Origin of the sequence: Streptomyces sp. NPDC059454, assembly GCF_042749965.1 — a bacterium.
GTDB lineage: Bacteria > Actinomycetota > Actinomycetes > Streptomycetales > Streptomycetaceae > Streptomyces.
In genome coordinates this window covers 1-57671 of record NZ_JBHYVC010000002.1, presented here as the reverse complement: position 1 = coordinate 57671, position 57671 = coordinate 1, and the positions used below count along the sequence as shown (strand labels likewise).

The following is a 57671-nucleotide window of genomic DNA, read 5'->3' as shown; positions in this document are numbered from 1 at the left end:
AGACCGCCCGGAAGGGCGGCCCGTTCGGCGGGCGACGCCGTCCGGGCCTGCGTACGGCCTGTCCGGCCGGCTTTCTGCGGTTCTTCATGGGCACGCATGCGCTGTCCTCTCCACGAACCCCCGACCTCCCAGTCCAGCGCGCGGGCCGGTGGGGCGTCCAGGCCCGCGAGGGCAGTGCGGGGGCAGAGCCGGGTCCCGTCCGGACGGTCAGCACGGACGGTCCGGAAAGGCAGCGGTCCTGCCCCTGTTCAGGTCCGCACGTCCCTGCCGCCCCGTCCGGTGCGCCGCGCAGACTCGGCCTGGACACAGGTGACCGCAAGGACGTTTAAGGAGCGAGCATGCCGACGTACCTCACCCCGGGCGTGTACGTGGAGGAGGTGCAGTCCGGTGCCCGGCCGATCGAAGGGGTCGGCACGGCCGTCGCCGCGTTCGTCGGCTTCGCCGAGAAGGGCCCGTTCCACGCGCCGACGCTGGTCACCAGCTGGGACCAGTACTCCCAGCTGTTCGGCGGCTTCACCGAGGGCACCTATCTGGCCCACGCGGTCTACGGGTACTTCGCCAACGGCGGCGGCGCCGCGTACGTCGTGCGCATCGGCGGGTCCGCCGAGGACACCTCCGCTCCGGCGGCGGACAACGGCCGGCCGCGCGGGGTCGGCAGGGCCGCGCAGCCGGTGGAGCTCGGCGGCTTCCTGATCGCGGCCAGGCCGGGCGTGACCGGGGTGTCGGTGGAGGTCGCCGACGCGGACGGCGAGAACCCGCCGGAGGACCGCTTCAAGGTCCTGGTCCGCCGCGGCGACCAGGTGGTGGAGACCTACGAGGCGTCCACCCGCAAGAACGTCAAGGGGTACCTGGTCACCCAGGCCCGCGCCTCCGAGCTGATCGAGGTCACCGAGCAGCGCGGCGCCGGCCAGACCAAGCCCGCCGCGCAGACCGTGGCGGTCCCCGACGCCCCGGGCGCGCCGTCCGTGAACGGCTCCGGCGAGCCGGCCCGCCTCGACCCCGCCGAGTACGTCGGCGACGCGGCGGCCCGCACCGGGTTCGGCGGTCTGGAGACCATCGACGAGATCACCATGGTCGCGGTGCCGGACCTGATGGGTGCCTACCAGCGCGGTGACATCGACGCCGAGGGCGTGCGCACCGTGCAGCTCGCCGTCATCTCGCACTGCGAGCAGATGGGCGACCGGGTGGCCGTCCTCGACGCCCCGCCCGGGATGTCCGCCCAGCAGGTGCGCACCTGGCGCAACGACGAGGCGGGCTACGACTCCCGCTACGCCACCCTGTACTACCCGTGGGTGCGGGTCTTCGACCCGGCCCTCGGACGCAACACCACCGTCCCGCCGAGCGGTCACGTCGCCGGTGTGTGGGCGCGCAGCGACGCCGAGCGCGGTGTGCACAAGGCGCCCGCCAACGAGGTGATCCGCGGCGCGGTCGACCTGGAGCTGCGGCTCAGCAAGGGCGAGCAGGACCTGCTCAACCCGATCGGCGTGAACTGCATCCGGGCCTTCCCCGGCCGCGGCATCCGGATCTGGGGCGCCCGCACCCTCTCCTCCGACCCGGCCTGGCGCTACCTGAACGTGCGCCGCCTGTTCAACTACCTGGAGGAGTCCATCCTGCTCGGCACCCAGTGGGTGGTGTTCGAGCCGAACGACGACCGCCTGTGGTCGAGCATCCGGCGCAACGTCACCGCGTTCCTCCAGGAGGAGTGGCGCCGGGGCGCGCTGTTCGGCCGGACCGCCGCCGAGGCGTTCTACGTGAAGTGCGACCGCGACAACAACCCGCAGGAGTCCATCGACCAGGGCCGGGTCGTCTGCGAGATCGGCGTCGCGCCGGTCAAGCCCGCGGAGTTCGTGGTGTTCCGGCTGGCCCAGTTCTCCGACACCACCAGCCTCATCGACGAGTGACCCGCGGGTCCGCAAGGGAAGGTTGACAGACAGTCATGGCAACGGGCGACGCTCTTTCCACCCACGTCTTCGGCGTGCAGCTCGGCGGGTACCTGGTCGAATCGATCCAGGAGATCAGCGGGTTCACCGTCGAGGAGGATGTCGTCGAGGTCAAGCAGGTGACCTCGGAGGGCAAGCAGATCATCCGCAAGCAGCCGGGTGCCCGGCAGGCCGGCGAGATCACGATCACCCGGGGACTCGACCAGAGCAGCGAGTTCACCAACTGGATCAAGGAGACCCTGAACAACGGGGCCGTGAACTCCGCGCGCCAGAACCTCACGATCGAGATCAAGGACACCGAGGGCACCACGGTCCGCCGTATCCAGCTGCTGCAGGGCTGGGCCTCCAAGTGGGAGGGCCCGTCGCTGAAGGCGGGCGAGTCCTCCCCGGCCACCGAGTCCGTCACGATCGTGTTCGAGGAGATCGTCGTCGAATGAGGCGTCGTACGGTGACGGCGGGCAGCCTGGAGGAGATCCTCCAGGCGACGGCGCCCGCCCAGGCGTCGGAGCAGGCGGCGGCCACCCCGGCCGCCGCCCCGCCGCGCCGGGAGGACCACGGGCTGCGCACCGAGTTCGAGTTCGAACTGCCGCGCGGATACGTGGACGACGAGGGCACGGTGCACCGGCACGGCACGATGCGCCTGGCCACCGCCCGCGACGAACTGCGGCCCCAGATCGACCTGCGGGTCAAGGAGAACCCGGCGTATCTGAGCGTGGTGCTGCTGAGCCAGGTGATCACCCGGCTCGGCTCGATCACCGATGTGCACGCCGGGGTCGTGGAGCGGATGTACGCCACCGACGTGGCCTTCCTCCAGGACTTCTACCGCCGCGTCAACAGCGAGGGCCACACCCGCGCGGCGGTGACCTGTCCGCACTGCGAGGGCGGCTTCGAGGTCGACCTCTCGGGTGGGCGCCTGGGGGAATCGTGACGTACGCGCTTCCCCGGCTCCGGGAGGAGATCGCGTACGTCGCCTACCACTTCCACTGGCAGCGCGAGGAGATCCTCGACCTGACCCACGGCGAACGTCAGCAGTGGGTGGCCGAGATCGCCCGTATCAACACCCGTATGAACGAAAGCGGTTGAGCACATGGCATGGCGGGACAGGCTGCGCCGCCGGGCCGCGGGGCCGTCGGCGGGCGGCACGCCCGGCGAGGGCGTGGACCGGGGCGCGAACGGCGTCCCGGCCGCCGCCGTGCCCGGCGACGGCCCGGGTCCCGCCGTGCCCGCCAGCCGCCGTCCCGCCGTGCCCGCCGACTGGGACGGCGGCTGGCGCCGCACCGCCGCGCCCCCGCTCACCGTCTCCCGCGCCCCGCTGGGCGTGAGTGACGGCCTCTCCTTCCGCGCCGGTCTCACCGCCTGGCAGAACCCGTCCTTCGACAGCGGCCTCGGTCACGCCCTGCTGTCCGACGCCCCGACCGGCCTGGTGCGGGGGGTCACGCGTCCGGCCGCCCCGCAGGCCACCGGCACCGGCGGGGGGCCACTGCTGCTCCGTGCGGTACGGGCGGAGGGGGACGGTCCGCAGGGCGGTACGCCGGACGCGGTGCGGCCGGATGCGGCGCGTGCGGGCAGCGGGGAGCCGGCCACGCCGGTCGCGCGCCGGGTGCGTTCGTCCGGTTCGGCGTCCTCGGGTCCTGGGTCTTCCGGCTCGGGGTCCTCGGGTTCCAGGGCCTCCGGTTCGGCGTCTTCCGGCTCGGGGTTCTCAGGTTCCAGGGCCTCCGGTTCGGCGTCTTCCGGCTCCGGGGCCTCCGGTCCCGAGTTGTCCGGCCCGGCGTCCTCCGGTTCGGGGACGTCCCGTGGTGGCTTCGGCGGTGCGCGGGCGGCGGGCACGGGTTCCGGGGCGGACACCGTGGTGGCCCGTTCCACCGACGACGGCGGCGGCGATACGGGCAAGGCGGGTTCGGACAACGCCCCGCAGACCCGTGGCCTCACGTCCACGACGTCCCCCGCCGTGCTCTCCTCGCCGTCTCCCGCCGTGCAACGGGCCGTGGCACCGGGCACCACCCCGGTCGTGGCCCCCGCCGATTCCGGCCGCCCGCCGGCCACTCCGCCGATTCCGCTCGTACGACGTGTCGCCGTGGTCCCCGGTGCGTCCGCCGGGGGAACCGCTACCCGGCCCGCTTCCGGTGCCCCCTCCTCCTCGCGGACACCGCCCGGAGGGCACGGTACGAACGCCGGGTCCGTGTCCGGGCCGTCCGTGCGACGCACCGCCACGGGGGCGGCGCCCGAACGGAGCGACGGCCGGCCGGAGGCATCCCGGGGCCCCGGCGCCGAGACGCCCCGCCCGGTCGCCCGACCGCGGCCGGTGGGGCCCCGGCTGACCGTCGCCCGCCGCGTGACCGGGCCCGTACGCCGCGTCCCCGCCCTGCGTCCCGCCACCGCCACCGCCACCGCCCCGGCGCCGGGCGGCGCCACGGCCTCCGGCGCATCCGGCGTATCCGGACCGGTCGGACCGGCCGACCTCGCCCCGACCGCGCCGGCCGGCCCGCAGGCGCCCTCGACCGCTCCCGCCCGACGTGCGGGCGAGCGACCGCCGTTGGGTGCCCCGCTGACCGAACTGCCGCCCACGGCGACACCGCTGGCGAAGGGCGATCCCGCCGTACCCGCCACGGGACCCGCTTTCGGCCCCGCGCTTCCCCTCGTCCAGCGCCAGGCCGAGGACACGGCCGGCACCTCGTCCGACAGCGGTGTGCGGGGGACGGCTCCGGGCGTCGGCCCCGACCGCCGTGTCCCGGAACCGAGTCCCGTTCCCCGGCGATCCGGTGCCCGCGCCCGCGGCGGTCTGGGCGCGCCCCTGCCCGCGCTGCCCCCCAGCGCCGACCTGCCCGGCGCCACCGCGTCCGGCGCACGAACCCCCCGTACGACGTCCGACGTCCGGGCGCCCGCCGGGACGTCCCCGGTACGGGGAGAGGGCACGGCGGGCGCCCCGCTGCTGGGGACCGTCGGCGTCCAGCGCAGCCTCGTGGACCACTCCACCACCCCGAGCACCCCGTCACCCGGTCCCACCGGCCCTCACGGCAGCGGGCCGGCCATGCCGTCGGTGACGCCTGCCCCGGCCGCCGCGTCTTCGGGGCCGACGTCGGAAGGCCCGGCCGGGAACGCCGTACGCCCCGCGTCGGCGTCCGCCGGACCGGGACCGGGTCCCGTCGTCGCCCGTGCCGTGAGCCCGGCCGGGGGCGGGGCCAGCACGGGCGCCCGTGCCACGGCCGGGGACACGGGAAGCTCCGGGCCCACGACCGGGGGCCCGGGGGCCACCCGCCCCGCGGCCAGGAGCACCGCGGCGACCCCGCCCCCCGCCACCACCCCCCGCGCCATCCCCCTCTCCCGCGCCGCGTCCCACCCCGGAACCCCCTCCGCCCCCGCGGCCCCCCGCACCCTCGCGCTGCTTCCCGCCCGCCCGCTCACCCTCAGCACCCGGACCCCCGAAGGCGCGGCACCGTCGGCCGCGTCCCGCACCGGTGGCGGCCGTCCCGTCGTGGCCGCGCGCTGGACCACGGCCCCGGCCACCTCCGGCGCCGCCCCCGCTTCGCCCACCGGCGCACCCGCGCGCCCGGCGCCGTCCTCGGGCGCCCCGGCGGCCCCGCACGTCCAGCGGGCCGTGACGACGCACCGACCGCAGGATCCGGGTCCGCGGCGACCCGACCCGGCGGTAGGGGCCGGCGGTACGGCCGGCCCGCGAGGCACCGGTGCCGGCCGGCGCGTCCCCGTCGTCAAGCCCGCGCCGCCCCGCACGGCTCCCGGTACGGCGGTCACCCCCGCGCCGGCGCGGTCCCTCCCCGTGACCGCCCTCCAGACGGCGCCCCTCGCCCACGGCCCGTCGGCCACGACGGCACCGGCGCCGGCGGGACCCGTCCCCGTGGTCCGCCCGAGGACCGTGACGCCGGGACCGGCGGCAGGCGGTGGAACCGGTCGCGCGGCCACCCCGGTCCAGCGCGATGCCTCCCCCGCCGGTGACCTCGCCGTGGCCAAGGGCGTACCGGTCAAAGCCGTACCGGCCAAGCCGGAGCCGACGCGCGCCCGTTCGTCGTCGGTCTCCGCCGCCGGCGACCTCGCGGTGCCCGAGGGCCACGGCAAGCGCGCGGACCGGTCGGCCGATTCCCCGCAGAACCCCGGCGCCGACCTGGACGACCTGGCGCGCCGCCTGCTCGACCCGCTGGCCCGCCTGCTCCGTGCCGAACTGCGGCGCGGCCGGGAACGTACGGGCCGTCCCTACGACGGACGCCGCTGAGGGCACGGCACGGAACGGATGACGGACGGATGACGGACGGATGACGGACAACATCTTCGCGAGCAGCGTGTTCTTCCAGCTCACGATCGGCGGCAACGACCTGGGCGCCTTCAACACCTGCTCCGGCATGGGCGCCGAGGTGGAGATCGAGAGCTACGCGGAGGGCGGCAACAACGGCTTCTCCTGGCAGCTGCCCGGCCGCGTGACCTGGTCGAACATCACACTCACCCGGCCGGTCACCGCCGACACGGCGAAGATCGGCCGCTGGCTGGACGAGACGCTGAAGCGGGTGGAGCCCAAGGACGGCGAGATCGTGGCGCTGAAGCCGAACCTCAGCCGGATCATCAGCTGGCAGGTGTTCGGGATCGTGCCGGTGCGCTGGCAGGGCCCGTCCTTCGACCCCAGCAACTCGCAGGCCGCCATCGAGACCCTGGAGATCGCCTACGAGGGGCTGCGCCCCTCCTGACCCGCCCCTCCTGACCACCTCTCCCGACCCGCCCCGCACCACCCGCACCCGCCCCGGAAAGGAAGTCCCGGCATGTCCACAGTGTTCCGCTCCAGTCGGGCCAGGGCCCAGCTGACGCTGAAGGAGCCCCCGGCCTCCGTCGGAGCGAAGCCGGGCGGGACGATCGCGCAGCTGGACCTCCAGTTCAACCCCTCCACCCTGCAGTTGCAGAAGACCACCGAGTGGCGGCGCACCCCGTCCCGGATGGCGGGGCAGTCGGCGCTGCCCGAGTTCGTCGGCAGCGGCCCGCGCACGCTGAGCCTCGAGGTGTTCCTGGACGCCACCGCCAAGCACGACAACTCGGTGGAGCAGGCGGTGGAGAAGCTGATGAAGGGGTGCGTGCCGACCCCGGCGAGCCTCGGCCGCAAGAAGCCGGCCAGTCCGTGGGTGCGGTTCGAGTGGGGCACCGCGCGCACGACCTCGTTCGACGGGGTGCTCTCCAGCCTGTCGGTGTCGTACACGCTGTTCGACGTGGACGGCAAGCCGCTGCGGGCCACCTGCCAGCTGTCGATCGAGGAGGCGAGCGTCGACCCGGCGGGCCAGAACCCGACCTCCGGCGCCCGCACCGCCCGCAGCACGCACACCGTCGTGGCGGGCGACAGCCTGGCCCTGCTGGCCTGGCGGGAGTACGGCGACGCGACGGCCTGGCGGGTCATCGCGGAGGCGAACAGGATCGACGACCCGATGGCCCTGGTGCCCGGCACCGAACTGGTGGTGCCGGGGCTGCGGGACGCGGACGGTGAGGAGGAGCAGTGAGCACTGCCGTGGAACGGGGCGGCCGGTCCTTCGCGGCGGACCCGATCGTGGAGACGCCCGCCGAACTCCCGCCGGTCTGGGCCGCCCAGCTGGTGAACTGCGTGGTGGACGAGAACGTGGGCCTGCCGGACGCGGCGGTGCTCACCTTCCGCGACCCCGACCACGAGTTCCTCCAGAAGACCGGCATCACCATCGGCACCCCGCTGAGGGTGTCGGTGGAGACGGTGTCCGGGCAGGCGCGCGAGCGGCTGTTCAGCGGCGAGGTGACGGCGCTGGAGCTGGACCGGGACCGCACCGGCTCGTTCACGGTGGTGCGCGCCTACTCCAAGGCGCACCGCCTCCAGCGCGGCCGGAAGGTGGTGGCGTACCGGAACATGACGGCGGCGGCCATCGTCCGCAAGGTGGCCGCCGGGGCGGGCCTGACCTGCGGCACCGTGCAGGCCGCGCCGGTCACCTACCAGCAGCTGTCGCAGGCGAACGTGTCCGACTGGGACTTCCTCCAGTTCCTGGCCGCCGAGAGCGGCGCGCAGGTGCGCGTCGACGACCAGGGGCTGCTCCAGTTCACCAGGCCGGAGAAGGCGTCCGGCGCGCCCGCGCCGTCCACGTCGGCCACCCGGAACCCGATGGTGCTGGAGTACGGGCGGAACCTGCTGGCGCTGCGGGCCTCCCTGTCGGCCGCGGACGGGGCGCAGCAGGTGGAGGTGCGCGGCTGGGACGTCACCACGAAGCGGCCGCTGGTGGCCGCCCGGCCCTCGGTGGACAGCGACACGGTGGTGCCGGGACTGAGCCCGGCGTTCGCCGCCCGGTTCGGCAAGGCGAAGCTGACGGTCACCGACACCCCGTACCGCACCCAGGCCGAGACCAAGGCGGTCGCGGACGCGGTCGCCGATCAGGTGAGCGCCGGATTCGGCGAGCTGGAGGCGCTGGCCGAGGGCAACCCGAAGCTGCGGGCGGGCAAGCCCGTGGCGCTCGGCAACGTCGGGCAGGCCTTCTCCGGCAAGTACACGGCGACGGCGGTGCAGCACGTCCTCGAACCGCACGGCGGCTACCGTACGACGGTCTGGGTGAGCGCCAGCCCGGACCGCTCCCTGACCGGCCTGGTCACCGGCGCCAACGCACCCTCCCGCGGCCCGCGCATCCCCGGTCTGGCGATCGGCGTGGTGACCGACGTGCGCGAGCCCGGCGGCGCCGAGAGCGGCGCCGTGAAGCTGAAGTTCCCCTGGCTGGACGACACGTACGTCACCGACTGGGTGCGCACCGTGCAGTGGGGCGGCAAGGGTGGCGGGGGCGTGGTGAGTCCCGAGGTCAACGACGAGGTCCTGGTCGGCTTCGAACAGGGCCTGCTGGACAGCCCGTACGTCATCGGAGGGCTCTACAACGGTGTGGACAAGCCCTCGCCGCACGACGTGCCGCTGATCGACAAGACCACCGGGAAGGTCAACCGCCGTTCCGTCGTGTCGCGTTCGGGACACCGGGTGGAGCTGCTGGACGCGCGGGCGCCCGGTCGCTCGGGAGTGCGGCTGCTGACCGCCGACGAGCACATGGAGGTGTTCCTCGACGACCGGCAGGACCGGATCGAGCTGACGGTGTACTCCGGCAAGGGCAAGGCCCGGCAGCCCCTCAGCTCCGTCGTGCTCGACAGGAAGGGCATCACCCTGGACGCGGGACGGGGGGACGTGAGCGTGTCCGGCCGCAACGTGGACATCCAGGGCCGGGTCGACGTGAAGATCGGCGGCCGCAACGTGAACGTCACCGGCGGCTCGGGCGTCACCGTCGACGGCGGTCTGCTCGGCGTCCTCAAGGCCAAGCTCATCCGGATCAACTGACCCCGTCCGCCGTCCCTCTCCGACATCCTCCGAGGAGTGCCGCATGCCAGCCGCAGCCCGTACCGGTGACCCCACCGACCACGGCGGCCGGATCACCACCCCGCCGCCCGCCGCCGCGCGGGCGGTGGCGACCGTCCTGATCGGCGGCCGCCCCGCCGCCGTCGTGGGCAGCCTGCACGTCTGCGTGATGCCCCAGCACGCGGTCATGGGGCCCGCCAACGTGATCGTGCCCAACCCGGCCGGGCTCACCTCGGGACAGGTCCTCATCGGCGGGCTGCCGGCCGCGCGGGCACGCGACCGGACGGCGTGCGGCGCGACGGTCCTGCCCGGCGCCATGAACGTCATGATCGGAGGTGCGGTGTGAGCGAACGGTTCGTCGGCCGCGGCTGGGGGTTCCCGCTGCGGGTCGGGCCCACCGGCGGGATCGCCCTGGTCGAACGGGAACGGGAGATCGAGGAGGCGATCCGCCTCGTGCTCGGCACCGCGCCCGGCGAGCGCCCCATGCGCCCGGAGTTCGGCTGCGGCATCCACGACTACGTCTTCGCCCCCGGCGACGGCGCCACCGCCGGACGCGTCGCGCAGCAGGTGCGCGAGGCCCTGGAGCGGTGGGAGCCGCGGATCGCGGTGGACGACGTGGTGGTCGCCTTCGACGCGGTCGAGGACGGCACCCTCTACATCGACGTGCACTACACCCTGCGATCCACCAACGACCGGCGCAACCTGGTCTTTCCCTTCTACACGATCCCCTCCGAGGAGGGGGCCGAGGAAGCAGGCGCGGACTGATGGCCCTGCCCTCCCCGAACCTGGACGACCGGCGGTTCCAGCAACTCGTCGACGAGGCGAAGCGGTACGTGCAGCAGCGCGCCCCGGAGTGGACCGACCACAACGTCTCCGACCCGGGCGTCACCCTGATCGAGACGTTCGCCTACCTCGTGGACCAGCTGCTGTACCGGCTGAACCGGGTCCCGGACAAGAACTACACCGCGTTCCTGGACCTGCTGGGCATCCGCCTGTTCCCGCCGACCGCGGCCGGCGCCGACGTCGACTTCTGGCTCTCGGCGCCGCAGCCCGACACGGTCGCGCTGCCCCCGGGCACCGAGGTGACCACCGCGCGCGGCGAGTCCGACGAACCCGTGGTCTTCACCACCACCGGCGAACTGCGCATCCTGCCCAGTGAGTTGATCCGCCTGGTCACCGCGCCGAAGACCGGCGAGCAGAGCGACCGGACCGGCATGCTCGCCGACGGCCTCGACATCCCCTGCTTCCAGACGACGCCGGAGCCCGGCGACGCGCTGCTGTTCGGCCTGCCGACGGCGGTGCCGCGCTGCATCGTCGCGGTGCGCCTGGACAGCCGCGTCGAGGGCATCGGCGTGGACCCGCGCCAGCCCCCGCTGGTGTGGGAGGCCTGGGACGGCGGCGGCTGGCGGACGTGCGAGACCGGCGACGACACCACCGGCGGCCTGAACCGGCCCGGCGAGGTCGTCGTGCACGTGCCGGCCGGGCACACGGCGTCGGTGATCGGCGGCACCCGGGCCGGCTGGCTGCGCTGCCGGGTCACCGAGGCGGAGCCGGGCCAGCCGTTCTACTCGGAGTCCCCGACGGTGCGCGAGGCGGAGGTGTTCACCGTCGGCGGCACCATGTCCGTCGAGCACGCCGAGACCGTGACCGACGTGCCGCTCGGCACCTCGGAGGGGGTCGCGGGACAGACCTTCCGGCTCGGCCGCCCGCCGGTCCTCCTGGACGCCGGGCCGCCCGTGGTGGAGGTCTCCTCCGACGAGGGGTGGCAGCGCTGGGAGGTGGTGGAGCACTTCGGCCGCTCCGGCCCCGCCGACCGGCACGTCCGGGTGGACGCCACCACCGGCGAGTTCCTCTTCCCCCCGGCGCTGCGCGAACCCGACGGCACGCTGCGGCAGTGCGGCGCGGTGCCGCCCAAGGGCGCGCGGATACGGGTGGCCCGCTACCGCACCGGCGGCGGCCCCGCGGGCAACGTGGCCCGCGGCGCGATCTCCGTGCTGCTCAGCTCCGTGCCGTACATCGCCCGGGTCACCAACCGGGAGGCGGCGCGCGGCGGGGTGGCCGGGGAGACCGTCGAGAACGCCAGGCGGCGCGCGCCGGAGGCACTGCGCATGCAGGACCGCGCGGTGACCGCCGAGGACTACGAGGTCATCAGCCGCCAGGCCGCACCCTCGGTGCGCCGGGTGCGCTGTCTGCCGGCCGCGGACGCGCCGGGTGCGGTACGGGTCCTGGTGGTGCCGGACGCGGTGGCCGACGAGGGCGACGACCGGCTGCGCTTCGAGCAGCTGATCCCCTCGGACCAGGTGCTCGCGGCGATCACCGCGAGCCTCGACGAACGGCGGCTGATCGGCACCCGGCTCGTGGTGGAGCCGCCTGTCTACCAGGGTGTCACCGTGGTGGCCCGGCTCTCGGCGGCCCCCGGCGACACCGACCGGGTCCGCGACGCCGCGCTCGACGCGCTCTTCGGCCACCTCAACCCGCTGGTCGGCGGCCCGGACGGCACCGGCTGGCCCTTCGGGCGGCCCGTCCAGTACGGCGAGATCTTCGGCGTCCTGCAACGCGCCACCGGCAACGCGCTGGTCGAGGAGATCCGGCTGTTCCCCGCCGACCCCGTCACCGGCCGCCGCGGCGCCCCGACGGACCGCATCGACCTGTCCGCGGGCGCGCTGGTCTTCTCGTACCAGCACCAGGTGGTCGTGACGGCGGCCGGGGCGGAGGGGCGGGGATGAGCCGGGCCGCGATACCCGGTCTGCCGAGCAGGTACCCGATCGGTGGGCAACTGCCCGCGCTGTACGCCGACGACGACTTCGCACAGCGGTTCACCGCCGGGCTCGACACCGTCCTCGCCCCGGTGTTCTCGACCCTCGACAACCTGCCCGCCTATCTCGACCCCCGGGTGACGCCGGTCGACTTCCTGGTCTGGCTGGCGTCCTGGGTGGGCGCCGCGGACGACCCGCAGTGGCCGGTGGAACGGCGACGCGAGGCCGTCGCCCGCGCGGTGGAACTGCACCGGTGGCGCGGCACCCGGCGCGGGCTGGCCGAGGCCCTGCGGCTCGCGCTCGGCGTGCACGCCGACGTGACCGGCGACGGCGGTGCGGTGTGGTCACGCACCGCCGGCTCCGGCCTGCCGCCCGAGCCGTCCGCAGAGGCGCTGGTCCGGGTCTGGCCGGCCGGCGGCACACCGGTGGACGTGGACAGGGTCCACGAGATCGTCCGGGCCATGTGTCCGGTGCACACGGCGTTCCGGGTGGAGGTCCTGTCCGGCCCGCCCGCCGAGGAAGGGAGCTGACGCATGCGCGCATGTCCCGCGTGCGGGGCGTCCAACGACCCCGCGGACGACTTCTGCGGCAACTGCGGCGCGTACTTGGGCTGGTCGGACACACCGCCCGCGCCGAGCCGCGCCACGACGCCGACGACTCCGGCGGCACCGACGACGCCGACGCCTCCGGCGGTCACGGAGCCGGCGGACCCGCCGGCCGGCCCGGCGCCTGCGGCGGGTTCGGAGCCCTCGGCCCTCCCGGGGCGGCAGGCTGGTTCGGCTGGTTCGGCTGGTTCGGCTGGTTCGGCTGGTTCGGCTGGTTCGGCGGGCTCGACGGGTTCGGCGGGCTCGGCTGGCTCGACGGGCTCGACGGGTTCGACGGGCTCGGGTCGTCCGACTGCCACGGAGCCCGAGGCGGACCCGGCCCCCACCGACCCCTCGGCGGCCGTCCCGGGGCTCCCCGGGCTTCCCGTGCCCATGGACCCTCCGGCCGTCCCGGCGTCCCCGGCCCTCCCGGACGTCACCCCGCCGGAGGTGTCCGCGGCAGCCCTCTCGGAGGGCGGGCCCCTGTCGGCCGCGCGTGCCCTCGGAGCGTCGCTGCGCTCCCGGCTCGCGGGCCGTGTGCACGACGAGGCGGGCGTCCCGGACATCCCGGCCGTGCCTGCGGACCTCTTGGCCGCGGCTGCTCAGGAAACCCCGGCCACGGACGCCGCCGACTCCCGCGCCGGCGCCGACGGCAGGCCCGGTACCGACGGCAGGCCCGGCGCCGACGACAGGCCCGGTACCGGTCAGGGACCCAGCACCGTCGAGGGCGACGGCACCGCTCCCGCCCACCCGGTGACCACGAGCCCCCCGCCCCCCTCCGCGCCCGGCGCTTCCCGCACCGGTTCCCCGGCCTCCGTTCCCGGCGGGGAGGCCGCGCCCCCCTCGCCGGAGGCGCCCGCGGCCTCCCCGTCACCCCCCGCGGCAGCCGCTCCCACCGTCTCCCCGACCGCTCCCCGGCCTCCCGCCGCCCCGCCCTCCCCGACGGCCCCCCGCCCTCCGGCCGCGTCACCCCCCGACCCCGACCCCGACCCCGTGCGCCCCGTCCTCCCGGCGAAGCCGGTGGCCCCCCGTCCCGTCGTACGTCCTACGGCGGTGGAGGACGACGTGGCGGGGCGGCCGTGTCCCGCCTGCGGTACGCCCAACCCGCCCGGGCGCCGGTTCTGCCGGCGCTGTGCGGCCGAGCTGAGGCCCGCCGAGAAGCCCGCCCCGCTGCCGTGGTGGCGGACGGTGTGGCCGTTCCGGCGCCGGACCCGGGCCGGCTCGGGCTCGGCGTTCCGGTTCTTCGTGATCCTGGCCGTGGTGCTGGCGCTGTGCGCGGCCGGTTTCCTGCTGCTGCCCGCCGGACGGGCCCTGATCGAGGACACCCGGGACAAACTGGGCAAGGCCACGCCCGTGACCCCGGCGGACGTCGAGGCGAGCGGCGCGGTGCCCGGACATCCGGCCAGGGACACCACGGACGGGCTGAACAACCGCTACTGGGGCGCGCCCGGACCGGGTGCCTCGGTGACCTACACCTTCCGCAAGCCGTTCCGCCTGGTCGACCTGATCATCACCAACGGGGCGTCCACGTCCCCCGAGAAGTACGCCCGCCAGGCACGCGCGCTCCAGGTGGACCTGGAGGTGACGGCGGAGGACGGCACGAAGCACGACAAGGTGATCACCCTCAGCGACAAGCCGGGCCCGCAGACGATCCCCACCGGCATCAGCGACGCGAAGACGGTACGTCTGACACTGAGCTCACCCGTCGGCCTGACCTCGGGACGCCATCTGGCCCTGGCGGAGGTGGAGTTCTTCCAGCGGAGCTGACGACGCGCCGCCCGGGCCCTCATCTGTACCTTCGGCGTACGGGAGTCGACGCGCCAGTGGAGCGGAAACGGCGAGTGGAAGGGGAGTCGGGCAAGACCCCTCGCCCCCTCCCGCCACTGGCTACGTTGATGACGTGCGGACACAGCAGCAGTCAGGGGACGGCAGGACCAGCGCCTCCGAGCAGGCGGACCGGACGCCCCGCACCGAGCGCCCGCCCGCTCCCGGCGTCGCCGCCCCGCACCATCTGTTCTCCCTCCAGCGGGCCGTCGGCAACGCGGCCACCTCACGGGCGGTGCGACGGACCCGAACCGCGAACGCCCGCCCCGCGTTGCAGGACATCGAGGAGCGCACCGAGACGGGCTTCGTGCTGCCGTCGTACCTGATGAGCCTCCAGGCGGGCGGCCTCTCCTCGTCGTACGGGCCGACCGGCCACGAGTTCGTCCGGCACGCGGTCTCCGCGGTCGTCGGGCACGCCGACGGCACGGTCGCCGAGCTCGCCGGCGAACTGGCCGGCCGTCCGGAGAGCTTCTTCGGGCAGGGCCGCGCCTTCGCCGTCCAGGGCCGCACCGGCAAGGAGTGGTACGACGTCACCGTCACGATCCGCCGGGCCCCGGACGACAGGCCGCCCGTCTTCCAGCCCGAGGCCCTGCTGACCGACGCCTCGCCGGGCACCGACGGGGCGCCGCAGGCCGTGCTGGAGCACCCCGAGGGCAAGGACACCAAGCTCGACATCCACCACAACTCCGCCGCGACCGTGGGCTCTTCGATCGGAAGCTCGGCCGGCAAGGGCGCCGGAGGTCTCGCCTTCGGGCTCGCGCCCGTCGCCCCGGGACTGTGGCTCGGCGGCGCCGGCACCGTCAACGCCCAGCCCTGGCAGTCCTCCCGCGAGTCCCGCCGGCAGACGAACGTGGCCGAACCGCGCGTGCTGCGCAGCGACAAGGGCACGGTCGAGGTGGAGCGCAAGGTGCGCTACGAGGTGCGCATCCACCAGCACGGCACCGAGGACACGCAGACCTTCGGGGACTCCGGCACCCTCACCCAGCGCGTGCCGACCGAGCACCTGGTCCCGGTCGGCACCGAGGCGCCCGCCCCGCCCCGGCCGGTGACCGCGGCCACCTCCCGCGACGTCTCGCTCTCCGACTCCCTGGCCCCGGTCGCGGTGGCCGACGGGGCCGCCCCGCACCAGGGCGGCGGCGGGCTCTTCGACGCCGTCGCCTCCGTGCTGCACCCCGCGCTCACCGCGCCCGGCGCGCCCGGCCGCAGCCGGCTGTACTCGGTGACCTCCACGGCGACCGTCCTGGAGGACCTGCCCCGGCTGCTGCGGGACGGCGTGGTCGGCGAGGACCTGTACTCCAAGGACGGCAAGACGGCGGGCAGTTACCGGCTGAGCGCCGCGGTCACCGGTCTCTCCCCGGCCTGGGGCACCGGCAGGACACAGCTGCGCACGCACCAGCACGGCCAGACGTCGGTCGCGGAGGGCGCGGGCAAGGGGCGGTCGGTCCAGGCGGGCCTGGGCCCGGCGATCGGCGTCGGGGCGGTCGCGGGCGCGGCCGTCGTACGGGGCACCGCCATGCCGGTCGCCGCCGCCCGCAAGGCGCGCTTCACCGTGGCCGAGCAGAGCGTCGCCGGCCGGCAGGGCGCGGAGGTCCGGGGCGAGAAAGCGCTCTACCTCGGGACCGTGAGGTTCACCGCGGAGGGCACGGGCCCCCGCTCCGCGCAGCACATCCTGCGCCCCGGGACCCGGGTCGCCGTGCACACGATGAACGTGTGGATCAGTCTGCGGGCCGACGAGGCACGGTCCTACGGGCTGCCGCTGCCGCCCGGCATGACGGCCGAGGACTTCGTCAGGAAGCCGAGGACGACCGACGAGAACGGCGACGAGCAGGACGTCGAGCGTCATCTTCCCTACGGCGGCAAGGGCGCCGGTGTCGCGCTGAGCCGGCTCGACACCGGCCCCATGCTGCGGGCCGTCCGGGAGATGTTCGCCACCGACCCCCGGCTGGCGGGCTACCTCCCCGCGTTCGGCACCACCGCGCCCGCCCCCGACACCGGCGCCGACGACGCCGAGGCCCAACGGCGCAACTTCCGCGAGCTGACGGTCGCCCTCTCGGAGACCAACCTCCGGGTCAACAAGGACCAGCTGCTGACCACCGGCATCCGGGTACGGCTGCGCCGCAAGACGACCATGCACTCCCACGACGTGCAGATCCTCGTCAAGGGCGAGCTGAGCGGCACCGAGTACGAGGGGGACATCAAGGACTGGTCGGTGCGCAGCCACGCGACCGTCGCCGCGGGCGCGCAGAGCGGGCGCAGCAGCTCGCGTTCGATCGGCGGTCTGGTCCTCGGCCAGGCCCGGCTGGTCCCCGGCATCCTGACCGGTTCGGCCCGCTACGAGAAGCACAGCGCCGGCTCGCACCGCAACCAGGCCGGCACCACCGGCCGTACGGACGTCGTCGCCAACGGCTCCGACACGGCCAGCGCCTTCCGGGCGGCCCTGCGCCTCGACGTGGAGGCCACCATGACCTCCCGGCCCCGCAAGCTGGCCCGCGGCCTCACCCCCGGCGCCCCGGGCCGGGACGTGCCGGAGCCCGAGACCCTGACGTACATGAACCTCGGCAGCCAGGACGTACGGCTGCTCACCCCGGCCGAGTTCACGCTCGACGAGGACGGGAAGAACCGGCTGGACGCCCTCACGGCGGCCCGGCCGGACGCCGCACCCGCCACCGCCGTCGCCGCCGAGGGCATCGGCGACCTGGCCTCGCTCGACCCGTCGCAGGGTGCCGGAACCGCCCTGCGGGACTGGCAGCTGGTGGAGACCCTCGACGGGCAGCCCGTCCGGGACCTCGCCTTCGCGCTGCTGTCCAGGGCCGCCGCCCGCAACAAACGGATGCGCGAGGACCCGGCGCTGGCGACGGAAGGGCTCGCACCGCGGCTGGCGATCGAGGAACGGCTGGGCGAACGGTCGATCCAGTCGGCGCTGCGGCAGGCCGCGTCCTCCGGCTGGGTCGTGAAGAACCTCCGCTACCCGCGCCGCCTCGCGGCCCTCAACGGCGCGGTCGGCACCCGGCTCGCGCTGGCCAACCCGAGGTTCGTGCACCGGGGCGCGGGCCCGGGCACCGAGACCTTCGTGCTCGGCGGCCACCAGTCCGCCGGACAGTCGGGCCAGGGCACCACCAGCACGGTGCAGTTCGGCGCCACCGGCTTCGAGAACGGCAGCACCTGGCTGGCCGCCCAGGGCCTGTCGGGGTTCCGCACCACGAGCGAGGGCGACGCGCAGTCGTACGCCCTGTCCGGCACGGTCGAACGCAACGCGCACACCCCGAAGAAGGCCCCGCTGTACCTGCTCCAGTGCGATCTGCGGGTCGCCATGGTCGCGGAGGTGAAGGTCACCGGCGGCGGCCCGTACGTGGCGACGGGTTCCCGGCTCCTGCCGGGTGCGGCGGGGGTGTGGGTGACGGAGGCGCAGCTGCCCGCGGAGATACGGCGGGAGCTGGGTCTGGACGCGCCCGAACCGGCCGCGGCCGCGGGGGACGGGAGCGACGCGGAGAGCTTCCACACGGCCGCGGAGAGTTTCCGTACCGCCTCCGAACCGGCCTCGGCCGCGGGGGACGGGAGCGACGTGGAGAGTTTCCACACCGCCCCCGTCATCCCGACGCCGGCCCGCGAACTGCCGCTCGGGTTCGGCATGATCGAGGACCTGCCCAGCTTCGTACCGCTGCTCGCCGCGCTGCGCGCCCGCCTCGTCGAGCGCCGGCAGCAGGACCTCGCCGACACCCTGCTGCCCCGACGGCAGCTCGACGACCGCAACGACAACGTGCAGCGCCTGCTGCGCGTCCTGGACCGGGACGGTTCCGCAGGACTGCTGGCCGGCGCCATGGACGGCGGGGTCACCGTCGAGCTGTTCGACGGCCGCAAGACCCCTTACTGGGCGGTCTTCAAGGTCGAACGGGCGGGGGACGGGGATTACCTGGGCGAGGCGAGCGACAAGCGGGACATGGAGTACATCACCTCGGCCGTCGCCCAGCAGTCCGCCTCCCACGACGAGAGCACCACGACCGGCGCCGAGGGCATCCTCGCGGCCTCGGGCAAACCCGACGGCGGGACGGGACAGTTGAAGAGCACGGGCGGGGCGGCGGGCCTCGGCCTCTCGTCCAGTGCGTCGAAGCGCAGCGGGACCGCGAGCAGGGGCCAGCTCGGCATGAAGACCGTCGCGGACGCGAGCACGGCGGCGGTGGCGAGGATGCGCATGCCGATCCGGGCGAGACTCGAACTGTACCGGGGCAACACCCGGGTGGACTTCGCCCTGCTGGACCGCCTGACGCTGACCCACCGCATCCTGCGCACGGACCTGGACGCCCTCTCCCACGCCCGGCTTCCGGCCGCGGACGTGCCGCTCGTGAACCAGGGCGCGCACGCCCCCGCCCGGGAGGACGCCCCGGCCGACCCGGGCCGCTGGCGCGCGAGCGGGGCACGGCTGCCGATGGAGGCGCAGGTCAACGGCTTCCAGGGCGCCCCGCAGGTACGGCAGGTGCTGATGTCCGCGATCCGGCAGGCGGGCGGCGGCAACCGCTTCGGCGACAAGGGGCAGGCCGCCGCGTACGCCTTGAACGAGGCCGTCTCCACCGAGTGGATGATCGCCGCCCTGCCGCTGCTCGCCTCCGCCGGGGTCGAGCTGCCGCCGGTGCACGCCACCGGCGCGGAGGGCCGGAACCTCCGTGCCTCCCTGCACGCGCGGCTGCGCGACGGCCGGGTGCTGGGCGTCGGCGACAAGATGTCCTTCGAGACGATCGGCCAGAGCCACTTGGAGGCACTGCGCCCCACTCAGACGGACGGCCAGAGCTCCGCCGACCACAGCCGCGCGGCCCGTCCCGTGGCCGGCGCGGGGGTCCTGAACGCCAACCAGTTCCGCCTCAACCAGCTGATGGGGAACACGGGCGGTTCGGGCGGCACGTCCGACGCCACGGCGAACGCCTCCGGCTCGATGCCGGTGCACAAGCCGAAGACGAAGTCGGTCCTCGTCCAGTTCACGCTGGACGTCAGGGCGGTCGCCCAGGTCACCAACCGGGTCCGCACCTCCCGCACGGACACGGCGGTACGCGAGACGACCCTCTCCCGTCCGGTCGTCATCCGCATGCCGGAGCCCGCGGCCCGCGCGATGCTGACCGGCCGGCCCACCCACGTCAGGGACGACGACAACCACCTGGGCCTCCGCCCGGTGATGGCACCCCCTCCGGCCTGAGCCGGGCCTTCTCCTCATCGGAACTCGTCGGAGAGAAGCCAAAGCAACGGCCGGGGCCGCCACCCCCCACAGGAGAGGCCCCGGCCGTCGCGCGGCACGGGCCGCGCGGCGACCCGTACTTCCTACAGCGCCATGAGTGCGTTTTCTGTCACACCCTCCTGTGTCACGGGTTAGTTGCATCTTGGACCGACATGGACGGGAAGGGGATTCAGGCCGTAACGTGCCATTCGCGCCAGGCCGCGACGGACACATGACCACGAACCGCCCGCGGCTGAAGATCGCAACCACCGATTGAGTAACCACGACGGCGAGAACCCGGTCCGCGAGAGCGGCGCCGGTTTAGGCGCAAAGAGGGTGCGCGTGTGCTGGGGGACGACGCGGAGCTGACCGCCGCGGTGCGTGCGGCACAGGACGGGGACGAGACCGCGTTCCGGACCGTGTACCGCGCCGTGCACCCGCGGCTGCTGGGATACGTACGGACACTGGTCGGCGAGCCCGACGCCGAGGACGTGACGTCCGAGGCGTGGCTGCAGATCGCCCGTGACCTGGAGCGGTTCACCGGCGACGCGGACCGGTTCCGCGGCTGGGCCGCCCGTATCGCCCGCAACCGCGCGCTGGACCACATACGCATGCGCGGACGCCGCCCCGCGATCGGCGGCGACGAGACCGAACTGACCGGGCGGGCCGCCGAGTCGGACACCGCCGGCGAGGCCATCGAGGCGCTGGCCACGGACGGCGCGTTCTCCCTCATATCCCGGCTGCCGCAGGACCAGGCCGAGGCCGTCGTCCTGCGCGTGGTCGTGGGCCTCGACGCCAAGTCCGCCGCCGAGACACTGGGCAAACGACCAGGTGCCGTACGGACGGCCGCGCACCGGGGTCTGAAACGCCTGGCCGAGCTGATCGGCGGCGATCCGGAAGCCCGACCGGAATCCGCCGGGGTGCTCGACGCCCTCCCTCCCCAGAGAGAACCGCGCCGTCGTACGGTGACGTCCGCGAGTGTCACGCAGATGCGAACGCGGACGCAGAAGGACATGTGATGGCCGACGAGCAGCACAGGTGGCTGGACCGCGGGACCGCGGAGCGCTTACTGAGCGGAGAGCCCCCGGAAACCGCCGATCCCGTCGCCCGTGACCAGGCCCGACGGCTCGCCGGAACGCTGCGCGCGCTCTCCTCGCCACCCTCTCCGGGTGGCGAGGAACTCCCCGGAGAGGCGGCCGCCCTGGCCGCCTTCCGCATGTCGCGCGAGGAACGGGAGGAGCGGGCCGAGGCGGCCCACGGTGCGGGCCGGCCGACCGGAACGCCATCCTCCGACATCGGACCGATCCGTATCGGTGCCCCGCGCGGTGCTCGTTCCGGAACCGCGGACGGGCCCCGGCGGGGGCGTCCCCTGCACCTCGGGCTGGCCGCCGCGCTGGTCGCCGGCATGGCCGGGGGCGTCGCGGTCCTGGCCGGAACCGGAGTCCTGTCCCCGCCCGACGGCTCCCGGTCCGAACCGGCGGCCTCCGTCACGGCCACCGGCACGCACCCCGGACGCCCGTCGGCGTCCCCTCCGCCGAAGGGCGGCGCACCGGGCGGGGTCACGCCCGGGGGCCGGCATTCCGAGAGTGCCGCCGGCAGGGCCGAGGGCGGAGTGGGTGCCGCCGGGGACGCCGACGGGTCCCGCACACCGGGGAAGCCCGATGCGGACACCGGTGACGGCGCGGCCCCTTCCGGCCGCGGCGGGAAGCAGATCGCCGCGGCCTGCCGCGCGTGGCGCGACGGCAAGGCACTGAACAGCGAGCGCGAGCACCTTCTCGAGGACGCGGCGGGCGGCTCCTCGCGCGTCGGCCCGTACTGCGAGGGCGTGCTGTCCACGTCGGACACGTCCGGTGCGTCCGGTGCGTCCGGCACCGACGAGGGGGCCCACCAGGGCGACGGCGGCGAGAGGGCCGACGGCGAGAGCAAGGGGCAGGGGCAGGGACAGGGGCAGGGACAGGAGCAGGGGCAAGGCCAGGGCCAGGGCCAGGGCCAGGACCAGGGCAACGGAGGCAGCAGCGCCAAGAAGGGCGACAGCGGCAACAACGACAACAGCGGCAACAGCGGCAAGGGCGGCGAGAAGAACCCGTGAAACCGCCCCTGAGCTGCCTTTTTGTTGACCGCTGATTTTTCCTCCCCGGCAGGTGTGACACTTTCGGCCCTCGTGGCGCAGTAATGAGTGAGCCGACTGGTCATCGGCTGTCGCACGGAGCCGGGGTTCCCCCCGTACCCACGGCTCGTGCACCCCGGCGCGGGCGGGACACGTTCCCCCGGTCCCGCCCGCGCCCCTTCTCACCAGTGCACGACGACCTTGTCGCCGCTGCGCACCTGCCCGTACAGCCGGGCGATCGCCCCCTCGTCCCGTACGTTGACGCAGCCGTGCGAGGCACCGGCGTATCCCCGCGCGGCGAAGTCGGCCGAGAAGTGCACGGCCTGGCCGCCGCTGAAGAACATGGCGTACGGCATGGGCGAGTCGTAGAGCGTGGACACGTGGTGCCGGGACTTCCAGTAGACGTGGAAGACCCCCTCACGGGTCGGCGTGTACTCGGAACCGAAGCGCACCGGCATCGTCGACACCGTCCGCCCGTCGATCATCCAGCGCAGGGTGCGGCTCGACTTGCTGATGCACAACGCGCGGCCGGTCGCGCAGCGCGGGTCGGGCACGTCGGCCGGCTGGCCGCCCATCAGATACAGCTCCCACCTGCCCGGTTCGCGCGTCATGCCGAGCAGCCGCTGCCAGGTGACGGAGTCGGTCACCCCGGTCCTCGGCAGTCCGCGCCTGCCCTGGAAGCCCCGGACCGCCTCCGCCGTCAGGTCGTCGTACGTCCCCGTCGGTCCGTGGAAGATCCAGGCGACCTGCCGCAGCCGGGCCTGGAGTTCGCGTATGTCGCGCCCGGAATCACCGGGGGACCACAGCACGCGCGGCGCCGGGGCGCCGGGACGGGAGGACTTCTCGCCGTCATCCGGAGCCGGCGACTCCGGGGCCGGCCCGGAGGGCGTCGGCGCGGAGGGCGTCCGGCTCGGCACCTCGATACGCACCGGCGACCCGCGCTCCCCGTCCGCCCCGGCGGGCTGCACCGTGCAGCCGGCCGCACACGCCGTCAGGGCGGCCAGCGCGGCGAGACCCGTGATCCCTTTCCTCCCCATGCCCCTCCTGCGCACACCGGCCCCCGTCGTCTCACCGGCCGCCGCCCGGCCGTCACCCGAGATGTTCCCCGGACATGACCGCCGACGAACAAGGGGGCATGGTGGTGAGTGTCCGGAAGACGACCGCCGAGGTGGTGCTGTGAGCGGGGTCCCGCCGAGGCTGTGAGGAAGGTCCCAGTGTGCGCCCCTTCACCGGACCGCACACGCGCCGCTACAGTCCGTCGAAGGTTCGTCGGCCTGTATGGACGAGTAAGTGACGGGCACCGGGCGAGCAAGTCGAGCAACGCCGCTCAGCGGGAGGCATCACACCATGGCGCGCGAGTCGGGCAGTGCCCGGTCCACCGAGAGCGGACTGCCCATCGAACCGGTCTACGGGCCACAGGCTCTCGAGGGCTGGGACCCGGCCGGGAAGCTGGGCGAGCCGGGGGCGTACCCCTTCACCCGGGGCGTGTACCCGACGATGTACACCGGACGGCCCTGGACGATGCGCCAGTACGCCGGTTTCGGCACGGCGACGGAGTCCAACGCCCGCTACAAGCAGCTCATCGCCAACGGCACGATGGGCCTGTCGGTCGCCTTCGACCTGCCCACCCAGATGGGCCACGACTCCGACGCCCCGATCGCGCACGGCGAGGTCGGCAAGGTGGGCGTCGCCATCGACTCGGTCGACGACATGCGGGTGCTGTTCGGCGGCATCCCGCTGGACAAGGTCTCCACGTCGATGACGATCAACGCCCCCGCCGCCCTGCTGCTGCTCCTCTACCAACTGGTCGCCGAGGAGCAGGGCGTTCCGGCGGACAAGCTCACCGGCACGATCCAGAACGACGTGCTGAAGGAGTACATCGCGCGGGGCACGTACATCTTCCCGCCCAAGCCCTCCCTGCGGCTGATCGCCGACATCTTCAAGTACTGCAGGGCCGAGATCCCCAGGTGGAACACGATCTCGATCTCCGGCTACCACATGGCCGAGGCGGGCGCCTCCCCGGCGCAGGAGATCGCGTTCACCCTCGCCGACGGCATCGAGTACGTGCGCACGGCGGTCGCGGCCGGCATGGACGTCGACGACTTCGCACCCCGCCTGTCGTTCTTCTTCGTCGCGCGTACGACGATCCTGGAGGAGGTCGCCAAGTTCCGCGCGGCCCGCAGGATCTGGGCCCGGGTGATGAAGGAGGAGTTCGGCGCGAAGAACCCCAAGTCGCTGATGCTGCGCTTCCACACGCAGACGGCCGGGGTGCAGCTGACGGCCCAGCAGCCCGAGGTGAACCTGGTGCGCGTCGCCGTCCAGGGCCTGGGCGCGGTGCTCGGCGGCACCCAGTCGCTGCACACCAACTCCTTCGACGAGGCGATCGCGCTGCCGACCGACAAGTCCGCCCGCCTCGCCCTGCGTACCCAGCAGGTCCTCGCCTACGAGACGGACGTGACCGCGACCGTCGACCCCTTCGCCGGCTCCTACGTCATCGAGAGGATGACCGACGACGTCGAGGCCGCGGCGCTGGAGCTGATGCGGAAGGTCGAGGACCTCGGCGGCGCCGTCAACGCCATCGAGCACGGCTTCCAGAAGAACGAGATCGAGCGCTCCGCCTACCGCATCGCCCAGGAGACCGACTCCGGCGAACGCGTCGTCGTCGGCGTCAACCGCTTCCAGCTCGACGCCGAGGAACCCTACGAGCCGCTCCGCGTCGACCCCGCCATCGAGGCCCAGCAGGCCGAACGCCTGGCGAAGCTCCGCGCGGAGCGCGACCAGCAGGCGGTCGACTCCGCCCTGATCGCCCTGAAGAAGGCCGCCGAGGGCGAGGACAACGTCCTCTACCCGATGAAGGACGCCCTGAAGGCCCGCGCGACGGTGGGCGAGGTGTGCAACGCGCTGCGGGAGGTCTGGGGGACGTATGTGCCCTCGGACGCCTTCTGATGTGGGGCATTAGCCCGTACGGATGATCATGGGCGGAATGCGTCCGGTCCCGGCTACCCTCGTGGAGGGTGTTCCCGAAAGGAGGGTGCCGTGGCTGTGATGCTGCACGAGTCGTCGCTTTCTGATGCTGCCGACCGGCTCTGGGAGGAGCTGCCCGGACACCGGGTGGAGATCCTCAACGGGAGCATTGTTGTGACACCGCCGCCGGATGGGCCGCACCAAGAGTCGCTGACCTGGCTCACCGAGGAGTTTCTGAGGGCCCGGGCCCGGCAAGCGGGCCTCAGGTACCTGCAAGGCATCGGCCTGTGGCTGCCCACCGGGCCGGAGGACTACGCAGTTCCGGACTTCTCCGTTGTCGACGACGACTACAAGGACGCCTTGGTCGAGAAGAACTGCTATGCGCCCCACGTCTTCCGTCTTGTGCTGGAGGTGACCTCCTCCAATTGGACGAACGACACAGCCACGAAGGTCGATGTCTATGCCCGGGCCAATGTGCCCGCTTACCTCATCGTCGACCGCAAACACGACGAGGTCCTCCTCTACACCGACCCGGTCGACGGCAAGTACCTCGACCCCCAGCGCTTCAAGCGAGGCCAGTCCGTCCGCGTCCTGGAGGCCGTCGGGATCACCCTCGACCTCTCCGTCGACACCCTCCTCGACGGCGACGACTGACCGAAACCCCGTGGACGGAGTGTCGTACCCCCGTGCGACACTCCCTCCATGTTCGGCGTCATCGACCTCCCCACCTATCTGGCAGGCCTGATCCTCATCGTCCTGCTGCCCGGCCCCAACTCCCTCTACGTCCTCTCCGTCGCCGCCCGGCGTGGTGTGCGGGACGGATACCGGGCCGCGGCAGGCGTCTGGTGCGGGGACGCCGTGCTGATGACCCTGTCGGCCGCCGGAGTCGCCTCACTGCTCCAGGCCAACGCCGTGCTGTTCGGGATCGTGAAGTACGCGGGCGCCGGATATCTGACCTGGCTGGCCGTCGGGATGCTGCGGGCCGCGTGGGGGATGTGGCGGACGCGGCGGGACGAGGACGCGACCGGGGCCCCCACCGCCGCCGCGCCCGGTGAGCGTCCGTTCCGCCGGGCCCTGGTCGTCAGCCTGCTCAACCCCAAGGCGATCCTGTTCTTCATCGCCTTCTTCGTGCAGTTCGTCGACCCCGCCTACGCCTACCCGGCGCTCTCCTTCGTCGTCCTCGGCGCCTTCGCCCAGCTCGCCAGCGTGCTCTACCTCAGCGCGCTGATCTTCGGCGGCACCCGGCTCGCCGCCGCCTTCCGCCGCCGCAGGCGTCTGTCGGCGGGGGTCACCTCGGCGGCCGGCGCCCTCTTCCTCGGCTTCGCGGCGAAGCTGTCGCTGGCGGGCGCGTAGGGATCAGCGCCGGCCGAACCGGGCCAGGTACTCCGGGAGCCCGGCCGGTGCCTCCCCGGCCCAGCCCACGTAGCCGTCCGGGCGGACGAGGAACAGTCCCGTCCCGTACGCCTCGTGCGCCGGGCCCTGCACCACTCGTACGCCGTCGCCCGGCGAGGGGGCGGGCGTGCCCAGCGCCAGCAGGGTCCAGTGCGGGCCCCGGAACGCGTCGAAGAGCCGTACGCCCTCCACCATGGCGTCCGGCGCCCGGTCGCCCGCGCGCACCGGGCCGGGCGCCGTCCGCGTCTCCACGGTGAGCGTCGAACCGGGGTACCCCAGGTCCAGTTGCCGGGTGGCCCCGCCCCGCCGGGTCTCACCCCGGTGGATGCTGGTGGACAGTCCCAGCATCTGCTCGGCGACCGGGCGCCGCTCCTCCTCGTACGTGTCCAGCAGTGACGCCTCCGCCCCGGCGCCCAGCACCGCGCCCAGCTTCCAGCCCAGGTTGTAGGCGTCCTGGACACTGGTGTTGAGGCCCTGGCCGCCGGCGGGGGAGTGCACGTGCGCCGCGTCGCCGGCGAGGAGGACCCGGCCCACGCGGAACCGGTCGGCGAGTGCGGCCCGCGGGCGGAAGCCCGAGGCCCAGCGGACCTCCGTGACGTCCTCGGCGGCGAGGTGCGAGCGGGCGGCGACGACCCGCCGTACGCCCTCCAGGGAGAGGTCCACCTCCGTGCCCTCCGCGAACCGGGCCATCAGCTGGAAGTCCTCCGTCCCGGCCAGCGGGCAGATCGCCAAGAGGTCCCCGGCTCCCTCGCCCTGTGGAAAGAAGTGCCAGTTGTCCCGGTCCAGGCCGGTGATCCGCACGTCCGCCACCAGTGCCGGAAGCGGGTCCACCTCCTCCCCGGTCATGCCGACGCCGACCGCCCGGCGCACCACGGAACGGCCGCCGTCCGCCGCGACGAGATACCGGGCGCGCACCGGCCCGCCGGAGGCGAAGTGCGCGCTCACCCCGTCCTCGTCCTGGGTCACGCCGGTGACCTCCCGTCCGAAGGCGACCTTGCCGCCGAGCTCCTCGAGGCGCTCCAGCAGGATCCGCTGGGTGCGCCACTGCGGGACCATCCAGGGCTCGTCGTACGGCGAGGCCTCGGTCGGCTCGGCCGGGTCGGCCAGGTGGTGCTCGCCGAGCCGCTCGCCGCCGCGCCAGATCATCCCGACCGGGTAGCCGCCGCCCGCCGCGTGGATCGCGTCCAGCACGCCCAGGTCGTGGAAGACCTCCATGGTGCGCGGCTGGAGCCCCTTGCCGCGGGAGCCGGGGAACAGTCCGTCCGCCCGCTCCACCACCAGCGCCGGGATCCCGCGCCGGGCCAGGTCGATGCCGAGGGCGAGGCCGGTCGGCCCGGCGCCCACGACCAGTACACCTGTGTCGCTCATGACCATTCCCCTTAACGTTGTTAAGTGACCTGCCCTCCGAGGGTGTCCCTAACGGTGTTAAGTTGTCAAGCGTGAGTTCGGAACGACGCGCCCCCCTGGACCGCCGACGGGTCGCCGACACGGCGCTGGAACTGCTGAACCAGGTCGGCCTGGACGGCCTGACGCTGCGCGCGATCGCCAGGGAGCTGGACGTCAAGGCGCCCGCCCTCTACTGGCACTTCAAGGACAAACAGGCGCTGCTCGACGAGATGGCGACGGAGCTGTACCGCCGGATGGCCGCCCAGGACTCGTCCGCCCCGGACGACACCTGGCAGGAGCGGTTGGTCAAGACCAACCGGGACCTGCGCACGGCGCTGCTCGCCTACCGTGACGGCGCGAAGGTGTTCAGCGGCTCACGCTTCACGGGGATCGAGCACGCCGAGCAGATGGAGGGCGTCCTGCGCCTGCTCACGGCCGCCGGATTCACCCTCGCGGAGGCGGCCCGCGCGCTCACGACGACGCACCTCTACACCCTCGGGTTCGTCACCGAGGAGCAGGGTGTCCTGCCGCTCCCCGGCGAACGCCGGAAGGGCATCGACGTCGAGGAACGCGCCCGGATGATGGCCGCCCACCCCCTCGCGGCCCAGGCCGGCAGGGAGATCTTCGAGAACTACGACCAGCACTTCGAAGAGGGCCTCGCCCTGCTGATCGCGGGGATCGAGGCCCGGTACGGGGTGCGCTGAGGTCAGGAGGCGCGCAGGAACGCCGAGAGGGACGCCTTGCCGAGGTAGGTGAAGCGGGTGGTGCCCGTGAGGTGCTTGTCCAGCGCCTCCTTGATGCCCGGCCACTTGGGGTCGCCGAAGTCGTCCAGGACGACGATCCCGCCCGGGGCGGCGATCTCCTCCGCCCATTCGAGGTCCTTCGCGACGCCCTCGGCCGAGTGGTCGCCGTCGACGACGATCACGCCGTAGCTGCGGTCCGAGACGGCCGCGCGGGTGTCGGGGTCCTCGGAGAAGCCCTTCCGGATGCGGGCTGCCACGCCCGCCGGACCGGCCAGGGCGAGGTTGGTGCGCACGGCGTGCTCGTCGACCGGGGTGCCGGAGGGGTCGGAGCGCCGCGGGGTGCCGGGCTGGAGCTGCACACCGGCGAACGGGTCGACGATCGTCACGCTCGGGCTGCGGCCGTCGCGCTCCATCATCCGGATCAGCCCGGCGGAGAACATGCCGTAGAGCGTGCCGATCTCCAGGATCTCGTCGTTCGGCGGGTCGAGCAGCGGGATGGTGCCGAGCTTGCCGCAGATGTTCATGGTGCCGCCCGCGATCCGGCCGGCCCCCAGGGACTCCAGCGCGACCAGCAGCCGGTACGCGGTGGCGACGTTGCGGACGGCGGCGTCCCGGTCCCCGGCCAGCTCCGCCACCTCGGACTGCAGCCGGTTCAGCGGGCCGGGGCTCACGATCCGGGACAGCCCGCGGCCGGACGAGCCGAGCAGCAGGTCGAGGGTGAGCTGCTGCCGCTTCACCACCTCGGCCGCGTCCCGGAGCGCCTCTTTGTCCGCCGCGCCGGCGGCGGCCGCCGCCCGCAGGCGCCGGTCGATGCGCTGGTCGATGAGCTCGGCGACCGGGCGCAGCAGGCGCCGGGTAGGAGAACTGGTCAGCAGAGAACGGCTGTTCATGAACCGGAGACCTCAATCCGTCGGAAGAAGGGCGAGAGTGGTGCGGTTCGCGGTGGGGAACAGGCTAAGCGCGCGGTTGCGGTGGGGAGGGATGCGGAGCCGAGCGGCGTGGAAACAAGTGGCGAACTCCGTATGACGCCCACGGGACGCGGGTGCCGTACGGGTCAGCCGAGCAGCCGCCGCAGGTTCAGCTTCCCCCACAGCAGGCTGGTGGCGAACGACAGCACCATGACCGTGACCACCAGACCGGCCAGCAGCAGCCCCGCCGCCGGTCCGCTCAGATCCGGCGACACCAGCGGGGCGACGATCTCCTCGACGAACAGCACATGCACCATGTAGGCGCCGAGCGCGGCGTTGGCCAGCTTCTTCAGCAGCGGCTGCCGCTTCTCGGGGATCCGCACCCGGCTGATCAGGAGCAGGACGCAGATGCTCATGGCGGCGACGAACAGATGGGAGTTGGGCATCACGTAGTGGATCTGGGTGTTGTACCAGAGGGCCCCCGCCATGGTGAGCGGCAGCGCGAGGTACAGCGGCCACCGCTTGCGTACGACCCCGGCCGGGAGGGCGAACAGCAGCGCGCCGCCGACCGCGTACACCAGCGAGTAGGTGCTGAATCCCCAGGCCACGGACGGCATCTCGCGATCCGTGACCTCGGCGACCGTGGTCAGCACGCTCGGCAGGACCGCCATGCCGAGCAGTACCGCCCCGAGCTTGTAGGGCCGCTTCCCCGCCTTGATCAGCATCGCGAAGGCGAGCAGCATGATGATCGGAATGTAGTTGTACATGAACCACAGGTGGTACGCGGGCTGCACCGAGGCGAAGAGGGAGTCCGCCGCCAGCTCGGTCATGGGCCGGTCGTTGCGGTTCCGCAGCCACGCCCAGACCAGGTAGACCGCCGTCCACACGAAGAGCGGAACGGTGTTGCGCACGACGCGCTGCCACATCCGGGCGCCGTCCCGCGGGGGCGCGCCGACCAGTACGGCCCAGCCGGCTATGGCGAAGTACATGGGGACGGCGAAGGGGTTGATCGCCTCGGCCACATGCCCCGCCCAGTACGAACCCGAGCCGTTCGCCGGGTCGTTGCCGGTGGAGACGATGAACTGGGCGCCCACGTGGCCCAGCATGATGGTGGCGGAACAGATCAGCCGCATCAGGTCGATGTCGAAGCGGTGTTCGCGCGCGGGGGCGGCGGTCTGCTCCTGGACGGGGCTGCCCTTTTGCTGCGGCAGGAGTACGGCGATGTCGTTCGGCACCGCGCAACTGTCGGCCGGTGCGGTGTACGGGAGTTGAAGAGTGGGTGGCGCGTTTGTGGCGGGTGCGTCTCGATTGGCCGTTTGGGGTAGGTGGGTCGGGGGTGGGTGTGCGCGGCCCGGCGTGTGCGGGTGCCTCCCCCGCTCTCGACTTCGCTCGAGCGGGAGGGACCCCCATCGCCCACCCGTGCGCCCTGGGGGTACCTCCCAGGCCCTTTCGGGCTCTGGGGGAGGCACGACTGCCCGCAGCGGCGGCACGCGGCGGGGCGTCTGCCCGCAGCGGCGCGGGGCGGTGGGTCAGGGCTTTCGAGTGGTGCGGCGTACCGCTCTGCCCACCATGCGCTTGGCCCGGCCCGCCTGGATCTTCGCCCGGGAGCGGGGACTGCTGCCGGGGAGGCGCAGTTCGGCCAGGCGTGGTTCGGGGAAGTAGTAGTCGGGGCTGTCGGCCAGGTGGGTGCGCAGCCAGTCCGCCGTCGGTTCCCGCAGTGCCGCGTACGTCTTCGGCTGCATGCAGAAGCCGATCGCCCGGACCAGCGGCGACAACGTCCTTGGGGCAGCGCCGACGACCGCCGGGGTCTCCTCGCGCTCCAGGTCGGGCACCAGGTGGTCGACCACGGCCAGCGGGACGCGGTTGCTGTTCGGGTAGGGCTTCAGGCGCCGCATCACCAGCGCGGTCCCGACCCGGGCGACGGGCACGTCGTAGTAGGCGGACGCGGTCACCATCGCCGTGGAGAAGCAGCCGATGACGAGTTCGGGACGGCAGTGGTGGTACAGCGTCTCGGCCAGCAGCGGAGCGTCCAGCACGGTGAGCCGCACGCCCGCGTCCGCCGCCGCCTTGCTCAGCGCCGCCGAGTAGCCGGCGGGGGCCGTCGGATGCGGCTTGAAGACGATGGACCGGTGCCCGGCGCGCACGGCCCCGGTGAGCATGCGGACGTGCAGGTCCTCCTCCTCCTGCGCGCTCAGGATGTTGATCGCCGCCAGGTACTGGCCGAGGAGGACGGCGGTCGGCGCCTCCTTCAGGACGGGCGCCAGCCTCGGGTCGTCCATCGCCTCCGCGGAGATCTCGTCGAGCACACCGCGGAACGCCTCGTCCGGGACGATCTCGGGCTCGACGCCGTACTCGGAGAGCAGCAGCGGCTTCAGACCGGGGACCAGGTCGAGGTGCAGCAGCCGCCGGATGCGGCGCGCGATGGTCAGCGGCAGCTTCTCCCGGGTCGGGCCGTAGCTCATCAGACCGTCGGCGTACACGTCGACGGCGGCCTCGGAGAAGATCGCCGCCAGTGCGCGGGCCGGGTTGACCTGGATCGACTCGACGGCGAGCTCGATCATGTCCCGTTCGTCGATGTCCCACAGCAGACGGAACGCCCGCTGCCACAGCACCATGTCGTTGCCGCGCGGCCCCCAGGTGCTCGGGTGGTACGGGCTGATCGCCTCGTTCCAGCTGACCACCGTGTCGAACCGGTCGGTGATCGGCCCGTAACCGTGCATCTCGTCCATGCGCAGCGCGGTCTCCGGGATCGCGGCGTTGTTGGAGACCAGCAGGATGCGCCGGGCCCCGTCGCGCGGTCCGTACCGGCCCGCGTCCAGCGCCGCGGCGAGGGTGGCCGCTCCGTAGAGGGTCGAGACCTGGAAGATCTGGGTCGTGTGGGGCATGGATCAGGCAGCCTTCCGCCCGTCACGCAGGCGGCTGAGCAACCTGCTCCGTGTGCTGTCGATGGTCTTGAGGGTCTCCTCCAGCGCCTGCTCGGGCATCCGCTGGAGCGCGGCCCGCGTCTCACGCCGCAGCCGCTGGGCCGCCGCGGGCTCGTACTCGTTCACCTTGCCGATGTGGAACGCGATCATGGCGCAGTAGGTGCGTACGGCCTTGAGGAGGAAACGGTCCGCCTCCCGGTCCTGCTGCACGTCCCGCAGCAGCGCGTCGTACGCCGGGATGAAGTCCAGCTGACGGTCGTCCTTGATCTGGGTGAGCGAGGTCGCCACGCCCCGCCGGTAGAACACCCCGTGCAGCCCCAGGGACGCGTACGTCCGGGCCGTCAGATGCAGCCGCCAGATCCACAACCGGTCCTCGGCCGTGCGCAGTTCGGTCGCGAAGCGCATGCCGCCGTCGTCGAACAGGTGCCGGCGGTAGATGCCCGCCCAGACGAAGGGATAGTCGACCATCGTCTCCATGTCGGCGGGCGCGATCCCGTCGCGCGGGTCCATCACCGCGTTGCGCACCCGCGCCGGGGGCCGCCGGATCACCCGCTCGGTGCCGGTGGCCTGGACGTGGTCGGTACGGGCGAAGTCGCAGCCCAGCTCCTCCATCGCCCGCACCATCCCGGCGAGATGGCGCGGCCCGTACCAGTCGTCGCCGTCGAGGAAGGTGACGAAATCGCCGTCGGCCGCGTCGATACCGCTGTTGCGCGCCTGCGCGATGCCCCTGTTCGTCTCGTGCCGGATCACCCGCGCGCCCGGGAGCTTCTCCGCCCAGCGGTCGATCACCCAGGGGGTGGCGTCCGTGGAGCAGTCGTCGACGATCAGGAACTCGAAGTCCGGGTGCGCGTTGGCGGCCAGGCTGCGCAGGGTGCTCTCGGCGAAGGCCTCCACATTGTGCATCGGGACGACGACGGACAGTTTCGGCACGTGGTTCTCTCTTTCGGAGCTCGAAGCGGCGGTGATGCGATGGCTCATGCCCGGCCGAAGGTCTCCCGGAGCTCGTCCAGGTTCGACCGGGTCGTCTCCCACAGACCCTTCTGCGCGCCGTGCACGTCCGCCACGGCGGCCGCGTGGTCGTCGAGGAGCGCCGCCGCCCGTTCCATGAGCCGGGAGCCGAGTTCCCGGTCGTGCACGGACAGCCCCCACTCCCTCCGCCCGATGTCGGACAGGAAGTAGGCGAGCTTCGGGTGGGAGACGAGGCTGAGGATCGGCGTGCCGCAGCCGAACGGGATCATCCCCGCGTGCCCGCGCATCCCGATCACCAGCCGCGACCGGCGGTACAGCTCGCGGATCCCGTCGTTCGACATGTCGTACAGCTGTTCCACGGGCAGCGCGATGCCGTGTTCCCGGCGCAGGTCGTGCACGAACTTCTCGTCGGCGGGCATGTGGGCCGCGTACCGTACGTCGGCCCTGTCCCGCAGGCCCTTCAGCGCGGCGGCCATCTGGGCGAGGAAATGACCGTAGTCGTGGCCGAAGCGCAGCCCCGCGCGGTCGTACGCGCAGTTCACCAGGACCGTGTCGGCCCGCTCCACGGGGTCGAGCCACCCCGGGACGAGGTACCGCGCCACCGTGGTGGGGCACGGCTGGTAGCGCACCCGGTCGCGCAGCTCCGCCGGGAGCAGCTCGCGGACCCGCTCGATCGAGCCGTGGTTGCGCAGCCCGAAGAACGCCGACCGCTCGACGAGGACCCGCAGGCTCTCGGCGAACCGGCCGCGGCGGTAGAGCTGCCCGTCGAACACGTTGTAGCCGACCGCGAACACCGCCAGCGGTGCGGTCAGCCGGGCCAGCACGTCGTCCGGGACGTTCCACTGCCAGTGGCTGTTGCCGTTGGGGGAGGTGTCCGGCAGGAACAGCCCGCCGCCGCCCACGACCACCCCGCGCCGCGCGTTCAGTTCCTCCAGCGCCGCCTCGTCGACCAGCCGGTGCACCGGCTGCTGGTACCAGCGGCGCGGGCCGGTGTCGGTGTCGAAGCACATGCGCACGGCCTCGGGCAGGACCTTGTCGCCCGCGTTCTCCTGGCCCTCGGCGAACAACGCCACGTGCGCCAGCTGCTCCGCGGCGGACACCGGCTCCGTCTCCGGGCCCTTCGCACGGGTGCGGACGTACCAGGCGTGGCACCCGGAGTCGGTGGGGTCGGCCTCCAGCCCGTCGCGGGCGTAGGCGTGCGCGTCCGCCTCCCGTCCGCACAGCCACGCCAGACGGGCGAGCTGGGCGAAGGCACGCGGGGCGACGTCGGGCGAGGCCGCCGCGAGCAGCAGGTGCGCCTCGGCCTCGTCGTAGCGCGACAGCGCCATCAGGCAGACGCCGAGCGTCTCCTGGCAGCGCGGCGCGTCCAGCCGGTCGCCGACGACCGGGGCGAGGACGTCGACGGCCTCGTCGTAGCGGCCCTGCCTGCGGTACACGTCGGCGACCGTACGGGCGAGGCCGAGCGAGGGACGTGCCTCGAGCAGGGGCGGCGCGAGGTGCGCCAGGAGGTCGGGGTGCTTCTCACCGGGCAGGGCGCAGTAGGCGGCCCGGAACTCCTCGTCGCCCATCTCGAAGCGCCGCCGCGCCTCGGCGGCCGGACCGTACCCGGGCTCGTCGAACGGGCCGGTGAAGTGCAGGACGGCGACCTGCGCGGGCACCGGCGTGTCGTCGTACAGCCGGCGGGTGAGGAAGTCGTACCGCGCGTCGACCGGCGTCAGCACGCCCTCGGGCACCGCGTCCGGGCCGACGGCCGGCACCGCGTCGTCCACGTCGGCGCGCTGGACGACCAGCAGCCCGTCCGGCAGGACCGTACGCCGCTCCCGCCCCTCCCCGTCGCAGAGCAACTGCGGTACGGCGCCCACACCGTGCCGCATCCGCAGCAGCTCGCCGATGTCCCCCAGCACGACCATGGACGGAGCGAGGGCGACGACGGTGTCGTAGCCGCCCAGCCGGAAGACGTCCCCGCGGCCGTCCGCCCGGCGCGTCACCACCCGTGGATGCAGCCGGCGCAGCGCGTCGAACGAGGAGTCCGGCAGCCCGGGGTGCAGCACCACGAAGTCCTCGCACACGCCCGGATTGGTGAGCGCCAGGCTGCGCAGCAGCGTGGGCAGGGCGGGCAGACCGTCGGTGCCGGTGTGGACGGCGAAGGCGATCCGGCGTCTGCCGGTGACGGTGCTCCGGTCGTCCGCGCAGGAGGCGGAGGAGTTGGTCATCGCAGGGCGATCCTCATCTTGCTGTCGTCGACGTGCGTCGCGCGGTCCATGACCCACTCGGCCTCGTCCGGCCGCAGCCGGCCGGGCTTGTCGAAGCCGACGAGGTCCAGGCGGGGGCTGACGTCCAGGAAGTCCAGGAGCCGCAGCACGGTGAAGGCGGTGGTGGCCCCCGCGTCCCGGCAGTCCTCGCCCAGCAGCGCCGGGTCGGCCGTCGGCCGGCGCAGGGAGGCGTCACCGATGTGCTCCTGCGCCCCGGGCACGAGCCGCTGCCGCACGGCGCGCCGCCACGCCGCGGCGGGGTCGCCGAACACCAGCCGGATGCCGGCCGGCTGCGTCCAGGCGGGGCCGTCCCACGGGGTGTCGCCCCGCAGCGAGACGGCGTGCAGGCCGGTGCGCTCTCCGGTGCCCTCCGCCCGGATGCGGAAGGAGTCGCAGCGCACCACCAGGTCGTAACGGTCGATCTCGGCGCCCAGCGTGCTCGTGGCGACCTCCGAGGCGTTCGACACCAGGCACACCGTCCGCCCCGCCAGCAGGCCGCGCAGCCCGCCGACACCGACGGGCGTGCTCCCGCCGAGCAGCGGGTCGGACATCCCGGACCGCTCGACGAGCCGCCGGTAGGTGCCGTACAGCTCCAGCAGACGCCGTACGGCCGGGTCGCCCACGCCGTGCTCGGCCACCCGCGCCTGTGCGTGGGCGGCGAACTCCGGTGCCGCGACCGAGGTGGGCTTCCCGGTCAGGCCGCGCAGCGCGGCGCCGGACCCGGGAAACAGCGCGGCGGCCTCCTCCAGGCACGTCCGCCGGCGCCGCAGCGTGTCGATCCTGCGGGCGACCTCCTCGGCCGCCTCGCCGTCCCGCACCAGCGTGAGGTGGCGCTCGTAGGCCTCCAGCGCCTCGTCGCCGCGGCCGAGCCCGTCCAGCGCCCGGCCGCGCAGCCGCCACGCGCCCCTGGACCGCTGCCGGATCCCGGTCGACGTCTCGGCGACGTCCAGGGCCAGGGCGAGTCCGTCGTCCCCACCGGCCTCCAGCGCGCGCTCGCCGACCTTGAGCAGGGCGTCGAAGGGATCGGCCGACGGGTCGTCGAGCGAGCCGGTGAGCACGCCGATCGCCTGGATGAGGCGGGTTTCCCGGACAGTGGGGCGGCCGTCCCGCGACGCGAGGTACTCACCGCACAGGCGCAGGCTCCGGGCGTACAGGTCCCGCCTGGCGGCCTCCTTCTGCCGTGCCGTGAACAATCCCGCCAGGGGGTTCGTCATGCTTCCACCGTCCTCCGATCGGAGGCCGAGAGTGCCCCAGTACTGCGGTCCAGCGGTGGCTTCCGGGTGGACAACGGGTGAACAGTCGACCTCCAGCGCCCGGCGTCAGCGCCGCACGGCCTTCTTCAGTGCCCGCGCCCGCCGCACCACCCGGCGCGCGGTGGCGTTGCGGGGCAGGAACGCCAGCCGCTTCGGGATGCCGCCGGGAAGCCCCAGGGACGTGAGCCGCTTGCGCTTGAACCAGCGCCGGGCGCGCGGACCGAAGTGCCGGCCGAGGTAACGCTCGGCGGCCGGGCGCAGCGGCGGGTGGACCTGTGGCTGCATGGTGAAGCCGAGCGCGGTGACCAGGTCGTTCAGCTCGTCGGCCGGAAGGGGCTGCTCGCCGCTTCCGGGCTCCAGGGCCGGCAGCAGCGCGTCGGCCAGGACGGCCGGGACACGGTTGCCGTTCTGGTAGGGCGTGAGCCGCTCCAGGGCCTGCCCGGTGCCGGTGCGGGCGACCGGCAGGCCGTAGAGCGCGGACGCCGTGAACAGGGCCGTCGAGAAGCAGCCGACGACCAGGGCGGGCCGGGACCTCTCGAACAGCGCCTCGGCGGGGACGGTGGCGTCGAGGACGGTGAGGTCCACGCCCAGCTTCTCCGCCTCGGTCTCCAGTCTGCGGCTGTAGGGGGCCGGCGCGGTCGGGTGCGGCTTGAACACGATGTCGCGGTGGCCGCGTTCGGCCGCTCCCCGCATCATCCGCACGTACAGGTCCTCCTCTTCCCCGACGGAGAGGACGCCGAGCGCGGACAGGCACTGGCCGAGCAGCAGCGCCGAGTCGTCCGCAAGCGCCGGCGGCTCGTCGGTCGCCCCCGACAGTTCACGGACCGCGTCCAGGAAGGCGTCCGCCGGCACCACCCGCGCCGGCACGTCGAACTCGGTCAACAGCATCGGCGTGAGGCCCGGCACCAGGTCCAGGTGCAGCAACTGCCGTACGCGCGTGCCCACCAGTGGATCGAGCTTGCCCCGGGTGGGGCCGTAACTCATCAGCCCGTCGGCGTAGACATGGACCGGGGCCCCGGTGAATATCTGGGCCACCGTGAGGGCCGGAGGAACCGGGAGGGACTCCAGGACCAGTTCCACACGGTCGTCGCCGAGCCCCCACAGCTTCCGCAGATGGCGCTCCAGCAGCGGGACGTCGTCGGCGCGGGCCGTCCAGGCCGCCGGGTGGAAGGGGCTGATGGCCTCGTTCCAGGAGAGCACGTCGTCGAAGTGGTCGCGCAGGGGCGCGAAGCCCGGCATCGCGGTGAGCGCCGGCGCGGTCTCCGGGACCGGGGAGCTGTCGCACACCAGCAGCACCCGCCGCTCCGCCTCCGCGAAGCAGCCGGACTCGATCGCGGCCGCCAGCGTGGCCAGGCCGTAGAGCGTCGAGGCGCCGAAGATCTGGGTGGTGCGGGACATCAGACGGTCTCCCTCGTCGTGCCGGTGCGGCGCCGCAGCCGCCGCAGCCGGGCGGAACGGTCCATGTCCATGGTCTCCAGTACGTCGTCGAGCAGGTCCTGCGGCAGACGGCGGAGCGCCGCCGCGCTCATCGCCCGCAGCCGTCCGGCCACGGCCGGTTCGAACTTGTCCTCCTCGGCCAGATGGTGGGCCATGATCGCGCAGTACTGCCGCACCGCCTTGGGCAGCAGCCGGCCGGCGTCCCGGTCCGCCGACGTCTCCTCGACGATCTGGTCGAAGGCGCGGATGAAGTCGAGCTGGCGGACATCGCCGATCCGGGTGAGGGAGGAGGTGATCCCGCGCCGGTAGAACACGCCCAGCAGGTTGATCACGGCGAACGACTCGGCCTCGCGGTGCAGCTTCCAGGTGAAGGGCCGGTCCTCGGCCGTGCGCAGCCCCTCGGTGAAGTGCAGCAGCCCCCGCTCCAACAGCCGCCGGTGGTAGGCGCCGGCCCAGACGGACACATAGTCCACGGAGGTGGTCCGGTCCGCGGGCAGGATCGCGTCGCGCGGGTTCAGCACCTCGTCGCGCAGGCCGACCTGGATCCGCCGCACGGACCGGGCGCGGTCGGTGACCTGCACATGGTCGGTGCGGACGAAGTCGCAGCCCAGCTCCTCGGCGGCCGCCACCAGCCGGGGCAGATACCCCGGAGCGAACCAGTCGTCGCCGTCCAGGAAGGCCAGGTACTCGCCCCGCGCCGCGTCCAGCCCGGTGTTGCGCGCGGTGGCGATCCCGGCATTCTTGTCATGGCGGATGTAGCGCACCTGCGCGACCTTCGAGAGGTCCTCGGCCGCACGCTCGAGAATCGCCGGGGTCTCGTCCTCGGAATGGTCGTCGACCAGAACGAACTCGAAATCCGGCCGGGCGTTCGCGCGAAGACTCCGCACGGTGTCGGGGGCGTATTGCCGGACGTTGCAGAACGGGACGATCACGGAAAGCTTTGGCACCCGCGGAACACTAGGAGGCCCGCCCGGCCGGGCAACTTTCCGGTGGCCGTCCAGGGGGTGAACTCCGTGTGTCCGTACGGTGCATCACGCCTACGTACCGCGTTTCCGCGGGCCGGTTCGGCTCTCGGTGGGGTGTTGTTAACTTCTCGTTGATTCACGGTTGGGCCGGACCTAGATTTCGCTTCCTAGCGTCTTCGGTGTGCCAGCAAGTGCAACGAAGTCTCTCAGGGTCGCCGTCCTCGCGGATTCCGACACCCGGTGGAAATGGGGCGCGCTCACCGCGCACCGCATCGCCCCGGAACATTCGGACGTCCACCTGGACGGATACCTCCTGCGGGGCCGCGCCACCCCCACCGCCCGCCAGCTCGGCGAGGTCGGCGTCCGCGCGGACTCGCTCCGCGAGGTCACCGCGGTCGAGTTCCTGCGCGCGATGCGCGAGGAGTCGTACGACATCCTCGTGCTCGCCCTGGTCGGCGGCGGTGCGCAGGCGATGCTGCACGGACTCAAGCGGGTCTGGGAGGACCGGCCGCAGCGGCCCGTCGTCGTCACCGGATACGTCGGTGTCGTCTACGAGAAGCTCGCCGACGGTCTCCTGCTGCGGCACGGCGCCGACCTGGTGCTCGCCAACTCCCGCCAGGACGCGGACCGTTTCCGCGCCGTGTACGAGGGAGTGGGCGCCGACGCCTCGTCGGTGACCGAGGTCGCGCTGCCGTTCCTCGGCGGGGCCGCGTACGAGGGCGAGCACGACCCGTACACGGTCGTCTTCGCCGCGCAGCCCTCCGTCCCGGAGAGCCGCAAGGACCGTGCGTACCTGCTGGACCGGCTGGTGCAGCACGCCCGCCGGCACCCCGGGCGCGAAGTGCTGCTGAAGCTGCGCTCCAAGCCCGGCGAACACACCACGCACATCGAGGAACTGCCCTACCAGAAGCTCGCCCAGCGGCTGGACCTCCCCGCCAACTTCCGCCTGGTCTACGGGCACATGGGCGAGGTCCTCGACCGGACCGACCTGCTGGTCACCGTCAGCTCCACGGCCGCCCTGGAGTCGCTGCACCGCCGCATCCCGACCGTGGTCCTCACCGACCTCGGCATCCGGGAGTCCCTCGGCAACCACCACTTCGTCGGCTCCGGCTGCCTCGCCTCCTGGGACCAGCTCGACGACGGACACCGCCCGGTGCCCGACGCGGAGTGGGTGGCCCGGCAGGGCGTCGCCGCGGAGGGCTCGTACGGGACGGCCTTCGACGCGGCCCGCGAGCGCATCGCCGAGCTGCTCGGCCGGCCCGGCGGACTCCCGCCGCTGACCCCGTACTACACGCCCGTCACCGCGCCCGGCTACCTGCCCGGCATCCTCGCCCGCCACCACCTCGGCCCGGACGGCAGCCCGCTGCCCGGCGCGCCCGCCGCCGACAAGGAGCCCGGACCGGTCCGGCAGATCGTGCGCCGGGCGGCGCGCGGCGCCTACCGGCACGGCGTGCAGCGCGTGGCCCCGGTGATCCGCCGGATGGGGGAGCTGTGACCGGCCCGATCCCTGCTCAAGGAGCTGATCCCATGTCCCACCCGCCGACGGTGCGCCGCGTGCTCGCCGTGATCCCCGCGCGCGGCGGCTCCAAGGGCGTCCCCGCGAAGAACCTCGCCCCCGTCGGCGGCGTCCCCCTGGTGGCGCGCGCCGTGCGCGAGTGCCGCGCCGCCCGGCACGTCACGGACGTCGTCGTCTCCACCGACGACCAGGCCATCGCGGCCGCCGCCCGGCAGGCCGGCGCCGAGGTCGTGCTGCGGCCCGCCGCCATCGCCGGCGACACCGCCACCTCCGAGGCCGCCGTCCTGCACGCCATGGACACCCACGAGGCCCTCCACGGCGCCCCCGTGGACGTCGTCCTGCTCGTGCAGTGCACCAGCCCGTTCCTGGTCCGCGAGGACATCGACTCGGTGGCCGGCGCGGTCGTCGACCAGGGCGCCGACACCGCGGTGACCGTCGCCCCCTTCCACGGCTTCATCTGGCGGGACGCCACCGACGACACGACCGACGGCGGTCACGGCGTCAACCACGACAAGTCCTTCCGCCCCCGCCGCCAGGACCGCCCCCAGGACCTCCTGGAGACCGGCGCCGCCTACGCCATGGACGCGGCCGGCTTCCGCGAGCACGGGCACCGCTTCTTCGGCCGCACCGAACTCGTGCGCACCGACCCGGCCCGCGTACTGGAGATCGACGACCCGCACGACCTCGCCCGGGCCCGCGCCCTCGCCCCGCTCTTCGACGGGGACCGGCCCGGCGCCCTCCCGACCGCCGACGACATCGACGCGGTCGTCCTCGACTTCGACGGCACCCAGACCGACGACAGGGTGCTGATCGACTCCGACGGACGGGAATTCGTCTCCGTGCACCGCGGGGACGGACTCGGTATCGCGGCCCTGCGCCGCAGCGGCCTGAAGCTGCTCATCCTGTCCACGGAGCAGAACCCGGTCGTCGCCGCCCGCGCACGCAAGCTCAAGCTCCCCGTGCTGCACGGCATCGACCGCAAGGACCTCGCGCTCAAGCAGTGGTGCGAGGAACAGGGCATCGCGCCCGAGCGCGTGCTCTACGTCGGCAACGACGTCAATGACCTCCCGTGCTTCGCCCTCGTCGGCTGGCCCGTGGCGGTCGCGAGCGCCCACGACGTCGTACGCGGCGCCGCACGCGCGGTCACCACCCTCCCCGGCGGTGACGGCGCGATCCGAGAGATCGCCGGCTGGATCCTCGGTCCCTCTCTCGATTCCCTCCCCAAGTAAGGAAACCCCCGGACATGAGCACCAACTCCCGCATCCGCACCTTCGGTACCCGCGAGGCCGGCCCCGGCCGCCCCGTGTACGTCACCGGTGAGATCGGCATCAACCACAACGGCGACATCGAGAACGCGTTCAAGCTGATCGACGCCGCCGCCGAGGCCGGCTGCGACGCGGTCAAGTTCCAGAAGCGCACCCCCGAGATCTGCACCCCGCGCGACCAGTGGGACATCGAGCGCGACACCCCCTGGGGCCGGATGACGTACATCGACTACCGCCACCGCGTGGAGTTCGGCGAGGACGAGTACCGCCGGATCGACGAGTACTGCAAGAGCAAGAACATCGACTGGTTCGCCTCCCCGTGGGACACCGAGGCCGTCGCCTTCCTGGAGAAGTTCGACGTCCCCGCCCACAAGGTGGCCTCCGCCTCCCTCACCGACGACGAGCTGCTGCGCGCCCTGCGCGCCACCGGCAAGACGGTCATCCTCTCCACCGGCATGTCCACCCCCAAGCAGATCCGCCACGCGGTCGAGGTCCTGGGCAGCGACAACATCCTCATGTGCCACGCCACGTCGACGTACCCGGCGCAGGCCGAGGAGCTCAACCTCCGCGTCATCAACACCCTCCAGCAGGAGTACCCGAACGTCCCGATCGGCTACTCCGGCCACGAGACCGGCCTGCAGACCACCCTCGCCGCCGTCGCCCTCGGCGCCGTCTTCGTCGAGCGCCACATCACCCTCGACCGCGCCATGTGGGGCTCCGACCAGGCCGCCTCCGTCGAGCCGCAGGGCCTGACCCGCCTGGTCCGCGACATCCGCACCATCGAGGCCTCCCTCGGTGACGGCGTCAAGAAGGTCTACGACTCCGAGCTCGGCCCGATGAAGAAGCTGCGCCGCGTCACCGGTGTGGTCGCCGAGCAGGAGATCGCCACCGCCGCCGGCGAGCCCGTGAACGTCTGACCCCCCACCCCACCCTTATGACGACGGGAACGGTCGTACGTCGATGAGCCCTCGCGCCGGGAACGCCGGCCCCCACACTCTCGCCTTCGTCGAGAGCCCGGTACAACTGCTCAACGTGCTGGAGTGGGCGCACGCGCACGCGCCCGGCGTGGGGCTCACCCTCGTGGTGCTGTCCCCGGTCGACCCCATGACCCGGGGACAGCTGCGCCGCATGGCGGAGCTGGCCCGCGAGGAGGGTCACGAGGTCCGCTGGGAGGAGGCGCGGGGAGGAGCCGGCGCACCGTTCCAGACGGTCGGCGGTCTGACCGCCCCGCTCCGCCGGGCCACCCGCGTCGTCCTCGGCGACCCCTTCTCCCGCTACGTCCAGCTGCTGCTGACGATCACCCGTGCCCGTGAGGTCGTCGTCGTCGACGACGGCACCGCGACCATGGAGTTCGTCGGCCAGCTGGCCCGAGGCGAACGCCTGGTGCGCTGGCACCGCAAGGGCGGCCGGCCCGGCCCCCGCGAACTCGTCCTCGCCCCCGTGTCCGCCGCCGCCCGGCGCCGGCTCACCCCCGGCGAGAAGCGCACGGTGGAGGTCTTCACCTCCATGCCGATGGAGGACACCCCGCCCGGCGTCACCGTCAACTCCCACACCTTCGCCTGGACCCGGCAACGCTTCGGCCCGCCCAGCGTCACCCGGGGCGCCGACATGGTCGGCACGTCCCTGGTGGAGACCGGCGTGGTGGACGCCGACGCCTACCTGGAGGCCGTACGCGCCCTGGTCGCCACGCACGGCGCCAAGCGCTACTTCGCCCACCGCCGCGAGAGCACGGAGAAACTCCACCGGCTCGCCGTCGAGACGGGACTGGAGATCGTCCGCCCGGAGCTCCCGCTGGAGCTCATCGCCCGCCGCGGCCCCATCGGCCGTACGGTCCTCAGCTTCCCCTCCACGGTCGTCCACACCCTCCCGCTGGCCCTCGCCGGCACGGGCGTCCGCGTCGTGGTGTGCGACATAGACCCCGCCTGGCTGACCAAGAACGCCTCCCCGCGCGCCCAGGGCTTCCTGGCCAACGTCACCGACACCGCCAAGTCCGCCCATCACCTGCGGACGGCGCCGGCGGTCTGAGCCGCAGGTGCCGGAAGCCAGGGCGAGGGAGGCGGGCGCTGCCCTGGACCGGCCGCGTGACCCAGCGTTCGACCACGAGGACATGCACCACTTGGTGGACCGGCTCACGCCGTCCCAGGTGCGGCGTCTGCGCCTGCTCGTCACCCAGGACGAGGAACTGTCACAGGCCGCCGAGGCACTTCCGCCGCGTCCCGACGAGGAGCAGTCGGCGCCGGACGGGCTGCCGGCCTTGATCGGTGCGGTCAACGGGCCGAAGGACCTGGCCGAGCGGCATGACGACCACATCCGGGAACGCATGCGCGAGCGGTTCGGCGACCAGGCGTGAACGCCGTCGTCCTCGACACGGGCCCGCTCGCCGCAGCCCTCGACGCCGGCGATCGCCGTCACTCGGAGTGCGCCTCGCTGCCGGTCTCGATGACCGGACGCCGCCTGCTGCCCTGACGGCGGCGGCCCCGCGGATCCACGGGCCGCTGCCGAGCCGCGCCCCGGCATCCGCCGAATGAACCCGCCCGCGTGCCTTCGGCCGATCGTGGTAACCGTGAGGAGTGGACGGGTGCCGGAACCATGTCCCGGATTGTGATCGACCTCATGGACCGGCAGGCCATCGGCCTATACCCTCGCGAAAAGTAGGTGAGTGTACCCATCTCAATAGGCGGCTATGCGTAGGGCAGCCGGATTTTCTCCCCCCAACGGGCTGATTTTTCTTGATCGGGGGTCAGTGGACGGCTCCGGAGCCCTACTCTTCAAAGGGTGAAACCACTGATGTCACTGGAGTCCGAGATCGATCTCCCCGGGGGAGCGGTGCTCCCCGGGGCGCTGCCCGAGGCCCTGCGCGCCGAACTCGTGGCCTTCCGACGCGACCTGCACATGCACCCGGAGCTCGGTCACCAGGAGTTCCGCACCACCGCGGCGATCAAGGAACGCCTCGAGCAGGCCGGTCTGAAGCCGCGCGTCCTCTCCGGCGGCACCGGTGTGATCTGTGACATCGGAACCGACGGCGAGGCCGGCACGGACTCGGCGATGCTCGCCCTGCGCGCCGACATCGACGGCCTGCCCATCCCCGACATGAAGGCCGACTGCCCCTACCGCTCCACCGTGCCCGACCGGGCCCACGCCTGCGGCCACGACGTGCACACCACCGTCGTGCTCGGCACCGGCCTGGTCCTCGCCGAGCTGCACCGCCAGGGGCTGCTGCCGCGCCCCGTGCGGCTGATCTTCCAGCCCGCCGAGGAGGTGCTGCCCGGCGGAGCGGCCGAGGTCATCGAGGACGGCGGACTCGACGGCATCGGCCGGATCCTCGCCGTGCACTGCGACCCCCGCGTCGACGCCGGGAGGATCGGCCTGCGCGAGGGGCCCATCACCTCCGCCTGCGACCGGCTGGAGATCGCCCTCGACGGCCCCGGCGGCCACACCGCCCGCCCGCATCTGACCACCGACCTGGTCACCGCCGCCGCGCGGGTCGTCACCGACGTGCCCGCCCTGGTCGGCCGGCGGGTCGACAGCCGCAGCGGACTCGCCGTGACCTGGGGCCGGGTCGAGTCGGGCCACGCGCCCAACGTCATCCCGCAGCACGCCGAGCTGTCCGGCACCGTGCGCTGCCTGGACCTGGAGACCTGGCGGCAGGCCCCCGACATCGTGGTCGCCGCCATCGACGAGGTGGCCAACCTGCACCGCGCCAAGTCGGAGATCACCTACGTGCGCGGCGTCCCGCCGGTCGTCAACGAGGCCGGCGCCACCGAGCTGCTGCGCGACGCCATGATCGCGCGACGCGGGGTGGAGTCCGTCGAGGGCACCGAGCAGAGCCTGGGCGGCGAGGACTTCTCCTGGTACCTGGAGCGCGTCCCCGGCGCCATGGCCCGCCTCGGTGTCCGCCCCCCGGGTGAGCGCACCGTGCGCGACCTGCACCAGGGCGACTTCGACGTGGACGAACACGCCATCACCGTCGGCGTGGAACTCTTCACCGGCGCCGCGTTGCTGGACGCCCTGCGCTAGGACTCCGGCCCCTCCGGCGTTCGAGGAGCGGGGGTCCGGGGGCAGCGCCCCCGGAGACGGGACGGGAAGGGGCGGCGGGGGCGAGAACCCCCGACCGGCCTCCGTCCCATCCGTCCCTTCCGCCTCCACCAGCCCTCACCGTCACCTCTCCCGCCCGTCCCGCTTGCGCGCCCCGCGCGCCAGGGGCAGCGTGGGGCGCGTGCAACCGCGCGTCCCACACCGATCGCCCGGTTCGGGCCCGTACGGCCCTCCGGTTCACAGGGACGTAACCGGCCATCGGCACGAATGGATAACGGCCCCGTGGTACCCCGTTCCCAGGAGTGTCTACGCGCGTTAATGTGCGCCGAACCGAGCACCCGTTGCGGGGCTTTGGAGAATGGGGAGCGTCAGATGCGTCGGATATCCAAACTGAGCCGCGTCGCGGTGGGGGTCGCCTCGCTCGCACTCGCCGCCACCGCCTGCGGCGGCACCAGCAGTGACAACGGCGACAGCGGCGGCTCCAAGGAAGACCTCGGCCTCGCCATCGCCTACGACATCGGAGGCAAGGGCGACCAGTCCTTCAACGACGCCGCCTTCGCCGGCCTGACCAAGGCCAAGGACGAGTTCGGCTACAAGACCGCCGACGTCGAGCCCACCGAGGGCGAGACCGACGCGGACAAGGAGCAGCGTCTGGCCTCGCTGGCCCGCCAGGGCTACAACCCGGTCATCGGCGTCGGCTTCGCCTACGGCCCCGCGATGAAGGCCGTCGCCGCGAAGTACCCGAAGACCACCTTCGGCATCGTCGACTCCGTCGTCGAGGGCGACAACGTCGCCTCCCTCGTCTTCGCCGAGGAGCAGGCCTCCTACCTCGCCGGTGTCGCCGCCGCCAAGGCCACCAAGACCAACACGGTCGGCTTCGTGGGCGGTGTGGACATCCCGCTGATCCACAAGTTCCAGGCCGGCTACGAGCAGGGCGTCAAGGACACCAACGCCAAGGTGAAGGTGATCCCGCAGTACCTGACGCAGACCGCGGAGGAGGGCGGCTTCTCCAGCCCCGACAAGGGCAAGGCCGCCGCCGAGGGCCAGATCGAGAAGAACGCCGACGTCGTCTACCAGGCGGCCGGTCTCTCCGGTCAGGGCGTCATCGAGGCCGCCGCCAAGGCGAAGGTCTGGGCGATCGGCGTCGACTCCGACCAGTACCGGCAGGAAGCCCTCGCCGCGTACAAGGACTACATCCTCACCTCCGCCCTGAAGGACGTCGGCGGCGCGGTGTACGCCCTGGCCGAGTCGGTCGAGGACGACAAACCGCTGACCGGCACCCAGGTCTTCGACCTCAAGGTGAACGGCGTCGGCCTGTCCGAGAGCAACCCGAAGATGGCCGAGGTCCCCGGCCTGACGGACGCCGTGGCCAAGGCCAAGGAAGGCATCATCGACGGCTCCGTCAAGGTGGAGACCGAGCAGTAGGAACAACGGCGGACTCCGCGGAGCGGGCGGGCACCCCAGGTGTCCGCCCGCTCCGCCGTTCCCGCCCCCGCTCACCCACAGCCACCCCGCGTTCGCGCCCGGCGACGCCCCGACCACGGCTCGACGCCGTGTTGGCCACGGCCGGATAACAAGGTGGACAGAAGGGGTTTTCAGGCAGGTCTACGCGCGTTAATCTGCGGAAAGCCAGCGCCGCAGCTGAACACGTCCCGGCGCTCGTACGACTAGGAGCACCACATGCGCCGGATTTCCCGGATCACGGTCGCAGGCGCAGCGACCGCCTCTCTGGCCCTCGCCCTCTCCGCCTGCGGCGGCACCTCGACCTCCTCGAGCTCCTCGGAGTCGAAGGGCGACAAGGGCCTCGCCATCGCCTACGACGTCGGCGGCAAGGGCGACCAGTCCTTCAACGACGCCGCGTACGCGGGCCTGGAGCAGGCGAAGAAGGAGTTCGGCTACGAGACGGCCGACGTCGAGCCCACCGACGGCGAGACGGACGCCGACAAGGAGCAGCGCCTGGTCTCGCTGGCGAAGCAGGGCTACAACCCGGTCGTCGGTGTCGGCTACGCGTACGCCGCCGCCGTCAAGGGCGCCGCGGAGAAGTACCCGGACACCACCTTCGGCATCGTCGACGACGCCACCATCGAGGCGAAGAACGTCGCCGACCTGGTCTTCTCCGAGGAGCAGGCCTCCTACCTCGCCGGTGTCGCCGCCGCCGAGAGCACCGAGACGAACGTGGTCGGCTTCGTGGGCGGTGTGGACATCCCGCTGATCCACAAGTTCCGCGCGGGCTTCGAGCAGGGCGTCAAGGACACCGACCCGAAGGTCAAGGTCATCTCGCAGTTCCTGACCCAGACCGCGGAGGAGGGCGGCTTCTCCAGCCCGGACAAGGGCAAGACGGCCGCCGAGGGCCAGATCGAGAAGAAGGCCGACGTCGTCTACGCGGCCGCCGGCCTGTCCGGTCAGGGCGTCATCGAGGCCGCCGCCGCCAACAAGGTGTGGGCGATCGGTGTCGACTCCGACCAGTACCAGCAGGAAGCCCTCGCCAAGTACAAGGACTCGATCCTCACCTCGGCGATGAAGGACGTCGCCAAGGCGGTGTACAACCTGGCGAAGTCGGTCGAGGGCGGCACGCCCGCGACCGGTATCGTCAAGGGCGATCTGAAGACGGGTGAGGTGAGCCTGTCGAACTCCAACCCGAAGTTCGCGGACGACGCCGAGCTCCAGAAAGCCATCGAGACGGCCAAGGAGAAGATCATCAGCGGCGAGATCAAGGTCAAGTCGAGCTGAGACACCCCCTGAACGACCCCGGGGTCGCGTCCGCTCGACGGGGTACGAGGAGCCAGGCTCCTCGTACCCCGTCGGTCGAGTGCGCCACCCCTTTGCATGCCGTAGGGGCACTACGCGCGTAGACGGCCCCCGTCCCCAGGAGAGTGCGTCATCAACGCGTCCAGCAGCCCTCCGGCCGGAGCGGCGGTCAACGATTCGGTGACCGCCGTCGAACTCGCCGGGATCACCAAGCGCTTCCCGGGTGTCGTCGCCAACCACGACATCCACCTCACCGTCCGCAAGGGCACCGTCCACGCCCTCGTCGGTGAGAACGGCGCCGGCAAGTCGACCCTGATGAAGATCCTCTACGGCATGCAGAAGCCGGACGAGGGCACCATCGTGATCCACGGCGAACAGGTGAGCTTCTCCTCGCCCGCCGACGCCATCGTCCGCGGCATCGGCATGGTGCACCAGCACTTCATGCTCGCGGACAACCTCACCGTCCTCGAGAACGTCGTCCTCGGCAGCGAGAAGCTCCACGGCATCGGTGCCAGGGCCCGCCGCAGGATCAAGGAGCTCTCCGACCGCTACGGCCTCGGTGTTCGCCCCGACGTCCTGGTCGAGGAGCTCGGCGTCGCCGCCCGCCAGCGCGTGGAGATCCTCAAGGTCCTCTACCGCGGCGCCACCACCCTGATCCTCGACGAGCCCACCGCCGTCCTCGTGCCGCAGGAGGTCGACGCGCTCTTCGACAACCTGCGCGAGCTGAAGGCCGAGGGCCTGTCGGTCATCTTCATCTCCCACAAGCTGGGCGAGGTCCTCTCCGTCGCCGACGAGATCACCGTCATCCGCCGCGGCACCACGGTCGGCACGGCCGTCCCCGCCGAGACGACCCCGCGGCAGCTCGCCGAGCTGATGGTCGGCAGCGAGCTGCCCACCCCCGAGACGGCCGAGTCCACCGTCACCGACCGCCCCGTCATCACCGTCGACAAGCTGCGCCTGGCGGCCCCGAGCGGCAAGGCCCTGCTCGACGACATCAGCTTCACCATTCACGCGGGCGAGGTCCTGGGCATCGCCGGCGTCGAGGGCAACGGCCAGACCGAGCTGGTCGACGCGCTCATCGGCCTGAAGCACGCCGACTCCGGCGTCATCCGGCTGGCCGACGAGGAGATCACCTCCTGGGCCACCCGCAAGCGCCGCGAACAGGGCATCGGCTACATCCCCGAGGACCGCCACCGTCACGGCCTGCTCCTGGAGGCCCCCCTCTGGGAGAACCGCATCCTCGGCCACGTCACCGAGAAGCCCAACGCCAAGGGCGTCTGGCTCGACCCCGGGGCCGCCCAGGAGGACACCCGCCGGATCGTGACGGAGTACGACGTCCGCACCCCCGGCATCGACGTCACCGCGGCCTCCCTGTCCGGCGGCAACCAGCAGAAGCTGATCGTCGGCCGCGAGATGAGCCACAAGCCGCGCTTCCTGATCGCCGCCCACCCCACCCGCGGTGTGGACGTCGGCGCGCAGGCCGCCATCTGGGACCACATCCGCGAGGCCCGCCGCGAGGGTCTGGCCGTGCTGCTGATCTCCGCCGACCTGGACGAGCTGATCGGCCTGTCCGACACCCTCCGGGTGATCTACGACGGCAAGCTGGTGGCGGACGCCGACCCGGCCACCATCACCCCGGAGGCACTCGGCACCGCCATGACCGGCGCCGCCTCCGGACACCTGGAGCACGAAGAGACCCCGGCCGACGGCGGCCGAGGTGCGGAAGACGAGGCCCGCTGATGAAGAAGTTCGACAAGGAGCGCGTGCTCCTCGCGGTGGCCGGGCCGGTCATCGCGCTCGCCGTGGCCTTCGTGCTCAGCGCGATCGTCCTGGTCGCCTCCGGCAAGAACCCGGTCGAACCGTTCGCCCTGATGTTCGAGCAGGCCGGTTTCTCCGACATTCAGGTCCTGATCATCAACCAGGCCTCGATGTACTACATCGCCGCCCTCGCGGTCGCCATCGGCTTCCGCATGAACCTGTTCAACATCGGCGTCGACGGCCAGTACCAGCTCGCCGCCATGATGGCCGCCGTCGTCGGCGCCCACATGAACCTCCCGGCCGCGCTGCAGATCCCGCTGCTGCTCCTCACCGCCGTGTTCACCGGCGCCTTCTGGTCCGGCGTCGCCGGTGTCCTGAAGGTCACCCGCGGAGTCAGCGAGGTCGTCGCCACGATCATGCTCAACGCGATCGCGACCTCCGTCATCGGCTACCTGTGGCTGCCCACCGTCTTCGGCGTCAAGGTCGGCAACAACAACACCACCGGCGAGATGCACGAGTCCGGCTGGGTCCCCGGCATCGACATGGGCGAGGCCGGCGAGATCTACGGCCTGGTCGTCCTCGCCGTGCTGCTCGGCATCGGCTACTGGGTCGTCCTCAACCGCACCCGCTTCGGCTTCGACCTGCGCGCCTCCGGCGCCTCCGAATCCGCCGCCGCGGCCAGCGGCGTCAGCCCCAAGCGCATGGTGCTCACCGCCATGCTGCTCTCCGGCGCCGTCGCCGGACTCGCGGGCCTGCCCATCCTGATGGGTGACACCCACACCTACAGCCTCAACTTCCCCACCGGCATCGGCTTCCTCGGCATCGGCATCGCCCTGCTCGGCCGCAACAGCCCGGTCGGCATCGCCTTCGCCGCCCTGCTGTGGGCCTGGCTCGACAAGGCCTCGCCCGAGCTGGACTTCCACGGCTACGACAAGGAGATCGCGGTCATCATGCAGGGCCTGATCGTCCTCTCGGTCGTCGTCTCCTACGAGGCCGTCCGCGAGTGGGGCCTGCGCCGCCAGCAGCGCCGGGTCGGCGCCGAACTCGCCGCAGGGCACGTCCTGGGCGCCGACAACAACACCACGAAGGAGGTGGCCGGCCGATGACCGCTCCGACCACAGCGACCGACGTCAACCAGCCGTCGCTGGAACACGCACCGCCGACCGGCCGCCGCATGTCGTGGCCCGTCCTGCTCCTGGTCATCGCCGGAGCCCTGGCACTGGTCTCGATCGTCCGCCTCATCACCGGCGCGGACGGCATCACCAACGTCAGCCAGATGTCCACCGCCCTCCAGCTCGCGGTCCCGATCGGCCTCGCCGGCCTCGGCGGCCTCTGGGCCGAGCGCGCGGGCGTGGTCAACATCGGCCTCGAGGGCATGCTGATCCTCGGCACCTGGTTCGGCGCCTGGGCCGGATTCCAGTGGGGCCCGTGGACCGGCGTCCTCGTCGGCATCCTCGGCGGCGCGCTCGGCGGCCTGCTGCACGCCATCGTCACCGTCACCTTCAACGTCAACCACATCGTCTCCGGTGTGGCCATCAACATCCTCGCCCTCGGCGCCACCCGCTACCTCGCCCCGCTCGCCTTCGAGGGCCACCCGGGCGGCTCCGCCAAGCAGTCCCCGGCGATCGAGTCCCTCGGCCACTTCACCGTGCCGGGACTGTCCGACGGGCTGCGGGACCTCAACGACAAGGGCTGGTTCCTTGTCTCCGACATCGCGGGCCTGCTCGGCGGACTGGTCACCAACGTCTCCTGGCTGACCCTGATCGCCGTCGCGCTCGTCCCCGCCTCCTGGTGGATCCTGTGGCGCACCGCGTTCGGCCTGCGGCTGCGCTCCTGCGGCGAGAACCCGATCGCCGCCGAGTCCCTCGGCGTCAACGTCTACAAGTACAAGTACCTCGCCGTGATCATCTCCGGCGGCCTGGCCGGCCTCGGCGGCGTCTTCCTCGCCATCGTGGCCAACCCCTTCTACCTGGAGGGCCAGACCAGCGGCCGCGGCTACATCGGTCTCGCCGCGATGATCTTCGGCAACTGGATGCCGGGCGGCCTCGCCATCGGCGCCGGCCTCTTCGGCTACACCGACAGCCTCAACCTGCGCGGCGGCTCCGCCAACGTGCACGCCCTGCTGCTGCTCGGCGCGCTGCTGCTGCTCATCGGCGCGATCTGGCTGGCCGTCCGCAAGAAGTACGTCCACGCGGTGGTCACCCTGGTCGTCGGCGCCCTCGTCTTCGCCTGGTACGCCGGCACCAACGAGGTCCCCAACCAGGTCGTCGCCGCCACGCCGTACGTCATCACCCTCGTGGTCCTCGCCCTCTCCGCACAGCGGCTGCGGATGCCGAAGGCGGACGGCATGCCGTACCGGAAGGGACAGGGCAAGTGACCGCCTCCGGGGACACCCCGGCCGACGTCGACTGGGAGGCGCTGCGCGCCGTGGCGCGGGACGCCATGTCCCACGCCTACGCCCCCTACTCGGGCTACCCGGTCGGCGTAGCGGCCCTGGTCGACGACGGACGCACGGTCTCCGGCTGCAACGTCGAGAACGCCTCGTACGGCCTCGGACTGTGCGCCGAGTGCGGACTGGTCTCCGAGCTCCAGCGCACCGGGGGCGGCCGGCTCACGCACTTCACCTGCGTGGACGGCGACGGCGAGATCCTCGTCCCGTGCGGCCGCTGCCGCCAGCTGCTGTACGAGTTCGGCGGCCCCGGTCTGCTGCTCGAGACCCCGGCGGGAATCCTGCCGCTGTCGGAGATGCTGCCGCAGGCCTTCGGCCCGCAGCACCTCACCAAGTAATTCCTCCGTGGCCCCTCCGGGCGACAGCCGTTACCGTCGACCGGAGGGGCCGCACCCTTCGCACCCCCGGAAGGAACGCCGGCCATGGCCATGGACGTCATCTCCGTCATCCGCACCAAGCGGGACCGCGGCGAACTCAGCGACGAGCAGATCGACTGGGTGATCGACGCGTACACCCGCGGGGAGGTGGCCGACGAGCAGATGTCGGCCCTCGCCATGGCGATCCTGCTCAACGGCATGAACCGGAGCGAGATCGCCCGCTGGACGGCCGCGATGATCGCCTCCGGCGAGCGCATGGACTTCTCCTCGCTCTCCCGCCCCACCGCCGACAAGCACTCCACCGGCGGGGTCGGCGACAAGATCACCCTCCCGCTGGCCCCCCTCGTCGCCGCCTGCGGCGCTGCCGTGCCGCAGCTCTCCGGCCGCGGCCTCGGCCACACCGGCGGCACGCTCGACAAGCTGGAGTCCATCCCCGGCTGGCGCGCGCTGCTCTCCAACGAGGAGATGCTGTCGGTGCTGGACGGCACCGGCGCGGTGATCTGCGCGGCGGGCGACGGACTGGCCCCGGCGGACAAGAAGCTGTACGCGCTCCGGGACGTCACGGGCACGGTCGAGGCGATCCCGCTCATCGCCTCCTCGATCATGTCGAAGAAGATCGCGGAGGGCACCGGCTCCCTGGTCCTCGACGTGAAGGTCGGCACCGGCGCCTTCATGAAGACGATCGACGACGCCCGTGAACTGGCCCGCACGATGGTCGGCCTGGGCACCGACTCCGGCGTGCGGACGGTCGCCCTCCTCACCGACATGTCCACCCCGCTCGGTCTGACCGCCGGCAACGCGCTGGAGGTCCGCGAGTCCGCCGAGGTCCTGGCGGGCGGCGGCCCCGCGGACGTCGTCGAGCTGACCCTCGCCCTGGCCCGCGAGATGCTGGACGCGGCGGGCCTGCGCGACGCCGACCCGGCGAAGGCGCTCGCCGACGGCTCCGCGATGGACGTCTGGCGCCGCATGATCGCGGCCCAGGGCGGCGACCCGGACGCGGAACTGCCGGTGGCCCGTGAGCAGCACGTCATCAAGGCCCCGTCCTCCGGCGTCCTCACCCGCCTGGACGCCTACGGCGTCGGCGTCGCCGCCTGGCGCCTCGGCGCGGGCCGCGCCCGCAAGGAGGACCCGGTGCAGGCGGGCGCGGGCGTCGAGATGCACGCCAAGCCCGGCGACACGGTGACGGAGGGCCAGCCCCTCCTGACCCTCCACACGGACACCCCGGAGCGCTTCGACTACGCGCTCCAGGCGGTCGAGGGCGCGTACGACATCGCGGGTCCCGGCACGGACTTCTCCGCCACGCCGGTCGTGCTGGAACGTATCGCCTGACCTGCGGTTTCCCTGATCGGGTGAACGGGACCGGTGGACCCCCACCGGTCCCGTTCGGCATGCTGTACTCGGTGACGCACCGAAGGAGACCGCCATGAGCGCACTCACCGTGAGCCAGGAGCCCGACCAGAACTGGGACGACCTCGTCCGGTTCTGGGAGGAGATGGAATGGCCCGAGGGCAGCAAGGTGGAGATCATTGAGGGGATCATCACCGTGTCACCCGCTCCCGCGTACCGTCACAACGTGATCGCGGCCCGCATCCAGCGTCGCCTCTACTCCGTGATCCCCGAGGACTGGGAGATCTTCCAGACCCTGGCCATCGCTGTGCCGTCACGTCTGGGCATGCTCATCCCAGACCTCGTGGTAGCCCCGGTACGGGACCACACCGAGTCGGACACCCACATCCCCGCCGCCCTCGCCGAGCTGGTCGTCGAGGTCACCTCGAAGTCCAACGCCCGCGACGACCGCGTCAGTAAGCCCGCCGCCTACGCCACCGCGGGCATCCCGCTCTACCTCCTCGTCGACCGCTGGGCCCCCGACGGTCCGACCGCGACGCTCTACGGCGAACCGAGGGGTGACGTCTACCGCCCCTTGAGCACCGCGAAGTTCGGCGAGCCGGTCAAGCTCCCCGCCCCCTTCGACCTCGTCATCGACACCGGCGAGTTCCCGGAGACCTGACTCACCCCAGCAGCGTCGCCACCACCACCAGCACCGGCACCGACAGCACCGTCGACACCAGGATCGCCTCCCGGGCCAGCTTCTCGCCCACCCGGTAGCTGCTCGCGTACGTGAAGAGGTTCTGGGCGGCCGGAAGGGCCGAGGTCACCACCACGTCCAGCAGGTGCGCCCCGTCCAGGCCGAAGACGCCCACCGCCAGTGCCCAGGCGGCCAGCGGCTGGCCCACCGCCTTCAGACCCACGGCGAGCAGCACCGCCCCGCGATCACCGCCCCGCAGGGGCAGCGTGCTGCCGCGCAGCGAGATGCCGAAGGCGAGAAGCACGGCGGGGACCGCCATGTTGCCGATCAGGGTCACCGGGTCCCACACCGGCCCCGGTATCTCGACCCCGGCCGCCGACACCGCCACCCCCGCCAGCGACCCCACCGCGATCGGATTGCGCAACGGGGTCAACAGCCGCCGCCACAGCGGCTGCTTCTCGCCCGCCGTCGACAGGTCCAGGATCGTCAGCGCGACCGGTGTGACCCCGACCAGCTGGAACAGCAGCACCGGCGCCACCAGCGAGGCGTCGCCCAGCACGTACACGGCGATCGGGATGCCGAGGTTGCCGGAGTTGACGTAACTGGAGCACAGGGCGCCGATGGTGGTGCGGCCCACGCCCCAGCCGCGTACGACACCCACCGCGACGAAGACGCCCGCCACCGCCGCCGTGCTCAGCGCGGTGACCAGGAGGCGGCTGGAGAAGACCACCGACAGGTCGGCCCGGGCGAGCGTGGTGAACAGCAGCGCGGGCGATGCCACGTGGAAGGCCAGCTTCGTCAGGACCTCGCGGCCCTGTGCGCCGAGGTACCCCCGGCGGCCGATGACATAGCCGACGCCGATGACGACGGCGATCACCAGGAATCCGCTCAGCACCCCCTGCACGGCAGCTCCCCGCGGACACGAAGGGCACCGGACACCGGGGGCGGGGATGATCTATGGCGCATACACCCAACCCTCCGGGGAGGGGCATGCGCAGGTCAATGTGATCCTTGCGGCGCCGGCCTCCGGCGATGAGTTACGCGCCGCCGCCCGGTCTACCGGTCGTGGACGCCATGACACCGCCCGTACTCGTGCTCAGCGGCCCCCTCACCCGGGACGAGGTGAGCGGGCCCTGCGACGCGCTGCGGGCGCTGATGGACGGGGGAGGCGGTGGCGGCTCGGGGCGGGTGGTCGTGTGCGATGTGGCCGGGCTGGGGCCGGCCGGTCTCGCCGCCGTGAACCTGCTCGCACGGCTCCAGCTCACCGCTCACCGGTCCGGCGGCCGGATACGGCTGCGCGACCCCTCCCCGGCGCTATGCGCCCTGCTCGACCTGGTCGGCCTCCGCTTCGAGATGGAGGGGCAGCCCGAACAGCGGGAACCACCGCTTGGTGTCGAGGAAGCAGTGGAACCCGGTGATCCGGCCGTCTGATATCTCCAGCACCTGGACCGCCCACGGCATGTACCCGCCGGCCTCCGGGTCGGGCTTGTACTGCGCGAACCCGGGCAGGCCGTTGACCTGTACCGGTACCAGCCGCGAGTTCGCGCAGGGCGCGCCCAGCGTCGTCATGAAGCCCGTGATGTCGTCGACGCCGGTCAACCACAGGTCGAACGGCGGCATCGTCATGACGGCGTCCTCGTGCAGCAGCGCGGTCAGCGCCGACATGTCGTACCCCTCGAACGCCGCCACATAGCGCTCGAGCAGCTTCTGCTGCTCCTCGTCCAGCGGGTCGGACACCGACGCGTCGGCTCCCGGCTGCTGCCGCTCCGCCAACGTGGCCCGGGCCCGCTGGAGCGCGCTGTTCACCGACGCGACCGACGTGCCCAGCAGCTCGGCGACCTCGCTCGCCTTCCAGGCCAGCACCTCCCGCAGGATCAGCACCGCCCGCTGCTTGGCCGGCAGCTGCTGGAGCGCGGCCATGAAGGCGAGCCGCACCGACTCCTTGGCGACCGCCGCCTCCGCCGGGTCGGCGGGCGTGGGCAGCACCCGGGAGTCGGGCACCGGCTCCAGCCACGTGCTGTCCGGGCGGGGCGACAGGGCGGCCCGCGCCAGCGGTGTGGACTCCGTCAGGTCCATCGGCCGGGCCCGCTTGTTGCCCGCCGCCAGCATGTCCAGACAGACGTTGGTCGCGATGCGGTAGAGCCAGGAGCGCAGGCTGGAGCGGCCCTCGAACCTGTCGAAGCTGCGCCAGGCACGGATCATCGTGTCCTGCACCGCGTCCTCCGCCTCGAAGGAGGAGCCCAGCATCCGGTAGCAGTACCCGGTCAGTTCGACCCGGTGCGCCTCCAGCCTGGCGTCCAGGTCGGTCGTCGTCGCGGTGCCGTTCGTCATCGTCCACCCACCCCATGTGGTGTCGTTGTGGTCCACCACTCCGGAAGCTACCGCACGGCACTGACAACGGCCCTCCGAGTGAACGAACGCGCAGGTCAGGGCTGCTGACGCAGAAGGTTTCCGCGCTCCCGCCGCCCCTTCCCGTCCCGTCCCGCGGGGCTGCGCCCCGGACCCCCGTCGGCCCTGAACGGACCTCGTCCTCACCCGCCGGACGGGCTGGATCAGCCCGTCC

General features: G+C 72.7%; 48 protein-coding genes (1 of these 48 running past the window's edge). 35 read left to right on the top strand and 13 right to left on the bottom strand.

The features are described from left to right. Positions 1–98: the beginning of a DUF4157 domain-containing protein gene (locus ACFXAE_RS01645; RefSeq protein WP_384706548.1), read on the bottom strand. It extends 1543 nt beyond the left edge of the window; only the first 98 of its 1641 coding nucleotides appear in the window; it begins with the start codon at positions 96–98; its stop codon lies off the left edge, out of view. 240 nt (positions 99–338) lie between these two features. Here ACFXAE_RS01645 and ACFXAE_RS01640 point away from each other — a divergent pair, with 240 nt between their 5' ends. From ACFXAE_RS01640 to ACFXAE_RS01565, 16 genes are all read left to right on the top strand, one after another. Then, positions 339–1901 (top strand): phage tail sheath family protein, encoded by a 1563-nt coding sequence (locus ACFXAE_RS01640; protein ID WP_384706546.1) that lies wholly within the window; start codon positions 339–341, stop codon positions 1899–1901. A gap of 35 nt (positions 1902–1936) precedes the next feature. After that, positions 1937–2377, top strand: coding sequence for a phage tail protein (locus ACFXAE_RS01635; RefSeq protein ID WP_217128024.1), 441 nt, complete (start codon positions 1937–1939; stop codon positions 2375–2377). Next, on the top strand, positions 2374–2868 hold the full coding sequence (locus tag ACFXAE_RS01630; RefSeq protein ID WP_384706544.1) for a hypothetical protein: 495 nt from the start codon (positions 2374–2376) through the stop codon (positions 2866–2868). Before ACFXAE_RS01635 ends, ACFXAE_RS01630 begins: the two co-directional genes overlap by 4 nt. Next, on the top strand, positions 2865–3023 hold the full coding sequence (locus ACFXAE_RS01625; protein ID WP_384706542.1) for a DUF6760 family protein: 159 nt from the start codon (positions 2865–2867) through the stop codon (positions 3021–3023). The genes ACFXAE_RS01630 and ACFXAE_RS01625 overlap by 4 nt, the downstream gene beginning before the upstream one ends. Positions 3024–3027: 4 nt before the next feature. After that, the gene (locus ACFXAE_RS01620; RefSeq protein ID WP_384706540.1) at positions 3028–6165 is read left to right on the top strand and encodes a hypothetical protein; all 3138 of its coding nucleotides are present in this window, start codon (positions 3028–3030) and stop codon (positions 6163–6165) included. 40 nt (positions 6166–6205) lie between these two features. After that, positions 6206–6631, top strand: coding sequence for a phage tail protein (locus ACFXAE_RS01615; protein ID WP_384706538.1), 426 nt, complete (start codon positions 6206–6208; stop codon positions 6629–6631). Between the two features lie 72 nt (positions 6632–6703). After that, complete coding sequence (locus tag ACFXAE_RS01610; RefSeq protein ID WP_384706536.1) at positions 6704–7426, top strand: LysM peptidoglycan-binding domain-containing protein; 723 nt, start codon at positions 6704–6706, stop codon at positions 7424–7426. Beyond that, positions 7423–9252, top strand: coding sequence for a VgrG-related protein (locus ACFXAE_RS01605; protein WP_384706534.1), 1830 nt, complete (start codon positions 7423–7425; stop codon positions 9250–9252). The genes ACFXAE_RS01610 and ACFXAE_RS01605 overlap by 4 nt, the downstream gene beginning before the upstream one ends. Before the next feature lie 43 nt (positions 9253–9295). Continuing rightward, complete coding sequence (locus ACFXAE_RS01600; RefSeq protein ID WP_384706532.1) at positions 9296–9616, top strand: PAAR domain-containing protein; 321 nt, start codon at positions 9296–9298, stop codon at positions 9614–9616. After that, the gene (locus ACFXAE_RS01595) at positions 9613–10035 is read left to right on the top strand and encodes a GPW/gp25 family protein (protein WP_384706530.1); all 423 of its coding nucleotides are present in this window, start codon (positions 9613–9615) and stop codon (positions 10033–10035) included. Before ACFXAE_RS01600 ends, ACFXAE_RS01595 begins: the two co-directional genes overlap by 4 nt. Further along, the gene (locus tag ACFXAE_RS01590) at positions 10035–11996 is read left to right on the top strand and encodes a putative baseplate assembly protein (protein WP_384706528.1); all 1962 of its coding nucleotides are present in this window, start codon (positions 10035–10037) and stop codon (positions 11994–11996) included. The genes ACFXAE_RS01595 and ACFXAE_RS01590 overlap by 1 nt, the downstream gene beginning before the upstream one ends. Next, a complete protein-coding gene (locus tag ACFXAE_RS01585; RefSeq protein ID WP_384706526.1) occupies positions 11993–12556 on the top strand; it encodes a phage tail protein in 564 nt (187 codons plus the stop codon). Before ACFXAE_RS01590 ends, ACFXAE_RS01585 begins: the two co-directional genes overlap by 4 nt. Before the next feature lie 447 nt (positions 12557–13003). After that, on the top strand, positions 13004–14377 hold the full coding sequence (locus tag ACFXAE_RS01580; protein ID WP_384706524.1) for an NADase-type glycan-binding domain-containing protein: 1374 nt from the start codon (positions 13004–13006) through the stop codon (positions 14375–14377). Positions 14378–14510: 133 nt separating this feature from the next. Continuing rightward, entirely contained in the window at positions 14511–19616 is a 5106-nt protein-coding gene (locus ACFXAE_RS01575; RefSeq protein ID WP_384706522.1) for a hypothetical protein, read from the top strand. A gap of 362 nt (positions 19617–19978) precedes the next feature. Continuing rightward, the gene (locus ACFXAE_RS01570; protein WP_384706520.1) at positions 19979–20653 is read left to right on the top strand and encodes an RNA polymerase sigma factor; all 675 of its coding nucleotides are present in this window, start codon (positions 19979–19981) and stop codon (positions 20651–20653) included. Then, on the top strand, positions 20653–21723 hold the full coding sequence (locus ACFXAE_RS01565; RefSeq protein WP_384706518.1) for a hypothetical protein: 1071 nt from the start codon (positions 20653–20655) through the stop codon (positions 21721–21723). The genes ACFXAE_RS01570 and ACFXAE_RS01565 overlap by 1 nt, the downstream gene beginning before the upstream one ends. A gap of 200 nt (positions 21724–21923) precedes the next feature. Here the strand turns inward: ACFXAE_RS01565 and ACFXAE_RS01560 are convergent, their stop codons facing one another. Then, entirely contained in the window at positions 21924–22778 is an 855-nt protein-coding gene (locus ACFXAE_RS01560; protein WP_384706516.1) for a L,D-transpeptidase family protein, read from the bottom strand. A gap of 310 nt (positions 22779–23088) precedes the next feature. Here ACFXAE_RS01560 and ACFXAE_RS01555 point away from each other — a divergent pair, with 310 nt between their 5' ends. From ACFXAE_RS01555 to leuE, 3 genes are all read left to right on the top strand, one after another. Continuing rightward, positions 23089–24687, top strand: a complete 1599-nt coding sequence (locus tag ACFXAE_RS01555; protein ID WP_384706514.1) for a methylmalonyl-CoA mutase — start codon at positions 23089–23091, stop codon at positions 24685–24687. A gap of 99 nt (positions 24688–24786) precedes the next feature. Continuing rightward, positions 24787–25359, top strand: a complete 573-nt coding sequence (locus tag ACFXAE_RS01550) for a Uma2 family endonuclease (protein ID WP_384706871.1) — start codon at positions 24787–24789, stop codon at positions 25357–25359. Positions 25360–25407: 48 nt separating this feature from the next. Beyond that, a complete protein-coding gene (gene leuE, locus ACFXAE_RS01545) occupies positions 25408–26058 on the top strand; it encodes a leucine efflux protein LeuE (protein ID WP_384706512.1) in 651 nt (216 codons plus the stop codon). 3 nt (positions 26059–26061) lie between these two features. Here leuE and ACFXAE_RS01540 read toward each other — a convergent pair whose 3' ends face one another. Beyond that, entirely contained in the window at positions 26062–27465 is a 1404-nt protein-coding gene (locus ACFXAE_RS01540) for an FAD-dependent oxidoreductase (RefSeq protein WP_384706511.1), read from the bottom strand. A gap of 71 nt (positions 27466–27536) precedes the next feature. On the opposite strand from ACFXAE_RS01540, the gene ACFXAE_RS01535 reads away from it, so the two are divergent. Continuing rightward, positions 27537–28187 carry a TetR/AcrR family transcriptional regulator C-terminal domain-containing protein gene (locus ACFXAE_RS01535; protein ID WP_384706509.1) on the top strand — a complete coding sequence of 217 codons (651 nt, stop codon included), beginning with the start codon at positions 27537–27539 and terminating at the stop codon, positions 28185–28187. A gap of 2 nt (positions 28188–28189) precedes the next feature. Here the strand turns inward: ACFXAE_RS01535 and ACFXAE_RS01530 are convergent, their stop codons facing one another. The 8 genes from ACFXAE_RS01530 to ACFXAE_RS01495 all read right to left on the bottom strand — a co-directional run bounded on the left by ACFXAE_RS01530 (position 28190) and on the right by ACFXAE_RS01495 (position 38916). After that, positions 28190–29116: a class I SAM-dependent methyltransferase gene (locus ACFXAE_RS01530; protein WP_384706507.1), complete on the bottom strand. Its 927-nt coding sequence runs from the start codon at positions 29114–29116 to the stop codon at positions 28190–28192. A gap of 164 nt (positions 29117–29280) precedes the next feature. Next, a complete protein-coding gene (locus tag ACFXAE_RS01525; RefSeq protein WP_384706505.1) occupies positions 29281–30369 on the bottom strand; it encodes an acyltransferase in 1089 nt (362 codons plus the stop codon). A gap of 294 nt (positions 30370–30663) precedes the next feature. Then, a complete protein-coding gene (locus tag ACFXAE_RS01520; RefSeq protein WP_384706503.1) occupies positions 30664–32019 on the bottom strand; it encodes a polysialyltransferase family glycosyltransferase in 1356 nt (451 codons plus the stop codon). 3 nt (positions 32020–32022) lie between these two features. Beyond that, positions 32023–32988, bottom strand: coding sequence for a glycosyltransferase family 2 protein (locus ACFXAE_RS01515; protein WP_384706501.1), 966 nt, complete (start codon positions 32986–32988; stop codon positions 32023–32025). A 44-nt stretch (positions 32989–33032) separates the two neighbouring features. Beyond that, positions 33033–35240: a polysaccharide pyruvyl transferase family protein gene (locus tag ACFXAE_RS01510; RefSeq protein WP_384706499.1), complete on the bottom strand. Its 2208-nt coding sequence runs from the start codon at positions 35238–35240 to the stop codon at positions 33033–33035. Beyond that, on the bottom strand, positions 35237–36493 hold the full coding sequence (locus tag ACFXAE_RS01505) for a hypothetical protein (RefSeq protein ID WP_384706497.1): 1257 nt from the start codon (positions 36491–36493) through the stop codon (positions 35237–35239). The genes ACFXAE_RS01510 and ACFXAE_RS01505 overlap by 4 nt, the downstream gene beginning before the upstream one ends. Positions 36494–36598: 105 nt before the next feature. Beyond that, entirely contained in the window at positions 36599–37930 is a 1332-nt protein-coding gene (locus tag ACFXAE_RS01500) for a polysialyltransferase family glycosyltransferase (RefSeq protein WP_384706495.1), read from the bottom strand. Continuing rightward, positions 37930–38916, bottom strand: coding sequence for a glycosyltransferase family 2 protein (locus ACFXAE_RS01495; RefSeq protein WP_384706493.1), 987 nt, complete (start codon positions 38914–38916; stop codon positions 37930–37932). The genes ACFXAE_RS01500 and ACFXAE_RS01495 overlap by 1 nt, the downstream gene beginning before the upstream one ends. Positions 38917–39115: 199 nt before the next feature. Between ACFXAE_RS01495 and ACFXAE_RS01490 the strand changes: the two genes are divergently transcribed. The 14 genes from ACFXAE_RS01490 (at position 39116) to ACFXAE_RS01425 (ending at position 55090) form a co-directional block, all read left to right on the top strand. After that, the gene (locus ACFXAE_RS01490) at positions 39116–40429 is read left to right on the top strand and encodes a DUF6716 putative glycosyltransferase (RefSeq protein WP_384706491.1); all 1314 of its coding nucleotides are present in this window, start codon (positions 39116–39118) and stop codon (positions 40427–40429) included. 32 nt (positions 40430–40461) lie between these two features. Continuing rightward, complete coding sequence (locus ACFXAE_RS01485; RefSeq protein WP_384706489.1) at positions 40462–41679, top strand: cytidylyltransferase domain-containing protein; 1218 nt, start codon at positions 40462–40464, stop codon at positions 41677–41679. 14 nt (positions 41680–41693) lie between these two features. Further along, positions 41694–42632, top strand: coding sequence for an N-acetylneuraminate synthase family protein (locus ACFXAE_RS01480; protein ID WP_384706487.1), 939 nt, complete (start codon positions 41694–41696; stop codon positions 42630–42632). Between the two features lie 43 nt (positions 42633–42675). After that, positions 42676–43740 (top strand): hypothetical protein, encoded by a 1065-nt coding sequence (locus tag ACFXAE_RS01475; RefSeq protein WP_384706485.1) that lies wholly within the window; start codon positions 42676–42678, stop codon positions 43738–43740. An 82-nt stretch (positions 43741–43822) separates the two neighbouring features. After that, positions 43823–44065, top strand: coding sequence for a hypothetical protein (locus ACFXAE_RS01470; protein WP_384706484.1), 243 nt, complete (start codon positions 43823–43825; stop codon positions 44063–44065). Positions 44066–44502: 437 nt separating this feature from the next. Then, positions 44503–45732: a M20 family metallopeptidase gene (locus ACFXAE_RS01465; RefSeq protein ID WP_384706869.1), complete on the top strand. Its 1230-nt coding sequence runs from the start codon at positions 44503–44505 to the stop codon at positions 45730–45732. A gap of 390 nt (positions 45733–46122) precedes the next feature. Continuing rightward, positions 46123–47175, top strand: a complete 1053-nt coding sequence (locus ACFXAE_RS01460; RefSeq protein ID WP_384706482.1) for a BMP family protein — start codon at positions 46123–46125, stop codon at positions 47173–47175. Between the two features lie 255 nt (positions 47176–47430). After that, positions 47431–48480 carry a BMP family protein gene (locus ACFXAE_RS01455; RefSeq protein WP_384706480.1) on the top strand — a complete coding sequence of 350 codons (1050 nt, stop codon included), beginning with the start codon at positions 47431–47433 and terminating at the stop codon, positions 48478–48480. Between the two features lie 198 nt (positions 48481–48678). Beyond that, positions 48679–50238 (top strand): ABC transporter ATP-binding protein, encoded by a 1560-nt coding sequence (locus tag ACFXAE_RS01450; RefSeq protein WP_384706478.1) that lies wholly within the window; start codon positions 48679–48681, stop codon positions 50236–50238. Beyond that, positions 50238–51362 (top strand): ABC transporter permease, encoded by a 1125-nt coding sequence (locus ACFXAE_RS01445; RefSeq protein WP_384706476.1) that lies wholly within the window; start codon positions 50238–50240, stop codon positions 51360–51362. Before ACFXAE_RS01450 ends, ACFXAE_RS01445 begins: the two co-directional genes overlap by 1 nt. Beyond that, positions 51359–52633: an ABC transporter permease gene (locus ACFXAE_RS01440; protein WP_384706474.1), complete on the top strand. Its 1275-nt coding sequence runs from the start codon at positions 51359–51361 to the stop codon at positions 52631–52633. Before ACFXAE_RS01445 ends, ACFXAE_RS01440 begins: the two co-directional genes overlap by 4 nt. Beyond that, positions 52630–53043 carry a cytidine deaminase gene (locus tag ACFXAE_RS01435; RefSeq protein WP_384706472.1) on the top strand — a complete coding sequence of 138 codons (414 nt, stop codon included), beginning with the start codon at positions 52630–52632 and terminating at the stop codon, positions 53041–53043. Before ACFXAE_RS01440 ends, ACFXAE_RS01435 begins: the two co-directional genes overlap by 4 nt. A 90-nt stretch (positions 53044–53133) precedes the next feature. After that, positions 53134–54411 (top strand): thymidine phosphorylase, encoded by a 1278-nt coding sequence (locus tag ACFXAE_RS01430; RefSeq protein WP_384706867.1) that lies wholly within the window; start codon positions 53134–53136, stop codon positions 54409–54411. A gap of 94 nt (positions 54412–54505) precedes the next feature. Beyond that, on the top strand, positions 54506–55090 hold the full coding sequence (locus tag ACFXAE_RS01425) for a Uma2 family endonuclease (RefSeq protein ID WP_384706470.1): 585 nt from the start codon (positions 54506–54508) through the stop codon (positions 55088–55090). A gap of 1 nt (position 55091) precedes the next feature. Here the strand turns inward: ACFXAE_RS01425 and ACFXAE_RS01420 are convergent, their stop codons facing one another. Next, positions 55092–56012, bottom strand: a complete 921-nt coding sequence (locus ACFXAE_RS01420; RefSeq protein WP_384706468.1) for an AEC family transporter — start codon at positions 56010–56012, stop codon at positions 55092–55094. Positions 56013–56140: 128 nt separating this feature from the next. Between ACFXAE_RS01420 and ACFXAE_RS01415 the strand changes: the two genes are divergently transcribed. Then, positions 56141–56539, top strand: a complete 399-nt coding sequence (locus ACFXAE_RS01415; RefSeq protein WP_384706466.1) for an STAS domain-containing protein — start codon at positions 56141–56143, stop codon at positions 56537–56539. On the opposite strand, the gene ACFXAE_RS01410 is transcribed toward ACFXAE_RS01415, so the two are convergent. After that, on the bottom strand, positions 56423–57439 hold the full coding sequence (locus tag ACFXAE_RS01410) for a sigma-70 family RNA polymerase sigma factor (protein ID WP_384706464.1): 1017 nt from the start codon (positions 57437–57439) through the stop codon (positions 56423–56425). The two genes, ACFXAE_RS01415 and ACFXAE_RS01410, sit on opposite strands and share 117 nt — an antisense overlap. Between the last annotated feature and the right edge of the window lie 232 nt (positions 57440–57671).

Bases quoted from the DNA above. Each gene is read 5' to 3' on its own strand.
- ACFXAE_RS01640 (WP_384706546.1), top strand. From the start codon at position 339: ATGCCGACGTACCTCACCCCGGGCGTGTACGTGGAGGAGGTGCAGTCC.
- ACFXAE_RS01635 (WP_217128024.1), top strand. From the start codon at position 1,937: ATGGCAACGGGCGACGCTCTTTCCACCCACGTCTTCGGCGTGCAGCTC.
- ACFXAE_RS01630 (WP_384706544.1), top strand. From the start codon at position 2,374: ATGAGGCGTCGTACGGTGACGGCGGGCAGCCTGGAGGAGATCCTCCAG.
- ACFXAE_RS01620 (WP_384706540.1), top strand. From the start codon at position 3,028: ATGGCATGGCGGGACAGGCTGCGCCGCCGGGCCGCGGGGCCGTCGGCG.
- ACFXAE_RS01615 (WP_384706538.1), top strand. From the start codon at position 6,206: ATGACGGACAACATCTTCGCGAGCAGCGTGTTCTTCCAGCTCACGATC.
- ACFXAE_RS01610 (WP_384706536.1), top strand. From the start codon at position 6,704: ATGTCCACAGTGTTCCGCTCCAGTCGGGCCAGGGCCCAGCTGACGCTG.
- ACFXAE_RS01600 (WP_384706532.1), top strand. From the start codon at position 9,296: ATGCCAGCCGCAGCCCGTACCGGTGACCCCACCGACCACGGCGGCCGG.
- ACFXAE_RS01590 (WP_384706528.1), top strand. From the start codon at position 10,035: ATGGCCCTGCCCTCCCCGAACCTGGACGACCGGCGGTTCCAGCAACTC.
- ACFXAE_RS01585 (WP_384706526.1), top strand. From the start codon at position 11,993: ATGAGCCGGGCCGCGATACCCGGTCTGCCGAGCAGGTACCCGATCGGT.
- ACFXAE_RS01580 (WP_384706524.1), top strand. From the start codon at position 13,004: ATGGACCCTCCGGCCGTCCCGGCGTCCCCGGCCCTCCCGGACGTCACC.
- ACFXAE_RS01565 (WP_384706518.1), top strand. From the start codon at position 20,653: ATGGCCGACGAGCAGCACAGGTGGCTGGACCGCGGGACCGCGGAGCGC.
- ACFXAE_RS01560 (WP_384706516.1), bottom strand. From the start codon at position 22,778: ATGGGGAGGAAAGGGATCACGGGTCTCGCCGCGCTGGCCGCCCTGACG.
- ACFXAE_RS01555 (WP_384706514.1), top strand. From the start codon at position 23,089: ATGGCGCGCGAGTCGGGCAGTGCCCGGTCCACCGAGAGCGGACTGCCC.
- ACFXAE_RS01550 (WP_384706871.1), top strand. From the start codon at position 24,787: ATGCTGCACGAGTCGTCGCTTTCTGATGCTGCCGACCGGCTCTGGGAG.
- leuE (WP_384706512.1), top strand. From the start codon at position 25,408: ATGTTCGGCGTCATCGACCTCCCCACCTATCTGGCAGGCCTGATCCTC.
- ACFXAE_RS01540 (WP_384706511.1), bottom strand. From the start codon at position 27,465: ATGAGCGACACAGGTGTACTGGTCGTGGGCGCCGGGCCGACCGGCCTC.
- ACFXAE_RS01530 (WP_384706507.1), bottom strand. From the start codon at position 29,116: ATGAACAGCCGTTCTCTGCTGACCAGTTCTCCTACCCGGCGCCTGCTG.
- ACFXAE_RS01520 (WP_384706503.1), bottom strand. From the start codon at position 32,019: ATGCCCCACACGACCCAGATCTTCCAGGTCTCGACCCTCTACGGAGCG.
- ACFXAE_RS01510 (WP_384706499.1), bottom strand. From the start codon at position 35,240: ATGACCAACTCCTCCGCCTCCTGCGCGGACGACCGGAGCACCGTCACC.
- ACFXAE_RS01505 (WP_384706497.1), bottom strand. From the start codon at position 36,493: ATGACGAACCCCCTGGCGGGATTGTTCACGGCACGGCAGAAGGAGGCC.
- ACFXAE_RS01500 (WP_384706495.1), bottom strand. From the start codon at position 37,930: ATGTCCCGCACCACCCAGATCTTCGGCGCCTCGACGCTCTACGGCCTG.
- ACFXAE_RS01485 (WP_384706489.1), top strand. From the start codon at position 40,462: ATGTCCCACCCGCCGACGGTGCGCCGCGTGCTCGCCGTGATCCCCGCG.
- ACFXAE_RS01480 (WP_384706487.1), top strand. From the start codon at position 41,694: ATGAGCACCAACTCCCGCATCCGCACCTTCGGTACCCGCGAGGCCGGC.
- ACFXAE_RS01475 (WP_384706485.1), top strand. From the start codon at position 42,676: ATGAGCCCTCGCGCCGGGAACGCCGGCCCCCACACTCTCGCCTTCGTC.
- ACFXAE_RS01470 (WP_384706484.1), top strand. From the start codon at position 43,823: ATGCACCACTTGGTGGACCGGCTCACGCCGTCCCAGGTGCGGCGTCTG.
- ACFXAE_RS01465 (WP_384706869.1), top strand. From the start codon at position 44,503: ATGTCACTGGAGTCCGAGATCGATCTCCCCGGGGGAGCGGTGCTCCCC.
- ACFXAE_RS01460 (WP_384706482.1), top strand. From the start codon at position 46,123: ATGCGTCGGATATCCAAACTGAGCCGCGTCGCGGTGGGGGTCGCCTCG.
- ACFXAE_RS01455 (WP_384706480.1), top strand. From the start codon at position 47,431: ATGCGCCGGATTTCCCGGATCACGGTCGCAGGCGCAGCGACCGCCTCT.
- ACFXAE_RS01445 (WP_384706476.1), top strand. From the start codon at position 50,238: ATGAAGAAGTTCGACAAGGAGCGCGTGCTCCTCGCGGTGGCCGGGCCG.
- ACFXAE_RS01440 (WP_384706474.1), top strand. From the start codon at position 51,359: ATGACCGCTCCGACCACAGCGACCGACGTCAACCAGCCGTCGCTGGAA.
- ACFXAE_RS01430 (WP_384706867.1), top strand. From the start codon at position 53,134: ATGGACGTCATCTCCGTCATCCGCACCAAGCGGGACCGCGGCGAACTC.
- ACFXAE_RS01425 (WP_384706470.1), top strand. From the start codon at position 54,506: ATGAGCGCACTCACCGTGAGCCAGGAGCCCGACCAGAACTGGGACGAC.
- ACFXAE_RS01415 (WP_384706466.1), top strand. From the start codon at position 56,141: ATGAGTTACGCGCCGCCGCCCGGTCTACCGGTCGTGGACGCCATGACA.
- ACFXAE_RS01410 (WP_384706464.1), bottom strand. From the start codon at position 57,439: ATGACGAACGGCACCGCGACGACGACCGACCTGGACGCCAGGCTGGAG.